The sequence below is a fragment of the Mesorhizobium sp. WSM4809 genome (assembly GCF_055811655.1).
Genome location: NZ_JBVVQW010000002.1, coordinates 305309 through 362494 on the forward strand (window position 1 = coordinate 305309; position 57186 = coordinate 362494).

Consider the following 57186-nt stretch of genomic DNA (forward strand, 5'->3'; position numbering starts at 1 on the left):
CCCCCGCCCCCGGCCCCCGCGCCCCCCCCCCCCCCCACCCCCCCCCCGCGCCCCCCCCCCGCCCCGGGGCGCCCCCCCCCCCCCCGCCGATCTCGGTGATCTCTTGTTCGACCCGGTCCTGCTGGCCGGTCGCAGCGGTGAACGATGCCGCTTGCTGGCGGCGCGCCATCTCGTCGGCGCCTTCCAGTTCAGCCGGAGCCGCCGAGGACAGGATGGCTTCACGCGCGGGCAGCGGTCCGCGTGGCAGCGACGGATCGACCGGCACGATGTAGGGGAATTGCTCCGGCGGCACATAGGGCAACGTGCCGAGTGGCAGGCGGTAGCCGACGGGTGAATCGCCGGGTACCAGGAACAGCCGGCCGCGCCGCGTCTTCCATTTTTCCGAGCGCCAGCGCGGATCCGATGCCTGGCTGTTCCAACGCTGGACAGGGAGCACATAGCCGGACGGTTTGGTCAGCCCGCGTTCGAACACTTTCGCCATGCGGCTGCGTTCTTCCGGATCCTCCAGCCTGGAGTTGGACGGATCGACATTGTCGGGCAGCTTGCCTTCCTTGAGCAGCCATTCGGCCGGATCCTCATAGGCTTCGCTGACCATGGTCTTGTCGATGCCGAGTTCGCCGGCAATCGCGGTGAGCAGGCTTTCGGCCTGCTTCGGGCCGATATCGGCCTCGCTCTTTTCGCGTGCGATCAGGGACGGATCGCTCCACACTGGCTGGCCGTCGGCACGCCAGTAGAGCGAAAAGGTCCAGCGCGGCAGGCTTTCGCCCGGATACCATTTGCCCTGGCCGTAGTGGAGAAAGCCGCCGGGCGCGAAGCGCTCGCGCAGTTTACGGATCAGTTCGTCCGCCTTTTCGCGCTTGGTGGGACCGACGGCGGCGGTGTTCCACTCGGCCGACTCGAAATCGTCGATCGACACGAAAGTCGGCTCGCCGCCCATCGTCAGCCGCACGTCGCCGCCGGCAAGCGCTGCATCGACCTTGTTGCCCAACGCATCAAGGGCCTGCCAGCTTTCGTCCGAAAATGGCTTGGTGATGCGCGGATGTTCGGCGATGCGGTCGACCCGCATCTCGAAGCCGAATTCGACATTGGCGAAGCTTGCCATGCCGGAAATGGGAGCCGCGTTGCGGAAATGCGGCGTGGCGGCCAGCGGCACATGGCTTTCGCCGGTGAGCAGGCCCGAGGTCGGATCGAAGCCGATCCAGCCGGCGCCGGGAAGATAGACCTCGCACCAGGCATGCAGATCGGTGAAGTCGACCGCGGTTCCGGCTGGACCATCGAGCGCCACCAGATCGGGCTTCAACTGGACCAGATAGCCGGAAACGAAGCGCGCGGCGATGCCGAGATTGCGCAGGATCTGCACCAGCAGCCAGCTCGAATCCCGGCATGACCCCTTTTTTGCGGCCAAGGTCTCTTCCGGCGAGAACACCCCGGTTTCCATGCGCACGATATAGGCGATCTCGCGCTGCAGCCGCGCATTGAGGTCGACTAGGAAATTGACGGTGTTGGCTGCGCTGCGATCGATGGTGTTCAGCAGCGCCGACAGCAGCGGTCCCGCCGGTTCCGGCGTGCGATAGATGGCGAGATCGTCGCGGATTTCTTCCGGATACTCGAATGGAAATGCCTCGGCCGACGGCTCGACGAAGAAATCGAACGGATTGTAGACTGTCATGTCAGCGACGAGGTCGACCTCGATCTTCAACTCCGTCACCGGCTCCGGAAAGACGAAGCGGGCTAGGAAGTTGCCGTAGGGGTCCTGCTGCAGATTGACGAAGTGGTTGGCCGGCTCGACCTTGAGCGAATGGCTCAGCACCTTGGTGCGGGAATGCGGCGCCGGCTGCAGCCTGATGATCTGGGGCCCGAGAACCACCGGCCGGTCGTACTTGTAGTGGGTCAGGTGGTAGACAGCTGCCAGAATTGCCATGGAGCCCCGGAATTCAGCGTTTCAAACGATTTCGCTGAACCCTGACACATCTGGCGACCATTCTCCAAGCAGAGATGTTGCGGTGCACCTAATTTAAGCAACGGTTGCCGGCTCAGAAAAACGCCTGTATCCCCGTCTGCGCCCGTCCCAGGATCAGCGCATGCACGTCATGCGTGCCTTCATAGGTGTTGACCGTCTCCAGGTTCTGCGCGTGGCGCATGACGTGGTAGCCGATCTGGATGCCGTTGCCGCCATGCATATCGCGGGCCTGGCGGGCGATGTCGAGCGCCTTGCCGCAATTGTTGCGCTTGACGATCGAGATCATTTCCGGCGCCATCTTGCCTTCATCCAGCAGTCGCCCGACGCGCAAGGATGCCTGCAGCCCAAGCGCGATCTCGGTCTGCATATCCGCCAGCTTCTTCTGGTAGAGCTGCGTGCCGGCCAGCGGCTTGCCGAACTGCTTGCGATCGAGACCGTATTGGCGGGCGCGGTGCCAGCAATCCTCGGCGGCGCCCATCGAGCCCCAGGAAATGCCGAAGCGAGCCCGGTTGAGGCAGCCGAACGGTCCGCCAAGGCCTTTTGCGTTGGGCAGCAGCGCGTCTTCGCCGACCTCGACGCCTTCCATCACCACCTCGCCGGTGATCGACGCCCTCAGCGACAGCTTGCCGCCGATCTTCGGCGCCGAAAGCCCCTTCATGCCCTTTTGCAGCACGAAGCCACGGATCTCGTCCTTGCCGTTCTCGCCCTTCAGCTTCGCCCAGACGACGAACACGTCGGCGACCGGCGCGTTGGAAATCCACATCTTCGAACCGGACAGCTTGTAGCCGTTGGCTGTCCTCTCGGCGCGTGTCTTCATGCCGCCCGGGTCGGAGCCGGCATCCGGCTCGGTCAGGCCAAAACAGCCGATCCACTCGCCGCTGGCAAGCTTGGGCAGGTACTTCTTGCGCTGTTCGTCCGAGCCATAGGCGTAGATCGGATACATCACCAGCGACGACTGCACTGACATCATCGAGCGATAACCCGAGTCGACACGTTCGACTTCCCGCGCGACCAGCCCATAGGTGACGTAGTTCGCGCCAAGCCCGCCGAATTCCTCGGGGATGTTGATGCCGAGCAGGCCCGCCTCGCCCATTTCGCGGAAGATCGCGGTATCGAAAGTTTCGTTGAGGTAGGCGTCCTCGATCCGCGGCGCCAGTTTGTCGGCGGCGAAGGCGGCCGCGCCGTCGCGCACCATGCGCTCGTCTTCCGAAAGCTGGCCCTCGATCAGGAACGGATCTTCCCAGGCGAATGCGTTCTTGTCGGCGGCCATCGCGTTTCTCCCAAACCAATGCATGTCGCTCAAAACGATGACATGCATGAAGCAAAAAGCAAAATGTTGGCCCGTTCTATCGGCCTGCGTCTCGAAAAAATCAAACGAAATTGATTCACCGATCAATGAGCTCTAGGAATGGATCATGAGTGTCCAACGCCGCCTTTTGCCCAACATAAGCGCCCTTGCCGCCTTCGAGGCTGTGGCCCGGCTGGGCAGTTTCACCGCTGCCGCCCAGGAGCTCGATTTGACCCAGGGCGCAGTCAGCCGGCAGATCAGATCGCTTGAGGACCAATTCGGCCGCCGGCTGTTCGAACGCGACAGCCGCAATGTCAGGCTGTCGACATCGGGCGAAATCTACGCCGAGGCGGTGCGTTCGGCACTTGGCCAGTTGCGTGACGCAGCCCTTGGATTGATGAGCAATCGGCATAGCGGCATCCTGAACCTTGCCATTCTGCCGACCTTCGGCACGCGCTGGCTGATGCCGATGATCCCCGATTTCGTCGAAAACAATCCCGATATCACCATCAATTTCGTCACTCGCGTCGGCCGCTTCGACTTTGCCAGGGAGAGGCTGGATGCCGCCATCCACTATGGCCTGCCGGACTGGCCTGAGGCCGACTCGACACTGTTGGTGCGCGAAACCGTGGCGCCGGTCGTGTCGCCCGAATTCCTCGCCGGTCGCGCCATCGCCTCACCGGCCGATATCGGCCGCCTGCCGCTGCTGCACATGGCGACGCGTCCTGGCGCCTGGACCGAATGGTTCGAGCATCAGGGCCTGAGCGCGCCGAACGGACCGGGCATGCAGTTCGAGCAGTTCGGCACCGCCGCCCAGGCCTGCATGGCGGGGCTCGGCGTGGCGCTGCTGCCGCTGATCCTCATTGCAGGCGAATTGCAGCGCGGCCAGTTGGTGCCGGCGCCAGGCCACCCCATGCAAAGCCGGAGCGCCTATTACCTCGTCGTCCCGCATGACAAGCGCGGCCATCCGCCAGTCGCCAGTTTTCGCGACTGGCTGCTGGGCCGGGTCGAGAAGGAGCCGGCCGTTCTGGCGTGGTAGCTACTTTCGCTTCAGCGCATCCGCCAAGGCAGCACCGAATGCGCCTTGCTGTGCCGGCCGCTCCGGCTGGCGTTGCTGCGGTGCCGGCGAACGTGGCCTGCCGCCACCATTGTCGCGTGGCCCGCCACGCGGTGCGCCACCCTCGCCGCCATCCTTGCGCATGGAAAGCGCGATGCGCTTGCGCTTGATGTCGACGTCGACGACCCGCACCATGACCACATCGCCGGCCTTCACGACCTCATGCGCGTCCTTGATGAACCGGTCGGCCAGTTGCGAGACATGCACCAGCCCGTCCTGATGCACTCCGATATCGACAAAGGCGCCGAAGGCGGCCACATTGGTGACCGTGCCTTCGAGCAGCATGCCGGGCTTCAGATCCTTGATGTCGTCGATGCCGTCGGCGAAGGTCGCCGTCTTGAAGCCTGGGCGCGGGTCGCGGCCGGGCTTTTCCAGCTCCGCCAGGATGTCGCGCACCGTCGGCAGGCCGAAACGCTCGTCGACGAAGACGCGCGGGTCGAGTGCCTTCAGCGCGGCACTATCGCCCATCAACGACCGCACATCGCGCCCGCAGGCGGCGACGATCTTCTTCGCCACGCCATAGGCCTCCGGATGCACCGACGAGGCATCGAGCGGCTCGCTGCCATTGGCAATGCGCAGGAAGCCGGCGGACTGTTCGAAGGCCCGAGGTCCAAGCCGAGCCACCTTGAGCAGATCCTTCCGGCTGGCGAAGGGCCCGGTCGCATCGCGATGGGCGACGATCGCGTCGGCCAGTGATGCGCCTAGGCCTGAAACACGCGCCAGAAGTGGCGCCGAGGCGGTGTTGAGGTCGACGCCGACGGCGTTGACCGCGTCTTCCACCACCGCTTCCAGCGAGCGGCCAAGCCGGTACTGGTCGACATCATGCTGGTACTGGCCGACGCCGATCGATTTGGGCTCGATCTTGACCAGTTCGGCCAAGGGATCCTGCAGGCGCCGGGCGATAGACACCGCGCCGCGCAACGACACGTCGAGACCGGGGAATTCCGCCGCCGCCGTCGCCGATGCCGAATAGACCGAGGCGCCCGCCTCGCTGACGATCACTTTCAGCGGCTTCGGGCCACCATCAGCCGGCATGTCGGACAGCATGTCCGCTACCAGCTTTTCGGTCTCGCGGCTGCCGGTGCCGTTGCCGATCGAAATCAGCTCGACCTTGTGCAGACGGATGAGCTTGGCGAGTTCCGCCTGGGTGCCGCGCACATCGTTCCTCGGCGGAAACGGATAGACCGTCGTCGTTGTCAGCACCTTGCCGGTACCGTCGACCACCGCCACCTTGACGCCGGTGCGGATGCCGGGGTCGAGTCCCATCGTGGCGCGCGAACCGGCAGGAGCCGCTAGCAGCAAATCCTTCAGATTGCGGGCGAAGACATGGATCGCCTCTTCCTCGGCTCGTTCGCGCATGTCGCGCATCAGGTCGAGCGTCAGGTGCAGCGACAGTTTTATGCGCCAGGTCCAGCCGGCGACCTCCATCAGCCAGCGGTCGCCCGGCAGGCTGCCGCCGATTGCATAGGCATTGGCGATCATCCGCTCCACCGGCTTCACCGGCGACGTGTCATCGGCATCGACCTCGATGTCGAGCGACAGCACTTCCTCGTTGCGGCCGCGCAGCATGGCTAGCGCCCGATGGCTCGGCACGGTGGCCCAGCGCTCGACATGGTCGAAATAATCGGAGAATTTCGCGCCGGCCTCCTGCTTGCCGTCGACCACCCTGGCGCGCATGAAGGCGCGCTCTTTCATGTAGGTGCGCAGCTTGCCGACCAGATCGGCATTCTCGGCGAATTGTTCCGACAGGATGTCGCGCGCACCGTCGAGCGCTGCCTTGGTATCGGCCACCTCTTCGCTGACATAGGCCAGCGCCAGTTCGGCAGGCACCAATGAGCGGTTCGCCAGGATGGCTTCGGCCAGCGGCCCCAGCCCGCGCTCCCTGGCGATCTCGGCCTTGGTCCGGCGCTTGGGCTTGTAGGGCAGGTAGATGTCCTCAAGTTCCGCCTTGGTGCTGGCGGCGACGATCTTGCCTTCAAGCTCCTCGGTCAGCTTGCCCTGTTCGCGGATCGAGCCAAGGATGGTGTCGCGGCGCGCATCGAGCTCGCGCAGATAGGCAAGGCGTTCGGCAAGATCGCGCAATTGCGTGTCGTCGAGCCCGCCGGTGACTTCCTTGCGGTAGCGCGCCACGAACGGCACTGTCGCGCCCTCATCGAGGAGTTCGATCGCCGCGGCCGCCTGTTCGGGCCGCGCGCTGATCTCGGCCGCGATGATGGCTGCAATGCGCTTGATGTCGGATGCCATGTCGTACCTGCTCTCATCCAAAGAGCGGCGACCATAGGCGCAGACGTCCGGCCCGCCAACCGTCGCGCTTCGATCAGCCCGGCGGGTCCACAGGAAAGCGTGCGCTAGAGCCTTTCACGTTTTGACGGAAGCGTATCCGGCGTTTTCGAAGTAGTTCTTGCATTCGGCTGCCTCGATGGGTCGACGAGGTGGCCGATGTGGCGCCACGTATCCTCGACGGTGCGTTTCTGAGCCTGGCGCATCCAGTGTTTGATCTGGGCGAAGGCCTGCTCGATCGGATTGAGGTCTGGAGAGTAGGGCGGCAGATACCAAAGCCTGGCGCCGGCAGCCTTGATCATCTGCCTGATGGCTGCCGACTTATGACTTCCCAGATTATCCATGACGACGATGTCGCCAGGCTTTAGAACGGTGACGAGCTGCTGCTCGACATAGGCACGGAAGCATTGGCCGTTGATCGGGCCGTCGAAGACGCAAGGAGCCGCGAGCCGATCCCAGCGCAGCGCGCCAAGGAAGGTCAACGTGCGCCAGTGGCCGTGCGGAGCCAGGCCGCGCAGCCGTTTGCCCTTCGGCCCCCAACCTCGCAGCGGAGCCATGTTGGTCTTGATCCAGGTCTCATCGATGAAGACCAGGCGCTGCGGATCGAGGCCGGTCTGCCAGGATCGCCATCGCTGGCGCCTGCGGGCGATATCAGCGCGCGCCTGCTCAAGGGCGAACAGCGTTTTTTTTGAAGCTCAGGCCCTCGCGGCGCAGGAACAGCCACACCGCATTGCCCCGCGCCCGGCCAACTCATCCTTCAGACCGTGCAGCGTCAGATGCGGCGTCTCACGTATACGCGCCTCGATGAAGGCACGGTGCGGCTCCAGCACTCTCTTGCGGTGTCCACCCATCTTGCCCGGTGCCACCGAGCCGGTCGTCTCATGGCGCTGCAACAGCTTTACCGCGGCCGAAACCGAAATGCCGAACCGTTTGGCGGCAGACCGGCGGCTTTCACCACTCAAAACCGCCGCCACAACCCGCTCGCGAAGGTCATTGGAAAGAGGTCGGGTCATCAGATGCTGGCCTCCACTCCAGCCAGCATCTTGAATCACAAAAAAGACAAATCGGGAATCCCCTTCGATTCCATCAAGCCGTGAACCGCTCTAATGCTCGGGTCCAGTCTAGACCATCCGGCTCAGCGCCTCGAAGAAGGCGACGATTTCGACATCGAGCGGATCGTCGACCGGCTCGGGCTGCGACGACATCTTGGCGATCACCACTTTGGTCCTGGGATCGACATACAGCCACTGGCCATGAATGCCGATGCCGCAATAGGCGCCGTTCGGCAAGCCCGTCTGGTACCATTTGTTGCGATAGCGGCCCTTCGGGAACAGCGGCTGCATCGCGCCGCGCTGCCAAGCCTCGGAACTGCCGCCGCTAGCAACCGTATCGCGCACCCAGGCTTCCGGCACGATGCGGCGGCCATTGGCCACCCCGCCTTGCCGCATCATGTCGCCAACACGCGCCAGATCGCGCGGCGTCACCGAAATGCCGCCGGCAGTGCGCGCCGTGCCTTCCATGTCGACGCCGATCGAAGCTTCGCTGACAGCGCCCAGCGGCAGCCACAGCTTCTCGCGCATCAGGTCGGTGAACCGCTGGCCCGACGCGCGCTCGAGCAGCAGGCCGAGCAGGTCGGAATTCGGCGAGCGGTAGCGGAAGGTCTGGCCATGCGGCTCTGCAAGGCGTTGCAGGGTCAAAATGAATTCGCGCAGGCTCTCCGTGCCGCCGCCCGGATTCCACAGCGTGGCGCGACGATAGCGGGCGAAAGCGCTCTCCGGATCGAGATAGGCTTCCTCGAAATCGAGGCTGACGCTCATGTCGAGCACATGCCGCACGCTCGCATCACCATAGGCCGAGCCGGCGGCTTCAGGGATGTAGGCCGTCACCGGCGCTTCCGGGTCGAATACGCCCTCGCCTTCCAGAATGCCGGCAATGATGGCGGTCAGCGACTTGCTGATCGAAAAGATGATGTGGCGGGCGCCGAAATCCATATGCGGGGCGAACCAGTCGCCGACGATCTTGCCGTCTTTCATCACCGTCAGTGCGTCGGTGCTCGAACGCGCGAGAAATTCAGCCACTGTCTCCGATATGCCGGCCACCGTGACCTTCTCGCCGAGCAGCCCGCCCATATCGCACACGGGGGTTTCGACAACGCCCGACGTCGCCGCCACGCGGGCGGTCGGCACCAGTTCGCCGAGATTCTGGAACGACCACCGGTTGAACGGGTTCTCGCGCCAGTTGGCGAGCACCACCTGGTTGCGCCGGAAGCCATAGCGGGTCTCGAACACGGTCTTGCCGGTCATGGCGTTTCCTTCCGGGTCGTTTCTTCCTTGTGGGGGCTCAGCGAAGTGCCGTGGCGGCGATAGCGTGCACGGCCTTCAGCGTCGCTATGGAATAGGCACCATTGGCGAAATCCGGCCAGGTCGAAAGCTTCACCACGACCATTCCGGTGTTCCAGTCGATATGGATCATCTGACCGAACACGCCGCGGCACATCAGTGCGCGCGAGCGCGGATCCTCGATCCAGAACTGGTTGCGATAGCTGCCCTCCGGCAGGCTGGGGCTGAAGTCCGGCCCATGCCTGCCGTTGCGCGTCGCCTCGACCCAGCCGGCCGGCACGACGCCGCCACCATTGTCGAGGATCAGCTGGCCGAAGCGGCCATAGTCGCGCAGCGTCGCGTTGAAGCCACCGTCGGCCACCGCATAGCCGGCGCTATCGACCGTGAAGCAGGCGCTTTCATCAGCGCCGAGCTTTTGCCAGAGTTCTTCCGAAACTACCTGCGGCAGCCGTTTGCCCGTCACCCGCTCCATGATGAAGGCAAGCACGTCGGTCTCGATCGAGCGGTATTCGAATTGAGCCCCGTGCGGGCGGATCGTGTCCTTCAAGCCGAGGATCAGCTCGAACATGTGCGAGGGCCAACGAAAGGCCGGATCGCTGTCCGGCGGCACCGGCTTCCAGCCGGTGGCGACATCGACCTGGCCGATGTCGGAATAGCGGTCGGTATATTCCTCTGAGAAACGGACGCCGCTGGTCATGTCCAGCACATGCTGGACGCTGGCGCCGGTCCAGCCGGTAACGCCGAGTTCCGGCAGGTAATCTGTTACCAGTCTGGCCGGATCGATCAGGCCGCGCCCGACCAGTATGCCGAACACCGAACCGGTAACGGACTTCGCCATCGACTGCGACAAGTGCAGCGTGCGCTCATCCATGCCGTTGAAATAGCGCTCATAGGCGACCTTGCCGTCCTTGAGCACCAGAAAGCCGTCCGTATAGGTCTCGTCGAGCAACCCGGCGAGCGTCGTCGGCATGCCCTCGCTGTCCTCGACCGCCAGCCCGTCGAGATCGGCCTCGGCGCGTTCGAAGCGGTGGCGATGGCCGTTGCCGCGCCAGACTTCGGCGGTCGGCAGAATTTCACGGATGTGCTGGAACGCCCAGCGGTTCCACGGCGGCCGGTCCCAGTCGAGCTTCGGCGGTACCATGGCGGGCGGCGAGCCCTGCATGATCGGCGGCCGCGGATCGGAATTGCGATAGGAGTCCATGACGGCCGAGTCCCTTGAACATGAAAACGGACCCGGCGGCGTGTGCCGCCGGGTCCGTCGAACCCAGTTTATTTCTGCAACTCGGTCCAGATCTTGGTGTAAATTTCCTGGGTCTCCGGCGAGCACATCTGCTGCAGCTCGCCACGTGGCTTGTCCGCGGCCGGAATGATGACTTCGGGCGCGTCCTTCATGTCGGCCGGCATGTACTTGTCCGAGCCGGTGATGGCATTGGCGTAGCGATGGAAGGCCGAGAGACCTGCCGCGTTTTCCGGGTCCATGATGAAGTTCTGGAAAAGCTTGGCGTTCTCGACGTTCTTGGCTTCCTTAAGAACGACGACGTTGTCGCTCCACAGGCCGAAGCCTTCTTTCGGATAGTTGTAGTGGATGGCCGGGTTGGCCAGCCGCTGGCGCAGCGCCGAGCCGTTCCAGTCGCTGGTCGCCTTGAAGTCGCCGGCGCCCATCTTCTCGATGGTGTTGTATTCCATCGCGATCCAGTTCGGCTTGGCCGCCACCAACAGGTCGCGCACCTTCTTCAGCACCGCCTTGTCGTCGGTGCATTGCTGGCCGCCGACATACTTGATCGCGGCGAACATCACATCGCCCATCTCCGGAACGACATTGACCTTGCCCTTGAGCTCGTCAGGCGTGTTGAAGATGATGCCCCAGCTATCGGCCGGCCCCTTGTAGGCATCGGTATTGACGACCACGCCGATCGTGCCCCACGCCCATGGAACACTGTATTTGCGTCCCGGATCGAAATCGGGATTGGCCCATTCCGGCGCCACGTTCTTGAAGTTTTCCATCTTGCCAGGATCGGTCTCCTGGATGAGGCCTTCCTTGATCCAGATCGGCACGTAGGTCTGCGACGGCACCGCAATGTCGAAGCCGGTGCCTCCCTGGCGAACCTTGGCCAGCGCGGTGTCGTTGGAATCGTAGTCGGTGATGGTCACTTTGACGTTGTATTTGGCCTCGAACTTCTTGATCACGTCGGGGCTGGTGTAGTTGCCCCAATTGTAGATGTTGAGCACGCCGTCGGCGCGGGCCAGGCCCGTCGAGGCGAGCAACGCCAACCCCATGGCGGTTGCTGTTGTCTTCCAGTTCATGGTTTTAACTCCCATTTTTCGGTTCAGTCTCGTTTCCTGCTGACGAAGAAAAACAACGTGACGATCGCGACCGAAAGCAGCAGGAAGGCGGTCGATATCGCGTTGATCTCGGGTGTGATGCCGCGGCGGATCTGGCCGAGCATGTAGGTGGGCAGCGTGTCCTGGCCGCCCGATTTGACGAACTCGGTGATGACGACATCGTCGAGCGAGATGACGAAGGCCAGCATCAGCCCGGCCAGGATGCCGGGCCACAGAAGCGGCAGCGTGATGCGCCGGAAAGCCTTCCAGGGAGTCGCGTAGAGGTCGGCTGCGGCACGCTCCAGCGTCAGGTCCATATTCTCAAGCCGCGCCCGGATCGGCAAATAGGCAAAGGGAATGCAGAACGCCGTGTGTGCGGCGACCAGATAGCCGATGCCGGAATAGCCGGTGAAGATCTTGATGCGCGAGAAGAAGATCAGCAGCGCCACGCCGGTGACGATCTCGGGCACCATCAGCGGCTGGTTGATCGCCGCATATTTGAAGGTGAGGCCGGGATAGGGCGCGGTGCGGGTGGTGGCGAGCGCCGCCATGGTGGCAAAGATCGTGGAGAGCACCGCCGCGATGGAGCCAATCTGGAAAGAACGCAGCGTGGCATCGACGACCTGCGTGTTCTGCCATGCCGACTGGAACCATTTCAGCGAAAAGCCGCCCCATTCGGAGGTCGAGCTCGCCGCGTTGAAGGCATAGATGACCAGCACGATGATCGGCAGGTACAGCACGATAAAGCAGGTCGCGGCGATCGCGGTGAATCCTGGCTGGTGCTTGATGGAAAAGTTCTTAGCCATGACGCACCCCCGATCTTCCGGCATTGCGCACATAGGCAAGCAGCGCCACCATGACGATGATCATGACGGCGATCGACAGCGCCGAGCCGAGTGGCCAGTTGCGGCCCTGCCCGAACTGCAGTTCGATCAGGTTGGACAACATCATGTTCTTGCCGCCGCCAAGAACGCTCGGTGTCACATAGGCGCCAAGTGCTGGAATGAAGACCAGTATGGAGCCGGCGATGACCCCCGGCTTGACCAGCGGAAAGATGATCCGCCGCAGCACCTGGAAGCGCGACGCGTAAAGGTCGTACCCCGCCTCGACCAACCGGAAATCGAGCTTTTCCATGCTGGCATAGATCGGCAGCACCATCAGTGGCAGGTAGACATAGGCCATGCCGATCAGGATCGCCGTGTCGGTGTAGAGTATCTGGATGGGCGCCGAGATGATGCCGAGCTTGAGCAGGATCGTGTTGACGATGCCTTCGTTGCGGATGATCTGCAGCACCGCGAAGGTGCGGATCAAAAGGTTGGTCCAGAACGGAATGGTAATCAGGAACAGCCAGAGATCGCGGGTCTTTTCGCTGCGCGTCGCCATGAAATAGGCGGTCGGGAAACCAAGCACCAAAGTGGCGATCGTCGTCACCACCGAGAGCTTGATCGAGCGCAGGAAGATGGTGACGTGGGCGGCGGCGATCGAAAGCGTGTCGTCGAAGATATCGCGTTCCAGAAACACCGATACCCAAGCTTCCGGCGAGAACTGCCACTTCACGTCGCCATAGGAGCCTGGCGTCAGGAACGAGTAGACGAGCACGATCAGCAAGGGGCCGGTCGCGGCGAGGCAAATGACCAGCAGCGCTGGCGCTGACAAAAGCCAGCGGTCACGGACATCGCGCCGCTCCGCTGCCTTGGCGACTTCTTCCGCGGTCGCCATCGTCAGTCCTTCAGAACCTGAGCGGCATCGCTGCCGATGAGGATGCCGACTGCGTCGCCCTTCTCGAAACCGCAGCCCGCGCTGCGCGTGTTCTGCTGGCGTACGGTGAAGAGTTCGCCACTGTCGAGATGAACATGGATGTGGGTGTCGGTACCGAAATAGACGATGTTTTCGACCGTCCCCGACAGTTCGCCCTTGGCCTTGGTCAGCTTGGCGTGTTCGGGCCGAACCACCACCGTGGCGTTGGGTTTGGGCTGGAAACCCTGGGCCACGGTCGCCTCGATGGTCGCACCGGATTTGAGCGTGGCGCGCGCCTTGCCGTTGGCCATCTCGCTGATGGCGGCGGTGAGGAAGTTGGTTTCACCGATGAAGTCGGCGACGAAGCGCTCCGCCGGCTTGTCGTAGATATCCCAGGGCGAACCGACCTGCAGGATTTTGCCCGATGACATCACCGCGATGCGGTCTGACATGGTCAGCGCCTCTTCCTGGTCGTGGGTGACGAAGATGAAGGTGATACCGGTCTCGTGCTGCAGCCGTTTCAACTCGATCTGCATCTCCTTGCGCAGCTTGTAGTCAAGCGCCGACAGCGGCTCATCGAGCAAAAGCACCTTCGGCTGCGGCGCCAAAGCGCGGGCCAAAGCCACGCGCTGCTGCTGGCCGCCGGAGATCTGGCTGGTGCGACGACCGGCGAGTGCCTCCATCTTGACCAACTTCAGCATCTCGGCGACGCGCGCCTTGATCTCGGCCTTCGGCTTGCCCAGCATTTCCAGGCCAAAGCCGATATTGTCGGCGACCGTCATGTGCGGGAACAGCGCATAAGACTGGAAAACAGTGTTGACCGGCCGCTTGAAGGGCGGCAGCGGCGCGATGTCCTGGCCGTAGAGCAGGATTTCACCGGCGGTTGGAAAGTCGAAGCCGGCGATCAGCCTGAGCAACGTCGTCTTGCCGCAGCCGGATGGCCCCAGCAACGTGAAGAATTCGTTCTCGCGGATGGATACCGAGACCGTGTCGAGGGCAGCTACCTGCCCCTCACCTGATCCGAAAATTTTGCTGACGTTTACTACTTCAATCGCATTCCGATCCGGTTTGTCCGGCACGATTACGCCTCACTGTTGACCCCGCTCTTGCTGGCGGAGCTCTTCCCCTGTTCGATGTGACCACATGGCCGGTGGGTTGGCAAGCCCGGCATTGGGCCACAGTTCAATCAGTCATTGAGGCCTGCAAGCCCCATGCCATAGTCAGGCCTGATAGGTGACCTTGCCGCCGCAAATCGTCGTCACCGGCCGCACCTTGTGCAGGTCGGCCGGGGCGGTGTTCTCGATATCCATCGACAAAACCACCAGATCGGCCATGTAGCCTGATTTCAGCGTGCCCTTGCGGTGCTCGGCGAATTCGGCGTAGGCGCCCTCGATCGTGTAACCGGCGATCGCTTCATGCAGTGAGAAACTCTGGTCCGGGTCGCTTTCTGCCCACGGTTTGCGCAACACTGCCGCCTGAATGCCCAGGATCGGATCGATCGGCGACACCGGCCAATCGGATGCGAAGACGACATGCGCGCCGGCATCCTTCAAGGTCCGCCAGGCATAGCTCAGCGGCCAGCGCGCCGGTCCGATGCGCGATACCGTCGGCTCCAGTGGAAAATCCATTGCGCCCGGCGGATGCGGCGGTTGCATGGAGGCAATGACGCCGAGTTCGGCGAAACGCGGCACATCAGCGGTGGTGGTGACCTCGATGTGCTCGACGCGGTGACGGCTGTCGCGCTTGCCGTTCGCCTTCTGCGCCGCCTCATAACCGTCGAGCACCGCGCGCACCGCGCCGTCGCCGATCGAATGCACGGCGATCTGCAGCCCGCGTCTGTCGACCGCGACGGCCAGATCGATGAACTGTTGCGGCGTGAACAGCGGCTCGCCCACCCAGTCGAGCCGGTCGGCATAAGGCTCGACCATGACAGCTGTCCAGGAATCGAGAACGCCGTCGTAGAACACCTTGACCATGCCCGACGACAGCCATTCGCTGTTGTAGCGTTCGGCCATATCAGACGCCTTGGCGAGCATGTCGAGTGTCATGAAATTCTTGTAGTGGAACGGGATCTTGACGCGGCAGGGCAAGCCTTCCTCGGCGTCGATCTCGGCCAGCAGCTCAAGCTGATAGAGATTGCCGTCCATGTTCTGGATCGAGGTGATGCCGTGGCGGGCGCACCAGGCGAGCCCGCGCCGCATGATGTCGCGGTCGGCGTCCCGCTCCGCCGTCGTCGGCATCGGGTCCGGCTCGCCGCCGGTCGACAGCCCCAGCCGCACCCGGCCTTCGCCGGCAAGATCGAGCACCGGGCCAAAGGCCTCGCCTTCGCGCAATTCACCGGCGGCCAGACCATCGTCACCCATGACGATCTCATTGCCCGGACCAAGCGTGCGCCCCTGCAGGATGCCGGCCATTTCCAGCGCCTTGGTGTTGGCCCACATGGTGTGATGGTCGGGCGCCGCCATGCAGAACGGGCGATCGGGCAAGATGGCGTCGAGGTGATGGCGCGTCACGCGCTCGCTGCCGAGCACGGTGTAGTCGACGCCCTGGCCGACCAGCATCTTCGCGTCGGGCCGGGTCGGCGCATAGTCGCGGATCGCCTTCTGCAGCGCCTCGAAGCCATGAATACCGGTGAGTTGAAGGTGGGCAAGTTCAGCCCCGCCCGAAAACAGATGCATATGGGCTTCGATGAACCCCGGGACCACCGAACCGCCCTTGGCGTCGATGACCCTGGTGGCCGGTCCCTTGAACTCTTCGATGGAGGCACGGCTGCCGATGGCGATGATTGCGCCATCCTTGACGGCGACAGCCTCGGCGGTGGGATTGTCGTCGTCCATGGTCTGCACGAGACCGTTGATGACGATCAGATCCGCATTGTGACCCGCACCTGTGACAGACATCGCAACTCCGCGCTTTTGACGACTGACTGGGACCGACAAACCCTCTTGTCCAACGACCTGCCACCCCACCGGAGCGACGCCATGGACGAAAAAGAATGCCAGTGCGCTGTCTTGGAAATTCCCCTTGTCATCCCAAGAGGCAGCGTGGATAAAGAATGCGACTGATTATTCGCGTTTGTCAACATACCGAATCTGGAATGTATTGTGGACAGCAAGCTCCCACCATGTTGAGACCGGGCGGGGAACGAGGACATCAAGCGTGAAGCGCAGTCTCGACCGCAAAACCAGGATAGCGCTCGAACCGCGCAAACAGCCGCGGCAACAACGCTCCAGCAAGGTGGTCGACCGGATTCTCGACGCAGCGCTGGTCTTGACGCGGGAGCAAGGAACCAAGACGCCGACGACGCTCGCCATTGCGCAGCGCGCAGGCTTGTCGGTTGGTTCGATCTACCAATACTTTCCCAACAAGGAAGCCATTCTTCTGGACCTCGCCCGGCGCTGGCTGTCATCCTTTCCCGAGGTGATCGCCAAGCGTATCAAGGTCGCCCCGCCCACCAACCGTGAAGAGTTTCGGCGCGAAGTGCGCAAGCTCTTCATCGACACGTCCAGACTCTACCTCGAAAACGCCAGCCTGATGCCGGTGATCGAGGCCATTTCAGGCAATGCCGACCTCAGGCCGATCCAGAACGAATATGACGAGCAGATCATCGCGCTCTACGCCGCATGGCTGCAGCATGTGAACCCGGCGCTTGAAAACAAGATCGCCAGCCGGCTCGGCGTGCTGATGATGGACGTCGGGCACGCCTGCCGGCTTGTCGGGCTGAAAAGAGACCGCAAGACATACGACCTCATCGAGGACGATGTGGAAAGAATGTGGCTCGCTCTGGTGAGCCCTTATCTCAATCTTGAATCTTGACTGATTTCGCACTTCGAGAGGAATTTATGAAGACTGTTTTCTCCCCCCTTCACGCCGGCCATGCCGGCCAAATGGAACTGGTCACATCAGCCATCGTGCCGGGTTTCGAAAAGCCATCGAGGGCCGAATTCATCAAGGCACGGGTCGAAAGCGAGAAACTGGGTCCCATCATCGCGCCGCACGAACATGACCTCGCCGCCGCCAAGCGCATCCACAAATCGGACTATATCGACTTTCTCCCGACGGTCTGGCCGCAATGGCTGCAAGCAGGCCTCACGGGCACGGCGATGCCCTTCACCTGGCCGACGCGCGGCCTGCGCGGCGACGTGCCGCCAAAGCGCATCGACGCACTGCTCGGCTATTATTCCTTCGATGCCGGCGCCACCTTCGTCGAAGGCACATGGGCTGCGATCAAGTCTTCCTACGACGTGGCGCTGACCGCCGCCTGCCTGGTCAAGGATGGCGAGGCTTCCGCCTTCGCGCTCTGCCGTCCGCCCGGCCACCATGCCGGGGCTGGCTTCATGGGCGGCTATTGCTACATCAACAACGCCGCCGTCGCCGCGCAATGGTTCCGCGACCAGGGCGCCAGACGCATCTCGATCCTCGACGTCGACTATCACCACGGCAACGGCACGCAGGAGATCTTCTACGACCGTGCAGACGTCCAGGTGCTCAATCTGCATGGCGATCCGATGGTCGAGTACCCGTTCTTCCTCGGCCATGCCGACGAACGCGGCGCGGGTGCCGGCGAAGGCTTCAACATCAACTATCCGATGCCCTTCGGCACCGACTGGGATGCATGGAACGCCTCGCTCGAGGATGCCTGCGCCAGGCTCACCGCTTATGCACCGGATGTCGTCATCGTCTCGCTGGGTGTCGATACGTTCGAGAAGGACCCGATCAGCCAGTTCAAGCTGAAGACATCGGACTATCCCAAGATCGGCCGCCGCATCGCCGGGCTCGGCCTGCCGACGCTGTTCGTCATGGAAGGCGGCTATGCCGTCGAGGAGATCGGCATCAACGCGGTCGGCGTGCTGACCGGGTTCGAGGATCGGTAAATGCCTGTCGTCCCGGAGCATCTAGCGGTTTTGGGACAACGACAGGCATAAGCAAAAGGCCACCGGGACCGGGCGGCAACATCGCCCGGCTCCCACGATCAGGCCAAGGCCTTAGCGTTCGGCGCCAGCACCGGCGCGCCCGTCCATTCAAATACTCCCTAGCCTGGGGAAATCGACCGGCTGCCGAAATGGCCGGCGAAGATTTTCGCGTCCCGGTCTTCTGTCCGAGGCGCGAAAACCGACCTCTGAGTCGCACGTGAGTCCACCGGATTCGATTTTGTCAAATCGCGTTTGATGTCAGATTCAACTGCGGATAGATTAGACCCGAATCAGCCGGTCCTTGGGGGGCGCGGCGACCACCCAAAGTCTCTTGTTCCGGAGCTTTTCCGGCACCAGACGCGGACGGCTTCGCGTTCCCTGAATGGATTCGGGATTTGGTTCGGCGCAGCCCTGCGCCACGCGTGTGTCTTCGTCAAAGTAATGCGTATTCGGGTTCGGCGGCTGGCTCCCAGCATCCGGACAGCAGAAACGATTCCGGCCAAAAGCAACAAGAATGAGCAGTCCCGCCGCACTTCTTCAATCCGACACATTGGGCTCGCGCCTGACGTCGCGCGGCGATCTCACCAGCTTTTTCATGCAACTGACCGCCGAGATCGGGGCCGACAGCTACATGTTGGTCGCCATTGTCCACGACCAGGACCGCAACGATGCGCGCATCGTCTCCTCCAACTGGATTTTCGATGCCATCGAACTGATCGGCAAGCGGCTGATCGCCGGGCTCGCGCAAGGCGCGCTCACCGTCGCGCCAGGTATCCGTCCACATCCGCTCGTGGCATCCCGGGCACCAGAAACAGACGGATTGATCACCGGAGAGGAAGCCCGCCTTCTCGACGTGCTCGGCCATGCCGAAATCTATTCGCTGCGCCTTAATGTCGGTCGCCAGCGCCTGTTCGCCCTGTTCTCTGCGGCGACCGCCGGCAGCATCGACCAGCCGGCGTTGATGCGGGCGCAACTGAAATGCTGCTACGCGCTCTCGCACATCCCGCAACTGATTGCCGCTGCCGCCATGCAGGATCCGTTGTCGGATCGCGAGCGCGAATGCCTGTTCTGGGTTTCCGAAGGCAAGACCACCGACGAGGTCGCCGTCATCCTTGGCGTCTCCTCCAACACCGTCAACAGCTACATCACCCACGCCATCCAGAAATTTGCGGCCAGCAACCGCGCGATGGCCATCGCCACGGCGATCAGGAGCGGCATCATTTGAAACACGCCGATATCAAGGAAACGGCCGAAGCCCTTTTCAACGAGCAGCGCAACCCGTTCGGGGCCTTCACCCTTAGCTCCGAAACCCATCACGCTGTCACCATTCCCGATGCCGTGCGCCGCTGCCGCTGGATCGCCGTTGACATGAATGCCTCGGCTTTCGGCCTCTTCTTCGTAAGCCCCTCGCCCGAGCGGGCGCGGCTCGTGCCATGCTTTGATTCCGACTATCCGGGCATTGCCGTGGCGACCAAGTTCATCTCAGGCGCCAACGGCGAGGAGATCGTGCGCCACACCCGCCTCTCGACCGAACCGCGCTGGTGGACGGATGACGGCGTCCTTGCCATGGTGGAGCTGTTTACCACTCTCGCCTGGACCGAGCAGATGGCGGCGCTGGTGCCCGGAACCAGCGGCATCGCTTTTCCCGTGCACGCCGACCGCGGCCAATGCGGTCTTGTCGTATTCCTGGGCTCGGAGATGACCTTGCAGCAGGATGCGCTCTACGAAATACACGCCCGCTGCTTTTCGCTGTTCGCCGCCGTCGCCCGCATCCGTCCGGGCGATACCGGCCGCATGCGGGCAATCTCCAAGCGCGAGCTCGAATGCCTGAAGCTGACCGCCAACGGCAACACCAGCGAAGAGATTGCGCGGCTCCTGAAACTATCGGTGCACACCGCTAACCAGTATCTGACCCAATCGACCCAGAAGCTCAACGCCGTCAATCGCAACCAGGCCGTGGCCAAGGCGCTGCGGCTGGGCTTGATCGAATAGGGGTTTTCGACAGGCAGCTCGATAGCGACCGACGTCAGCGATAGGCGAGCGGCTCGACCCTGCGGATGCGCGCCTGTTCGATCACCGCCTCGAGCAGCGCCGTATTGTGCTCCGGGTCTTCGCCCGGCTTCTCGAACGACACGTAGTTGACCGCCACCGAAGCGCCGAGCTCGCTCAGCGTCAGCTGGAAATAGACGGTGACGCCGGGCGGCCTCAGTTCCAGATCGAGCACGATGCGCGGGCTGCCGCTCCAGTCGACATGCGCCTCACCACCATGGCCGAGCCGCAGAGTGCCCGGCATGAAGAACAACTCGACCGCTGAATCAACCAGGTCCGACAGGCACGCGAAATGCTCCAGCCGGATAAAGGCGATGTAGTCGGCGACATCGATCAGCCTGAGTTCCCCCACCACCTGCTCGATGGCGCTGGCGACTATGATCTCGCGAGATTTTGCGTGTGGTTGCCGGTTCATGAAATCTGTCTGCGCTCAGCCTTTTTCGAGTAGACGATCCGCACCAGTTCGGCGACGGCCTGGTAGAATTGTGACGGGATCACACTATCGACCGAAACTTGCTTGTACATGGAGCGGGCGAGCGCCACGTCCTCGAAGACCGGGATGTTGTGTTCCCGCGCGATCTCGCGGATTTTCAGCGCCACCAGATCCTGCCCCTTGGCCAGCACCATGGGTGCCGAGTCCTCGTCGCGCACATATTTCAGCGCGATCGAGAAGTGCGTTGGGTTGGCGATGATCAGCGTCGCGCGCGGCACCGCCGTCATCATCCGCTTGCGCGCCCGGTCGCGCGCCAGCGAGCGCAGCCGCGACTTGACGATCGGGTCGCCCTCGGACTGTTTGAACTCGTCCTTGACCTCCTGCTTGCTCATGCGCAGATCCTGCTTCCAGTGGAAGCAGGACCAGACGATGTCGATTGCCGCGATCAGCCCCATGACGAAGACGATCGCCACCAGGATGTCGACGGCGATGCCGCGGATGACGAGACCGAAGGCGACCGGATTGGTGATCATCCCGGCGAGCAGCTTTCGGTGGTCTTCCGACAGCGTGAAGCTCAGCACGACGATGGCAAACCCGACCTTGCCGAGTGACTTCAGGAACTCGACCCAACCCTGGATGCCGAACAGCCTGTTCCACCCCTTGGCGATCGAAATGCGCGAGAGTTGCGGCCGGACCCGCTCGCCTACGAATTGCGGCATGTTCTGGAACACCGAGGCGCCGACGCCGGCGACGGTCAGCAGCACCATCAGGCTCAGGACGGCGCGGCCAACCTCGAGGAGGACGATCTTGTAGAGCGCGATGACGTCGGTCTCGGTGTCCATCGGCCAGGCTTCCGGCTTCTCCAGGAACATCGACAGGAACATGCCGAGATCGATGATCGCATCCTTGGCGTAGAAGACGGTGAACACCAGGATGGCAACGAACGAGGCAAGGAGCGCTGTCTCCCGCGAATGGGGCAGTTTGCCCTGTTCGATGGTGTCGCGGATCTTCTTTTCCGTCGCCTCTTCGGTTTTCGAATCCTTGTCGACCGCGTCAGCCATGGCGCGGCCTTAGGCGGCGTCTTGGGTCGAGGGCAGTTCGAAGGCGCCTTCGCGCGACAGGCGGATCGTCGTCGTAACGATCGTCTTGCGGGCCGCCGTGATGTCGGCGAGAGGGACCCCGTCCGAGCCCTGTCCGAGTTCGGCTTCGATCATGCGCCGCGAGCGGGCGCCGATGGCCGACAGCACCGATTCTGCGAGTGCGGCCGAAGTGCCGCGCAGGGCCAGCGTGACCAACTCCGTCGACAGCCCGTCGAACAGCAGCACCCGGGCTTTCTGGGTGAGCAACGGCAAGTCGTCGAAAGCAAACAGGCGGGCCCTCACACCGTCGAGATCAGGCGTGCCGGCTGCTTCCAGATCCTGCATGACCTCCTCGAGCAGCGGCTTGTCGAGTTCGTTGAGAACGCTGGCGACACGCGCCTGCCCGGCCGAGGTGTCCTTGGTCGAGGTTTCCGCCAGCACGCTGGTGCGCAGCCGGTTTTCGACGATCCTGGCGGCAGCGTCGGGAACATTGGCCATCGTCACCATGCGCTTGATGATTTCTCCACGCATCGGCTTGGTCAGTGTCAGCAGCACGTTGGCCGCCACCTGCGGCGCCAGCTTCGACAACACCATGGCCGCCGTCTGCGGATGCTCACCGGCCAGGAAGGCACCAAGCCGCGCCGGTTCGAGCTTTTCGAGTTCGGGCCAGATCGGCGGCGGGCCTTCCGGTGCGACCTCGAATTTCTTGTCGCCCATGATCGCGCTCATCTCTTCGGGCGAGAGCGATTCGTTGAGGATGGTGTCCATCCTGTCGGCGGAATCAAGCAATCCCGCCCCTTCCGTGAACTCGGCCTCGAACTCGGCGACGATGCGCTCAAGATCGCTTTGCGGAATCGTCCGCAGCAGGCGGGCGCCCTCGATCAGGGCCTTCAGTTCTTCCTGCTTGAAGAATTTCAGCAGGCGGCTGGCCGACGGCTTGCCCATCGCCACAAGTATGGCGGCCGCCTTCTGCGCGCGGGTCAAGGTCACCGGCGTCGTCATGCCACTCGCCTCCGCTGCCACCGGCAAGCCCCGCAAACCATGTCTAGGCGCCCTTCGTGCCGGCGATGATTTCGGTCAGCCTGATGCCGAACCGCGACGGATCGCTTTCCAGCACGGTGATCTCGCCGCGCGCGATCTTGCGGCCGTTGACCACGACGTCGACAGGTTCGCCGATGCGGCGATTGAGCGCCACGGTCGAGCCTTTTTGCAGCGCCATCAGATCGGAGACCGGCATCTCGGTGCTGCCGAGGATGATCTGGACATCGACGGGGATGTTCATGATCACGCTCGAATTGGCTGATGAGGCCGCCCTGAAGGCCGCATCGGGGCGTTGCTCCTCTTCATGCAGGACACCGCGCAACTCTTCGATGGCGCGATCGAGTTGCTCGTCCGGCTGGTCGAGGTCGGCTTCCGCCTTGGTTTTGGCCATGATCGTCTCCAAATGCTCAGGCGCGTCCGGCGGCAGCCGGCATCAGCCCGTCGATAAAGTCCTGCCCGGCGTCGTAAGGATGCCTGATCCGGACGGTGTAATTCTGTCCCAGTTTGCCGAACTCGCATACGAACAGCGTCTTGCCCCGTGCGCTGAGACGCGCCTGGGACTGGGCCGTTTCCTCGAATTCGATGACGTCGCCGATTTCGAAACCGGCGAGGTCGCCGAGCGTCAGCCGCGCCAGCGGCATAGTGGCCTCGAGCGCCACGGTGGAGCGCATCACCTCTTCCGAAAAGCGGGCGCGCCAGCTGGGGCCGTGATCGTCGTCGCTGACAGGCACGGCTCCGTCGCGGCTGGCCAGCACGACGCGCTGCGGCATCGTCACCGTGACGGTGCCACTGTCGGCCGGCGTCGAGATGCCAAGCACGATACGGATTGCCGCGCCATCGCGCAGCACATACCGCTTCGCCTCGGTGCCGGACATTGCTCGCGGCGCGGGCAGGCGCAGGTCGAGCGAGCGCTTTCCCGATCCGTTGAGGGCCTGCGCGACCTGCTGGAACACCATGGTCGAAACATCGATTTCGATCTGCGACAGATCGCGTTCGATCGGCGATGCCGGCAGATCCGGGTCGCCGCCGAACAGCGTGCAGACCATGATCGCGATCGCCGGAGCATCGATCACCAGGGTCATCGCATCAGAGGACGCCGACGAGCCGATCACGGTCATGGCAAACGTGTCGCCGGCACGCGAACGCGCCTCGGGAACGCGGCTGACCTCGATCGCTTTGAGGTCGACGACGACCGGAACGCCAAGCTCGCTGGTCAGGCTTTTCTGCAACAGCGGTACGGCGCGTTCGGCCATGGCGCGGCCTGCGTCGATGACCTGCGCGGCCTCGCCGCTGTCGCCGACCAGACGCTCGATGATCAGCGAACGCGCTTCCGCTGGGCTGCCCGGACTGGTCATGACAGTGCTGGGACCGATCTATCGCGCATCGTTCAGGCGGCCTTCTTTTCGACGGTGCCGGTATTCATCGTGCTCTGCTCGACGGCATCGATCGTCGGCCGTTCATAGGACGAGATGGTCTTACGGCCGAACTCGATCGCCACCTGCGGCAGCGCGCCGTTCATGTAGGCCAGCAGCGTCTGCTTGACGATGATATAGAGGCGGTTCTTCTTCTCACGCACCGTCTTGATCTTGGTGGCGACCGGCCCGACCACCGAATAGGACAGGAAGATGCCGAGGAACGTTCCGACAAGTGCGGCACCGATCAGACCGCCGAGGATTTCCGGCGACTGGTCGAGCGCGCCCATCGCCTTGACCACGCCGAGCACGGCGGCGACGATGCCGAGCGCCGGCAGGCCATCGCCCACCGCCACCATCGCGTGATAGGCCTTCATCTTGTCGGACCTGATGGTCTGGATCTCTTCGTCCATCAGCGCCTCGATCTCGTGCGAGCGGGCATTGCCGATGATGATGATACGGCAGTAGTCGCAGATGAAATGCGTCAGGTCATGATTGTGCAGCACGGTTGGGAACGCCTGGAAAATCGCCGACTCTTCTGGATTGTCGATATGCGCCTCGACCTCGCTGCGGGATTTCGACCGCAGCTCGCGCATCAGCGAGTGCAGCACGCCGAGCGTCTCGAGATAGTCCTGTTCCTTCGGCACCGCCTGCTTGAAGGCTTCGAGAATGGCCTTGCCGGTGTCCTTGACCGTCTTCATCGGATTGGCAACGAGGAAGGTGCCAAAAGCCGCACCACAGATGATCACGACCTCCCATGGCTGGATCAGCACGTGAAGATGGCCGCCCATGGCCATGAAGCCGCCAAGGACGCAGCCGAGCGTTACCACCAGTCCAATCAGAATGCCCACGACAGGTCCTTCCGCATTTCACATCAGGAGCTAGGGATAGTCCCCGTGCCTTGTGTGAGGCTTGAATCGAGGGCTTGGAAGCGATTCAGTTTCGCGCAAGGAAGTAGGGGTATTGTGCCGGCATAGCTTCGGCCGGAGGCACGTCTTTGCTCAATACCTTTACCAGCTACCAGCTCATCACCAAGGACATTTCAAAATCGATCGACAGGATCGAGCAGCAGCCCGTGGTTGATCGCGACACCAAATATTATCTCGCGAATATCACCAAGGTGAAATCGATCGACGATTTCGTCAAAAACGACCGTTTGTTCAAGTATGCCATGAAGGCCTACGGGCTGGAGGACATGGACTACGCCAAGGCCTTCATGGTCAAGGCACTCAAGGAAGGCGTCTCCGATCCCGACAGCTTCGCCAACAAGCTGACCGACAAGCGTTACGCCGAATTCGTCAGCGCCTTCAACTTCGCCGCCAACGGCGCCGATGCGACCATCTACAACAAGACACAGCAGTTGGTGACCAAGAACTATGCCATCCAGGCCCAGATCGCCGGCCTCGATCCCAATTCGGCCTATGTGAAGGGCGAGACGACATACTATCTCGCCAACATCACCAAGGTGAAGTCGATCGACGATCTGATGTCGAACAACCGGCTCTACACATACGCGCTGGCGTCATTCGGTCTCGATTCCGCGACGGAGGACAAGGATCTCATCAAGCGGGTTCTGCAGGGCGGCGTCCGCGATCCCGACAGCGTCGCCAACAAGATGACGGACAAGACCTATGCCGCGCTTGCCTCCGCCTTCAACTTCGAGGCCTATGGCGAAAACACCACCACCATCAATCCGGCGCAGCAGCCGACCGTCGACAAATACATGCGCCAGACCCTCGAAGAGGATGCCGGTCAGGCTAACCAGGGTGTGCGGCTGGCGCTTTACTTCGATCGCAAGGCCCCAACCATCACCAGCTGGTATGACGTGCTGGCCGACACCGCGCTTGCCAGTGTCGTGCGCACCGTGCTCGGCCTGCCCGATTCCTTCGCCACCGCCGACGTCGACAAGCAGGCGCAGCTGTTCGAGCAAAAACTCGACATCTCGGATTTCTCCGACCCCGAGAAACTCGGCAAGTTCCTGACCCGCTTCACCAGCATGTACGAGATCAACCACCCGACTTCATCGGCCGTCACCTCGGTCAGCGTGCTGTTTGCCCAGCCACTCACAGTCGGCATCTCCACCGACCTGATGATGGCCATGCAGAAACTGAGGTTCTGAGACCATCATGCGGGATAGCCTGTACGTCGCCCTTTCGTCGCAGATCGCGCTCGAGCGGCGCCTCGACACCATCGCCGACAACGTCGCCAATGCCTCGACGATCGGCTTTCGCGCCACCGGCGTGAAGTTCGAGGACGTCGTCTCCGGCACCGGGCAGAAATCGGTATCCTTCGCCTCCCCGGGCAAGACCTACCTTTCCGGCGCCCATGGTGCCTTGAGCGAGACCGGAAATCCCTTCGATTTCGCCGTCCAGGGCGATGCCTGGTTTGCCATAGAGACGCCGGTCGGCACCGTCATGACCCGCGACGGCCGCTTTTCGATGAACGAGAACGGCGAGTTGATGTCGATCGAGGGCCACCCGGTGCTCGATGCCGGCGGCTCGCCGATCCAGCTTGATCCCCGCAACGGCCCACCCAAGGCCGGGGCCGATGGTTCGTTGCGCCAGAACGATCAGCTTGTCGGCTCGATCGGTCTCTACAATTTCGACCCAGGCCCGAACTTCGTCCGCTACGGCAATTCCGGCATCGTTCCGGCACGCACCCCGGAGCCTGTCACCGATCGCTCGGATATCGGCGTCGCCCAGGGTTTTCTCGAAGAGTCCAATGTCAATCCGGTGCTGGAGATCACCAGGTTGATCATGGTCCAGCGCGCCTTCGAGAACACCGCCGCCCTGATGCGGCAGACCGACTCCTCCACCGACGAGGCGATCAAGACGCTCGGCTCGAAATAATCCATGTCGCTCGACCAGCCATCCCTGCGCGCACTCGAAAGACAACTCCAGCCGGCGCCGGAAGACCGGCTTGCCGCGCTGGAACGGGTCTGGCGGCGTTTCGCCGACGCCGAGGCGCTGCTCAAGCGCGGCGGCCGCGTCATCGAAGTCACGCCCACGCACTACAAGGTGCACGGCCTTTCCGGCTTCGCCAGGCTGGGCGACATCGTCGAGCAGCGCGGCGATGCCGGTGCGCGGCGCGGCGAGATCGTCAAGATCGGCCGCGACGAGGCCGTCGTGGCACCCTTCGAACGCAGCGCCGATTCCGGCATCGGTGATGCCGTTTTCCGCCGAGGTCCGCTCGTGGTGGCGCCGCATGCCTCGTGGCGCGGCCGCACCATCGACGCACTCACCAGGACGATCGATGGCGGCCCGCCGCTCGCCCGGGGAGACGACACATCGCGCGGCGCCCAGACGACGCCGGGAGCCATGGCGCGGCAACGCGTCGGCACTGCCTTCATGACCGGCGTCAAGGTCATCGACATCTTCACGCCGCTCTGTTTCGGCCAGCGCCTCGGCATCTTTGCCGGCTCCGGCGTCGGCAAGTCGACGCTGCTCGCCATGCTCGCCGGCGCCGACGCATTCGATACCGTCGTGGTGGCGCTCATCGGCGAACGCGGCCGAGAAGTCCGTGAATTCCTCGAGGATACTATCGGCGACAGCATGGCCAAGACCGTCGCCGTCGTCGCCACCAGCGACGAAAGCGCCATGATGCGCCGGCGTGCGCCGGACACCGCCATGCGCGTCGCCGAGCATTTTCGCGACCAGGGGCATCGCGTTTTGCTGGTGCTGGATTCGATCACCCGCTTCGCCCACGCCCTGCGTGAGGTGGCGACGGGTACCGGCGAGCCGCCGGTCGCGCGCGGTTATCCGGCCTCGGTGTTCACCGAACTGCCCAAGCTGCTCGAACGCGCCGGGCCGGGCGGGGAAGGCAAAGGATCCATCACCGCCATTATTTCCGTGCTGGTCGACGGCGACGATCACAACGATCCGGTCGCCGATTCCGTGCGCGGCATCCTCGACGGCCATGTCGTGCTCGATCGCACGATCGCCGAACAGGGTCGCTATCCCCCCGTCAACCCGCTGTCGTCCATATCGCGGTTGGCCGGAAAGGCCTGGAGCGTCGAACAGCGCGCGCTGGTGACAAGGCTGAAGTCGATGATCTCGCGCTTCGAGGACACGCGCGATATCCGGTTGCTCGGGGCCTATCAGGGCGGCGCCGATGCCGAACTGGACATCGCCGTGCGCCAGGTGCCGCTGATCTATGAGGCGCTGACGCAAGCGCCGAAGGATCGCCCGTCGGCCGACCCATTCTCCGATCTCGCCCGCCACCTCAAGAGCAAGCTGAACGCCGATGCCGGAGACTGAACGCGAATATACCGAGCGCATCCTGCGCGACATGATCGCCGAGGCCAACGCCGTGGTGCAAGCCGAGGCTGACGAAACGAGAACCGCCAAGGCAAAGGCTGCCCGTGCCATCGCAGCCAAAGCCGAGGCCGTTCTGGCCAGAGCCGTCAAGCCAATCCTGCCACGGGCTGGCAAAGCCGATCCTGATCTGGCCAGGCCCGTCGAACCCGCTCTGCCCCGGGCTCCCCAGGCGGTGGCTGCCGAGATGACGCAGGCAAGCCGCGACTCGCTGATCGACGGGCTGTTCCCGCGCACCGAATGGCCGCAGCCGCCAAAGGCACCGTTTCCCCGACTGAAGAAGAAGTCCGACCGACGCAGCGATTTCGTCATAGCCGCGCTCGGCATCACGCTCGGCCTGATCTGCGCCCTGTTTCCCTGGTACATCTTCTTCAACCAGGACCAGTTTGGCGTCCAGGCGATGAAGTTCGGCGGCACCGGCTCCAATTCCGGGCGAGCGGGCGGCGGCGTGGTCGCCGAACGCAGCGCGCCGCTGACGGCAAAGGATATTCCCGCGGCCAATCTCGATCTTCTTGCCACGGGGACGGTGCGGGACGATGTCAATCCCGCAGCCGCACCCGACGAGCAACCGTTTCCGGCCGACGCGGCGAAATTCCGCATGGTTCATGTCGCTAACGGCCGTGCCATGATCCAGGACGACGCTGGCCTCTGGATCGTCCAGCGCGGCTCGATACTGCCTGACTCCAGTCAGGTGTCCTCCATCGAGCAGCGCAACGGCAAATGGGTCATGGTCACCAGTGCCGACCGGGTGATCGAACTCTCCAGATAAACGATCTCCGGCTCCCGCCATCCGCAAGGCCCGCGCAAGACTGGCGGCCTAGTCTCTGGGTACCTGCTCGGAGATTCCCATGGAGCCCGTTTCCCTTTTCGACCTCGCCGCCAAGCAAGCGCAATGGCTGGCCGTGCGCCAGTCGGCAGTCGCCGGCAACATCGCCAATGCCAACACGCCAGGCTATACGGCAAACGATGTCGAGCCATTCGAAAAGGTGCTCGACCGCGCTGCCGTATCGCTGCAGGCGACCCAGGCCGGCCATCTCGGCAATGCAGCGACCAATGCCGGCTTCACCATCAAGCCGCAGGAGAATGACGGCGTCGTCATGCCGTCCAAGAACTCGGTCGTTCTGGAAGACCAGTTGCTGAAAGCCGGCGAGGTGCGCCGCTCCTTCGAGCTCAACACAGCGATCGTCAAGGCGTTTCATACGATGATGATGATGGCGGTGAAGAGCTGACCATGGACGCACTGACCGCAGCCCTCAAAGTCGCAGCATCCGGCCTCGGCGCCCAGTCGGAGCGCCTGCGCGTGGTTTCCGAAAACCTCGCCAACGCCCAGTCGACCGGCACCGCGCCCGGCTCCGATCCTTATCGCCGCAAGACCATCAGCTTCGTCTCTGAGCTTGACCGGGCCTCCGGCAGTTCAACGGTTGCAGTGAACTCGATCGATCGAGATCCCAGTGACTTTCCAGTCGAGTTCCAGCCCGGCAACGAGGCCGCCGACGAGAAGGGCTACGTCAAGATGCCCAACGTCAACGTGCTGATTGAAATGGCCGACATGACCGAGGCCAATCGCTCCTACGAGGCCAACCTTCAGGTGGTCAAGCAGGCCCGCGACCTGATTTCCATGACCATCGACCTGATGAGGAACCAGTAATGATCAGCGGTATCGGAGCGCTTCAGTTCAAGCCGTCGATCGGCGGCGACGACGCGGCCACAAGCCTGCTCCAGGGCGGCGCGACACCCTCGGCCGGCGGCAATGTCGGCACCTCCTTTGCCGAGGCGCTGAGCCAGGCAGCCTCCAAGACCGTGAACACGCTGCAGAATGCCGAGCAGGTATCGTTGCAGGCGCTCAAGGGCGACGCCGACACCCGTCAGGTGGTCGACGCCGTGATGAGCGCGCAGCAGGCGCTTCAGACCGCCGTCGCCATCCGCGACAAGGTGGTTTCCGCCTATCTCGAAGTCAGTCGAATGGGCATCTGAGGAATTCCGCCATGAAAGCACTCGCCATCGCCGCCACCGGCATGAATGCCCAGCAGACAAATCTGGAAGTCATCGCCAACAACATCGCCAACATCAACACCACCGGCTACAAGCGCGCCCGTGCCGAATTCTCCGACCTGCTCTATCAGGTCGACCGCACGCAAGGCGTGCCCAACCGCTCCAACGCCTCGCTGGTGCCGGAGGGCGTCTCGATCGGCCTCGGCGTCAAGACGACGGCCGTGCGCAACGTGCACACCCAGGGCGAACTGACCAGCACCGGCAACAGTTTCGACCTGGCGCTGACCGGCAGGGGCTGGTTTCAGATCGAGGGTGCCGACGGCGGCACGCTCTACAGCCGCGCCGGAGCTCTCAACACCAACGCCACCGGCCAACTCGTGACGGTCGACGGCGCTGCCGTCATTCCGGCAATCAATGTTCCCGTGGATGCCGTCGAGGTCATCGTCAACAAGACCGGCCAGGTCTTCGCCCGCATCGACGGCCAGACCGACCTGCAGAACCTCGGGCAGCTTCAGATCGCCAACTTCGCCAACGAGGCCGGCCTGGCGCCGCTCGGCGACAATCTGTTCCAGGAAACCACGGCTTCGGGGCCGGCGAATGTCGGCGTGCCGGGCGATCCCGGCTTTGCCACCATCCAGCAGGGCTATCTCGAAGCCTCCAACGTCGACCCGGTCAAGGAAATCACCGAGCTGATCTCGGCGCAGCGCGCCTATGAGATGAACTCCAAGGTCATCCAGGCCGCCGACGACATGGCCTCCGTGGTCTCCAAGAACATCAGGTAACGCATGATGTCGACGCCCGGCCTTCTGTCCGCATTCCGCCGCACCGCGCTCATCCTTGCGCTGGTGACCGGCACGATGCCGGCTTTTGCCCAGGAGTCGGCCAACCAATCGGCCACCCGGATCGCCAGCAATCAAGCTGGCGGCGAGGTGGTGCTTATTCCGAGCCGGGTAATCTATCCCGGCGAGACCATCAACCTGGCTGCCCTGAAACAGGTCACCCTTATCGTTGGCAAGCACAAGCCGGAGGCGGTCGCCACGCGGGCCGAAGAACTGGATGGCAAGGTCGCCAAGCGCACGCTGCTGCCCGGCCGCTACATTCCTTCCACCGCCATCCGCGAGGCCTGGCTGGTCGAACAGGGTGCTTCCGTGCAGATCTTCTTCATCGCCGGCGGGCTGACGATCTCGGCCACCGCCGTGACGCTGCAGCCGGGAGCCCCGGGCGACCTCGTCAAGGTTCGCAACATCGACAGCGGCAAAATCCTGTCCGGCACGGTGATGGCGGACGGAACCATCCAGGTCAGCGCGTCATGATGCGCGGGCTTACCCTGATGCTGGCAGCCGTGCTTGGCCTGCAGCCGGCGCTGGCCGACGGCCTGACGTCGAAGGCCAAGCGCGAGCTCGCCGCCAAGAATGGCGGCGTCTACAACGATCCCGAATATGATCCGGCCACCACCAGCCGCATGTTCCGGGTTTCGACCGGGCCGAGTTCGCTGCCGCCGGGCCAGGTGGCCGCGCGCATCAAGGACATCGCCCAGTTGCAGAGTTCGCGCGACAATCAGCTCGTCGGCTACGGCCTGGTCATCGGCCTTGCCGGATCGGGCGACAGCCTGCGCAACTCGCCATTCACCGAACAGTCGATCCGCGCGATGCTCGAGAACCTCGGCATCGCCACCGAAGGCGGCAGTGCACGCGCCAAGAATGTCGCCGCCGTCATCGTCACCGCCAACATGCCGCCCTACGTGCAATCGGGCGCCCGCATCGACATCGACGTCTCCTCGATGGGCGACGCGACCTCGCTTTCCGGCGGCACGCTGATCATGACGCCGCTGAAGGCAGCGGACGGCGAGATTTATGCCGTCGGCCAAGGCTCGGTCATCGTGTCCGGCTTTACCGCCCAGGGACAGGCCGAGCAGCTGACGCAAGGCGTGCCGACCTCCGGCCGCGTGCCGAACGGCGCCATCGTCGAGCGTGCTGTCCAGGCCGAGTTCGACGATCAGGCGATCCTGACGCTGCAACTGCGCAATCCCGATTTCTCGACCGCTATCCGTATCGCGGACGCCATCAACGACTACACCGGCCAGCGCTTCGGCATGCGGGTGGCGGCCGAGCGCGATTCTCGCACCGTGCAGATCAGAAGGCCGAAGGGTGTCTCGGCGGCGCGCTTCTATGCCGAAATCGAGAATCTGGTGGTCGAATCCGACACGCCGGCCCGTGTCGTGATCGACGAGCGCACCGGCACCATCGTCATCGGCAATGACGTCAAGATCTCACGTGTCGCCATCAGCCACGGCACGCTCACCGTGCGCATCACCGAAGCGCCGCGCATCGTCCAGCCCGAGCCCTTCTCCAAGGGCGAGACCGCCGTCGAACCGTTCACCGCCATCGACGCCAGCCGGCCCGACGCCCGCGTTGCCGTGCTTGACGGACCCGATCTCCAGACCCTCGTTTCCGGCCTCAACCGCCTCGGCGTCAAGCCGGATGGCATCATCGCCATCCTGCAGGGCATCAAGTCGGCCGGGGCTCTGCAGGCCGACCTGGTTCTGCAATAGGCGATGCCGATGACGCGCTCCTTCCCACGCCATGATGGCAGACACCGCAAAGCCGCGATCCTGCTCGCGACCGCTATTCTCGCGACGCTGCCCTTTGCCGGCGACACTGCGCGCGGCGAGGAGACGGTCCGCCAGGTCCTGCCGGGGGCACCGGTGGCAGCGGCGCCGCAGCAATTGACGCGGGAAAAGGCGCCGGACCAAAGCGAGATCGAGCGCTTCTGCTCAAACATCGCCGACGCCGCCCGCGACCGCCGCTATGTCCTGCAGGCGGAGGAACTGAAGCAGCTCCAGGCCGGCATTGACGAGCGCATGAAAGCACTCGATGCAAAGAAAGCTGAATACGAGACCTGGCTGAAGCGACGCGAGGTTTTCCTGGCCCGGGCAGAGGACGGCGTCGTCCAGATCTACGCCGGCATGAAGCCCGACGCCGCCGCCGAGCGGCTGGCCATCGTCAACGCCGATCTGGCTGCGGCCATATTGATGAAGCTCGATTCACGCAAGGCGAGCGTCATCCTCAACGAAATGGACCAGAAGGCGGCGGCGACGCTCACCGGCATTATGGCCAGCGCAGCCCGAAGGGTAGATCCGTCATGATCCGGAAAATGCTTGTCCTGTGCGCGGTCACCGTGCTGTCGGGTTGCGGAACCAACCTCAAGGAGGTCGGCAGGGAGCCGGCTCTGTCCCCGGTCGGCTCCGGCATCGATGGCGGCAGTACCGGCTCCCTCTATCGCTATCCGCAAACGCCGCCCGCGCCAGTCAAGAAATTCTCGTTGTGGGACGACCGCCAGAGCCGGCTGTTCACCGACCCGCGGGCGCTGTCCCAGGGCGACATCCTGACGGTCAAGATCAAGATCAACGATCGGGCCAACTTCAAGAACCAGAACGACAGGAGCCGCACCGCCAATCGCAAACTCGGTTACGACCTCAGCGCGCAGTGGGACAAGTGGAGCACCGCCGGCAAGGGCGCTGGGGCTCTCAGCTCCACCACGGACACGACTGCCGACGGCGAGATCAAGCGCTCGGAGACGCTTGAGCTCAATGTCGCGGCGATCGTCACCGATGTGCTTCCCAACGGCAATCTGATGATCACCGGATCGCAGGAAGTGCGCGTCAACGCCGAGCTCAGGGTGCTGACGCTCGCCGGCATCGTGCGGCCGGCCGATATCGGCGCCGAAAACACCATCCCCTACGAACGTATCGCCGAGGCCCGCATCTCCTACGGCGGACGCGGTCGCATCACCGAGGTCCAGCAGCCTGCCTACGGCCAGCAGATTCTCGACCAGGTTCTTCCGTTCTAGGATCGGAGCAGGGCGCCGTGGCAAATATCGAACAGGTTCAGCCACGCAAGGGTCCCTCCCCTGCTATCCAGGCCGGCCTGCTGCTGCTTGTGACGGCGGCCGCCATTGGCATGGGCTGGATGTCCGGCGGTTATCTCAAAGGCGTCGGCGCACCGGCGTCGGTACCGGTCGCGCCTGAGAACGAAGGCAAGATCATGCAGCCCACCGCGGCCGAGCAGCCAGGCCTGGGCCCGATGCTTGTCGTGCTGGCGCCGATCACCACCAACATCGCCTCGCCTGCCGGCACATGGATCAGGATGGAGGTGTCCATCGTCTATGACGCGCCGCAGCCACAGGCAATGTCTGATGACATCCACCAGGACCTTCTGGCCCTGGTGCGCACGTTGAAGATGCATCAGATCGAGGGGGCCAGCGGCTACCAGCACCTGAAGGCCGACCTCGAAGAACGCGCCGCGATCCGCAGCCAGGGTCACGCCAAACAGGTACTCATCAGGACATTGCTGCTCGAATGAGAAAGTTCCTTCTCGCCACGGCGATGATCGCGGCCGCAACGTCCGTCGCGACGGCGCAGCAACTCGATCTCGGCGGTATCGGCAAGGCCGACGGCACCACCGTAGGCTACATCATCCAGATGTTCGGCCTGCTGACCGTTCTGTCGGTGGCGCCAGGCCTGCTGATCATGGTGACCAGCTTCACTCGTTTCGTCATCGCCTTCTCGATCCTGCGCGCCGGAATCGGCCTGCAGTCGACACCGGCGAACCTCATCCTGATTTCGCTGTCGCTGTTCATGACGTTCTACGTCATGGCGCCGACCTTCGATCAGGCCTGGAACACCGGCGTCAAGCCGCTGATGGACAACCAGATCACCCAGACCGAAGCCTTCGACAAGATTTCAGACCCGTTCCGCACCTTCATGCTGCACAATGTGCGTGACAAGGATTTCGACCTCTTCGCCGACCTTGCCCGCGAGCGCGGACAGACCGTTTCGCGTGACACCGTCGACCTGCGCATCCTGGTGCCGGCCTTCATGATCTCGGAGATCCGGCGCGGTTTCGAGATCGGCTTCCTGATCGTGCTGCCATTCCTAGTCATCGACCTGATCGTCGCCACCATCACAATGGCGATGGGCATGATGATGCTGCCGCCGACAGTGGTGTCGCTGCCGTTCAAGATCCTGTTCTTCGTCCTGATCGACGGCTGGAACCTGCTTGTCGGCAGCCTGGTGCGCTCCTTCAACTGACCCTGCGGCGCCGGCTCGAAATCCCAGCAATATATTTTCGATTAACCGTCCGGTTTAGCCCTTTGGTAGGGACTTGCCCGCATATTCGCTCGCAGATGGCGGGTGATCGATTTTGAGAGATCATGGGCATGATGCCGCACCGTCATACCGGTAGAGCCGGTATGTAAAAAATACCTGTAAAATCAAGGTCCGAGTACCATGTCCAGCATCATGACGAACAGCGCCGCATTGACGGCCCTGCAGAGCCTCAACGCCACCAGCAAATCCCTCACCGACACCCAGGCCCGCATCTCGACCGGCTACAAGGTCTCGCAGGCTTCGGACAACGCCGCTTACTGGTCGATCGCCACGACGATGCGCTCCGACAACCAGGCAATGTCCACCGTTTCGGACGCTCTCGGCCTCGGCGCCTCTAAGGTCGACACAGCCTATACCGGCATGAGTAGCGCGATCGATACGATCAACCAGATCAAGACCAAGCTGGTCGCGTCCTACGGCCAGACGGACGCCTCCAAGGAAAAGACCCAGGTCGAAATCGCCGCCCTTCAGAACCAGTTGAAGGCCTACGCCGATGGCGCCACCTTCTCCGGCACCAACATGCTTTCGGTGTCCACTGCGACAGGCACCGCGGCCGACGTGAAGATTGTTTCGGCCTTCAACCGCGACGCGACCGGCGCGGCTTCGATCTCGACGATCGATGTCAATGTGGAAAGCATCAAGCTGTACGATGCCGGCGCGGCACCAACCGCCAAGGGCATTCTCGACACGGCCCGCCTCGGCACCACGGGCGCTGCTGTTGCCACGGCCTCGGCACCGACGTTGGGCGCTGCCGCAGCGGTTACCGACACCTATTCGGTTGCCTCGCTGACTATCTTCTCGGGTGGCACGGCCGCCAGCGATAGCCAGATCGCGCAGCAGATGAACGTCGTCGATGCCGCGCTCAAGGCCATGACCAACGCCGCCACCACGCTCGGCGCCGCCAAGAGCAGTATCGACCTGCAGAAGACCTTCACCTCGAACCTGATGGACTCCATCGATCGCGGTGTCGGCCAGCTCGTCGATGCCGACATGAACAAGGAATCTACCCGTCTCCAGGCCCTGCAGGTCCAGCAGCAGCTCGGCATCCAGGCGCTGTCGATCGCCAACGGTTCGTCGCAGTCGATCCTGTCGCTCTTCCGCGGCTAATCGCATCCGCCAACTTGCACTAAAATCGGGCCGCGCCAAAAGCGCGGCCCGATTTCGTTTGCTCGGACCGCGCGCAACGCTCTGTCGTTAACTCTCGAAAGGCCGCGTTTAACAGGCTGTTAACCATGTCCCGCTAATTATGGTTAACCAATAGGTTACAACGGTTGGCGAATCGGCCCTACTGGCACGATACCACGGTTGAAGCAGGCCTATCCGGCATGTCTGAGCATGCCGGCCTTTGAGAAGGAGCGACTTTCTTGGCGAGTATCATGACCAACGCCGCGGCGTTAACCGCGCTTCAAAGCCTCAGCGCCACCAACAAGTCACTCGAGCAGACACAGGCCCGCATATCGACTGGCTACCGTGTCTCGCAAGCCTCGGACAACGCCGCCTACTGGTCGATCGCCACCACGATGCGCTCCGACAACCAGGCCCTGTCGACGGTGCAGGATGCACTCGGCCTCGGCGCCTCGAAAGTCGACACCGCCTACACCGGCATGAACAATGTGCTGACAACGATCGGCCAGATCAAGACCAAGCTGCTTTCGACCGTCGGCCAGACGGACGCAGCCAAGGCAAAGACGCAGACCGAGATCAAAGCGCTTCAGGCGCAGATGAAGTCGTTCGCCGATGCGGCCACCTTTTCAGGCTCGAACTTCCTAGCGGTGACCTCAAAGCAGGTTGCGGCCGCCAATGACGGCGTCCAGCCCGACTCCCAGATCGTGTCCTCATTCAATCGTTCCTCATCCGGCGCCATCTCGATCGGGACGATCGATATCGATGTCGAGAGCACCAAGCTTTTCGACTACGGCCTCGCCGCCGAGGTCAAGAATTACGGAACCCTCGATCGCCAGACGTCCATCTATTCCACGGGCGCCGCCCAGACCCTGTACGACAACGCCTATGCGGGCGTGATCGCGGGCGGAGGAACGGACATCGCCGCGAACACCGCCGGCCAGACAGCGGCGGGAGCGGTCGCCAAGGTCGACAATATCTCCGCCTACAACCTCGATATCACGGCACCAGGCATTACCGACGACATCATCACGCAGATGGTGAACAGGATCGATAACGTCATGGCCCAGCTGACCGACTCCGCCACCATCCTCGGTTCGGCCAAGAGCAGCATCGACCTGCAGAAGACCTTCACCCAGAGTTTGATGGACTCCATCGACCGCGGCGTCGGCCAGCTTGTCGATGCCGACATGAACAAGGAATCGACCCGGCTCCAGGCACTGCAGGTTCAGCAGCAGCTCGGCGTTCAAGCGCTGTCGATCGCCAACAGCGCCTCGCAGTCGATCCTGTCTCTGTTCAAGAGCTGATCACGGGCGCCACCGGCGCCCACCTTCCCATCAGATAATCGGGCCGCGCCGCCAGCGCGGCCCGATTTCATTTTCGCACAAGCTTCGAAGACTAGAGTTCCGGCGGACAATCATGCTGGGAGTCGTTGAACCGTGCCGGAACAGATCCAGAGCATCATCTCGAATCTCCGCGGGTTTGGCGTGAAGCGCCTCGCCATGCTGGCGGGCATCGCCGTTCTGGTGATGGGCGTCATCGGCATCGCCTCGGTCTATCTCAACCGCCCCGCCTATGACACGCTCTATGTGGGACTAGACCGCGCCGACGTGAACCAGATCGGCCTGGTGCTGGGCGAAGCCGGCATCGGCTTCGATGTCGGCGCCGATGGAACCTCGGTTCTGGTGCCGGCCGGCACCACCGCTCAGGCCCGCATGCTGCTTGCCGAAAAGGGTCTGCCGACCAGCGCCAATGCCGGCTACGAATTGTTCGACAATGTTGGCTCGCTCGGCCTCACCTCCTTCATGCAGCAGATCACCCGCGTGCGGGCGCTGGAAGGCGAGATCGCCCGCACCATCCAGTCCATATCGGGCATCAAGGCTGCGCGGGTCCACATCGTCATGTCCGAACGCGCCAATTTCCGGCGCGACGAGCAGCAGCCCTCGGCCTCCGTGGTCATCCGCTACGCCGGCATCGACGCCGAGAAGAGCGCCATGTCGATCCGCCATCTCGTCGCCGCCGCCGTTCCCGGCCTGTCGGCAGACAAGGTGACTGTTCTCGATTCCAGCGGCAATCTGCTGGCCGCGGGCGACGATCCTTCCAACACCAGCGCCGCCCGCACGCTCGGCGTCGAGCAGACCGTCGAGGCGCAGATCGGAGACAACATCCGCCGTGCGCTGACGGCCTATCTCGGCCCCGACAATTTCCGCGCCAGCGTCAAGGCCGAGGTCAACACCGACACCCGCCAGACGGAAGAGACCATCTTCGATCCGAATTCCCGCGTCGAACGCTCGGTGCAGTCGGTGCGGGCCAACGAGAACAACAACCAGAAGCAGGCTTCCACTCCGGCCAGCGTCGAGCAGAACCTGCCCGAGACCCAGGCAACCGCCACCGATGGTCCGCAATCCTCCTCGCAGAACGACCGCAGGGAAGAGATCACCAACTACGAGATCAATTCCAAGAAGATCGCCACGGTCTCCAACGGTTACACCGTCACCAAGATGTCGATTGCCGTGGTCGTCAATCAGCAACGGCTGACGGCCATCCTCGGCAAGGACGCCACGCCGGAGCAGATCGCCAAGCGCGTCGCCGAGATCCAGAAGATGGTCACGTCCGCTACCGGCCTTGACGAAAAGCGCGGCGACATCATCGACGTCTCGGCGGTCGAGTTCATCGACGGCCTGGATGGCGAGGCGATCCCGCAGGCGGGAATGCTCGATTCGATCGGCCAGCATGCCGGCACGATGATCAATGCCGGTGCCTTCATCGTCGTGGTGTTCCTGGTCGCCTTCTTCGGCCTGAGGCCGATGGCCGCGGCGCTGACGGCAAAGGCTACTCCGGCCCTGGCAGGTCCCAGCTTCGACGACGTCCAGCGCTCGCTGCCGACGCCGGAGGCAATGGCGGCCACCGACAGTGCCGCGATTGGGGCCTTGCCAGGCACACGCCCAGGCCCCACGCCGCTCGACGATCTTCGCCAGAAGATCCGGCCGGCGCCGCAGGACAGGCTTGCCAGGATGGTCGATCTCAACGAGGAGCGCACCGCGCAGATACTGCGCAAATGGGCTGCCCAGGAAGTGGCGGTGTAAACCATGCCCTCCGTAGCCCTCTTCGACCTTCTGCCTGATTTCGGGACGCGCGCGCAACGTGCCGGCCAGTCCCGGGCAGCAATCGATCCCGAACACAAGCCCGAGACGCCGGCGCCGCAGGCCGATATCGGCACGCTGATCGCCGAGGCGGTCGCCCAGGCGGAGGCAGCGCTGCAGGTCCGCCTGTCGGCTGCGCATGACGCCGCGCTCGAAGCCGAACGCCAGGTCAATGCCGAGGAAGCAAGGATATTTCTCGAAAGCCTCGGCGACGATGTCGGCAAGGCGGTCTCGTTGCGCATCGATGCCATGGAGGCGCGCGTCACCGGACTTGTCGCCGCCACGGTCGCCCGCATCATCGGCGGCATCGTCAGCGACGATCTGCAGAAACGTTCGATCGAGGCATTGGCCGGCGCCATCCGCGAAGCGGTCGGCGATGCCGAAGCGGTGCGCATCGTCGTGCGCGGCCCGCTCTCGATGTTCGAAACGCTGAAGGCGTCGCTCGGACCCGGCGCCGCCAATCTCGATTTTGTCGAGGCGCCAGGCTTCGACCTGACCGTCGCCATCGACGAAGCAGTGTTCGAGACGCGCATGGCCGAATGGTCGACGGTCCTCTCGGAGGTCCTGGCATGAGCGTCGCAGACGCCGACCACGGCCGCCACGAGATCATCATCGTGCGGCGCAGCCATGACGACCATGACGAGGCCCACCATGGCGGCGTCTGGAAGATCGCCTTCGCCGACTTCATGACGGCCATGATGTGCTTCTTCCTGGTCATGTGGCTGATCAACGCCGCGAACGAGCAGACTAAGGCAGCCGTCGCCAGCTACTTCAACCCGGTCAAGCTGGTCGATCGCAATTCGAGCCGCAAGGGCTTGGAGGATCTCGGCGACGGTCCGCGCGCCATGGGGCTGACGGCCGACGATCCGCAAGAGGCGACCAGCAAAGCCGGACAGAACGGCAATGCCGGCGCGGGAGCGTCGGACCACAAGCAGGAGCCGCAGCAGGCGGAACGCTCCGACGACCATCTCTTCGCCGACCCCTACGCGGTGCTTTCGGAAATCGCCGCGGATACCGGCGTCATGCAGAATGTCAGCCAGAAAGGCGACGGCGGCGTGCAGGCTGCCGGCCCGGCTACCGGCGCCTCCGGTGGCGCCTCCTACCGCGATCCCTTCGAGCCGGATTTCTGGTCGCAGCAGGTAGCGGCGCCCGGCGCCGAAGCCAGCGCCGAGCGCACGAAGATCGAGGGCGATCCGGCCAAGCCCGGCGACAAGACCGCCGAAACGAAAGTGCTCAAAGTCAAAGCCGTGCCGCCTGTCGCGGCCTCACCGCTTGAGCCGCTGGCCAAGGACGCGACCGGCAAGCAGGCCGCGAACCCTGCCACGGCAATTGCCGGCGAGACCAAACCGGACGGCACCACGGTCGCCGACGCAGCCAAGGCAGAGCCTGAGGCGCAAAAGGCCGCCAAGCCCGACATCGGCGAGAAGGCGCCAACCGCGGCTGCCGTCAAGGCAGCTGCCGACGTCAAGCGGCAGCTGGCCGATGCCTTCAAGCCCGGCGACAAGCTGCACGACGGCGTCTCGGTCGAAGCCACCGACAAGGGGATCGTCATCTCGATCACCGATCAGCTCGACTTCGGCATGTTCGAGGTCGGCTCGGCATTGCCGAGACGCGAACTGGTGCTGGCGATGGAGAAGATCGGCCGCATCATCAACAGCCAGAAGGGCACCATCAGCATCAACGGCCACACCGATGCCCGGCCGTTCCGCGGCGACAGCTACGACAATTGGCGGCTGTCGACGGCGCGCGCGCATTCCGCCTACTACATGCTCGTGCGCGGCGGCGTCGACGAACGCCGCATCACCGAGGTCGCCGGCTTCGCCGACCGCCAGCCGAAAATAGCAGCCGATCCATTGGCGGCCGCGAACCGTCGCATCGAGATCCTGATGGCGACCGGCGAATGAAGCGAGCGGCCGTCACCCGCCGGTTGATTGGTCTGTTGCTGCTGGCCGGCGGACACCCGTCGGCCGGTTTCGCCCAGGACGCGCTGCAGCCGTATCAGCTGGTGCGCTCGCTGCAACTCATCCAGGACCGCATAGCCGCCGGCGATCATGCCGCCCTGCCGATGCAGGCCAAGCTGCTGGAGATGGCGGATGCGCGCCTGCGGGCGGCGAATGCCGAGGACTACAAGGATCCCAAGAACTTTCGAGCCCTGCTTGTCTACGGCATGAGCGGCGGCAACCCGGTGACCGTCGAAGCGGCCACGTCGCGCGCTACGACGGATCCGCAAAGCCTTGCCATCGCCAAAGGCGTGATTGATTACCTCAACGGCCGGCCCGGCGAGGCTATCGAAGCCTTGAGGCCGATCGATCCCATGGCGCTGCCTCCGGATCTCGGCGCCTTCCTCGCTTTGGTCAAAGGCTCACTGCTTGCCGGTGATCAGCCGGCGACCGCACTCCGTCTGCTCGACGAGGCAAGATTGCTCAGCCCCGGCACGCTGGTCGAGGAAGCGGCACTTCGCCGTTCGGTCGGCCTTGCAGTCGCGCAAGGCGACGCGGCACGCTTCGCCCTTGCTTCCACCCAATATGTCGAGCGCTACCTCTATTCGCCCTATGCCAGCCAGTTCGCCGACTCCTTCGTCTCCGGCGTCATCGCGCTGCACATGTCGATCAGCCAGGACAAGCTGGGCGACATCACCTCGATGATGGATCCCGAGCGCGAGAAGGTGATCTATCTGCGCATCGCCCGCCGGGCCGCGATAGACGGCCTGAATGACCTATCGGCCTTCGCTTCGGCGCGGGCGGAACAGGGCCGCGACGGCAACACCAATCAGGACGATCCACGCGCCCTGCTCTATGCCAGCCTTTCCACCGTCACCTCGGGGACAATCGAGGACGTTCGTGCCAAGCTCGGCAAGATCGACCGCAGCCGGCTGTCGGAGGGCGACCGCGCTTTGCTCGACGCCGCGCAGGCCATTGCCGGCGAGGTCGTCGCGCCGCCCACCGCCCTTCCGGCGGAAAAGCCTGCCCCAGTTCCTGCCGCCGCGGCGCAGCCGGTGCCCGAGATCGCCACGGTGCAAGGCGCCGATGACAGTGGCCTGCCACCGGTCGAAGGCGCCATCTCGGAGCAACCCGCCGTCACCGCGGCCTCCGGCGGACCAGCCGCCAATGCGCCGGACAGGGCAGCAGCGGCATCCCCCGACCCTGCGACTGTCATGCCAGCGTCGGTACCGTCACCCGCAGCCGGTCCAGAGCCCGCCGATCCGACCGACGCCGCCATGACCAGAACACGTCGACAGCTCGACCTGATCGACCAGATGCTTGGAGCCGCCCCCAAATGACCACCAGCCTCGGCTCGGCTTTGCCAGGATTTGCCTCCACGCGCGCGACGTCGGAGCAGCCGGCCGCGAACGGCAGGAACGATGACGCCGGCTTCGGCAAGATGCTGCGCGACGATGCCGGTGCTGCCCGCCCGGAACGGCAGCCGTCGACAGAGGCGGGATCGCGCGACCAGCACTGGAGCAAGCTCGCTGCCGGCCTTGCCGGGCATGACGCCAAGGCCGAACCAGCATCGGCCGAGCCCGCAAGGACCATCTCGGCCAAAGTGGCAAACGTGAAAGCCGGCAAGGACGATTTGGAAGCAAACGCGAAGGCCCACGCTGAAGAGACGGCGCCGGACGCCGAGCCGCTTCAGGACGACCTGCCGCTGCTGATCGCGTTTCATGACCTGCGGCATTTCTCGACAACGGCCAAGGCAGCCGGGGGCAATACGATGACCGGCGAGAATCCGTCGGACCCGGCGCTCGATGGGCAGGCTTCACTGCCAAAGACCTACCGGCCAAAATCCGCAGGCGGACGCGAAGCACTCGAAACCATGCCGAAGCCGGAGCAGGCGTCGATCGTCGACGGACCTTTGACGGCGCTTGACGGTCAGTCACTGAGCGCTGCCTCCAGCGCGCCAAAACGCGACGCCGCGGCGGCGGCCCAGAAGCTGCCGGACGCACCGGCCGCCGATGTGCCCGGCGTGCGGTCGAAGCACGCCGCGAATGCGATGAAGAGCATCGAGGATGTCCAGTCCTCGATGCGTCCAGAAGCGGGAAAACAGTCGCTGTCCACTGCGCGCATCGACGTCGTCTCGGAACGGAGCTTCCCCGCACCGCCGCAGAGTCCCATCAGCCAGGCAGCCCTCAATGTGATCAACGCCATAGCCGCCGACGCCGGGCCGCAAAAGGCGCTTTCAGCCTCACCCACGTCCGCCCATCTGGCCAGCTCTGTTGCCGTTCCGACACATGTGTTGAAGATCGAACTCCACCCCGCCGAACTCGGCATGGTGACGGCCAATCTTCGCCTCTCCGGGGAACAACTTTCGATTGAGCTGAAGCCTGAAACGCACGACGCTTATCGTCGGCTGTCGGCCGACAGCGAGGCCATCGTCAAGTCGCTGCGGGGGCTCGGCTTCGAGGTTGACAAGGTCACGATACTGCAACCTTCGGTAGCAGTTCCCGCTACAACCCGGGCGGATGCAACCGCTCCTATGGCGGCGGCGACAGGCCGCGATCCAGCATCCTTTCAACCGGGGAATTCGGGCAGCGGCAATGGTGGAGCCGGCGGCCAGCAACCGGGCCAGCAATCCTCAGGGAAACGCAACGATGACGCGCAGGACTACGGCCGCGGCACTTCGCCTGCTCGCGAGCGCGCTGGCGGCGATATCTTTATCTAGCGCGGCAAACGCCGCCGCAGCCGCGGCCAATCCCTGCGAGCCGGAGATCCTGCGCGCCGCCGATCGTTATGGCGTGCCCGCCGGCATCCTCTATGCCGTTGGCCTGACGGAGACTGGAAACAAGGGCAGCCTTCAACCCAATGCCTTGAATATAGAAGGAAAAGCAGTCTTTCCGAGGAGCCGAACCGAGGCCCTTGCCGCCTTCGCCAATGCCCGGCGCGAGGGCAAGACCCTGATCGATCTGGGCTGCATGCAGATCAATCACCACTACCACGCATCGCATTTTCGCAGCGTCGAGGACATGCTCGACCCACGCCAGAACGTCGACTATGCGGCGCGCTTCCTGGCCAGCCTTCATGCCCGTCACGAGACCTGGTCTATGGCCGTGGCCCGCTATCATGCCGGTCCCGACAACGACCCGGCGCAGAAGATCTATGTCTGCCGCGTCATTGCCAACATGGTCGCCACCGGCTTTGGAAAATGGACCGCGAACGCCCGCGGCTTCTGCAACCCGTAAGCGCATTTCCCGTTACTAATAGACCAACCGTACAACCCGAATTGTCGGTTTGACTTGGTCAGAACTTGCCGCCGAAAGCACATCTGGCCGCCCGCTAATGCAACCGAAACGATTCCAGACTCCCAAGAAACTAGCTACAAGAAATGACGGTTGTTCAGGATTCCCGCCAGCGGATACGCCTCTCTTCACGGGGCAAATGATTTGATTCGGAAGGCGGGGCCGATGATTGTGATCGTTGACGAGCGCGAGCTCGTAACAGAGGGATACAATTCACTTTTCGATCGTGAGGGCATCGCCTGTGCAGGCTTTGCGTCCGGCGAATTCGGTGAGTGGGTGAACTCTGCCGCGGACACCGATCTGCGCTCGGTCCGGGCCTTCCTCATCGGCGACTGCCGTGAAGGCTCCATCTCTCCGCGCCAGATCCGCGACCGCACCGGCGCCCCGGTGATTGCGCTCAGCGAACAGCATTCGCTGGAGAACACGCTCCGGTTGTTCGAGAGCGGCGTCGACGACGTCATTCGCAAGCCCGTCCATATCCGCGAGATCCTGGCCCGCATCACCGCCATCCGCCGCCGCGCCCAGGAAGACGTCGCCTACACCGAGATCGGCGCCATGCGCATCTTCATGGATGGCCGCGACCCCGAGATCGACGGTCAGCCCCTCCCCCTGCCGCGCCGTGAACGCCGCATCCTCGAATATCTGGCGAGCAATCGCGGGCGCCGTGTCACCAAGACCCAGGTTTTCAACGCCATCTACGGCATCTTCGACGAAGAGGTCGAGGAGAACGTGGTGGAAAGCCACATCAGCAAACTGCGCAAGAAGCTGCGCGAGAAGCTGGGCACCGACCCGATCGATTCCAAGCGTTTCCTCGGCTACCGGCTCGTCTTCTGATGCAGCGCCGCGCCAGCCTCGCGCAAGAAAACATGCGTAGCCTCGTAGCCAGCAGCATGGACACAGCGGAGACGTTTCGATGAGCCTCTACGGAATGATGCGGACCGGCGTTTCCGGCATGAACGCCCAGGCAAACCGCCTATCGACGGTCGCCGACAACATCGCCAATTCCGACACCACCGGCTACAAGCGCTCCTCCGCCGAATTCTCGACGCTGGTCATGCCGTCGACCGGCGGTGCCTACAATTCTGGCGGCGTCACCACGACGATCCGCCAGGCGGTCAGCGATCCGGGTGTGCTTCAGTACACGACCTCGGTTTCCGACCTTGCCGTCAGCGGCGATGGCTTCTTTGTCGTCCAGGATCCGAGCGGCACCCCCTACCTGACCCGGGCCGGCGCTTTCGTTCCCGACGGTCAGGGCAGACTGGTCAACTCGGCCGGCTTCCAGCTGATGGCGTACAGCTACGACAACGGCGTACCGGCAGCGACGGTCAATGGCTTCGAGGGGTTGGTCCCGGTTGTCATCTCCGACCAGGGAATGACCGCAACGCCGAGCACCGAGGGCAGCTATGCCGGCAACCTGCCGGCCGGCGCGACACCGGTCGCGACCGCCAACCTGCCCGCCGCCAACGCTGCGACCGCGCAATACACGTCGAAATCCTCGATGGTCGCCTACGACAATCTCGGCAACAAAAAGCTGCTCGACGTCTATTTCACCAACACCGGCGCCGGCACCTGGCAGGTGGCGGTCTTCGATCAGTCGAAGGCCACCGCTGGAACATCGTTCCCCTACACCGCTGGCGGCTTGCTGGGCTCGGCCAACCTGACCTTCGACACCACCACCGGCAAGCTCACCGGCACGCCCACCGGCGTTTCATTTACCGTGCCGAACGGCGCCACCCTCAATCTCGATCTGTCTGCGCTGACCCAGCTTGGCGCCGGCTTCACGGTTTCCGATGCCCAGGTCAACGGCAACGCGCCGAGCACCATCGACAAGGTCCAGATCAGCAAGGACGGCACCATCTACGCACAGTACAAGGACGGTTCGACCAAGCCGCTCTACAAGATTCCGCTGGCCGACGTGCAGAGCCCGGACCAGCTCACCGCGCTGCCCGGCAACGTCTATTCGCAGGGCACCGAGTCCGGCGCGGTTCGTGTCGGCTTTGCCAATGAAGGCAAACTCGGCTCCATCATCTCCGGCGCGCTCGAGAATTCCAACGTCGACATCGCCGAAGAACTGACCAACATGATCGCGGCGCAGCGCAGCTACACCGCCAATTCGAAAGTCTTCCAGACCGGTTCCGATCTGATGGACGTCCTTGTCAACCTGAAGAGATAAGACGGGCGTCGCCCGCGAAAGACCCGCATGTCACTGTCTACCGCATTGAGTATCGCCCAGTCGGCGCTTATGAACACCGCGCGACAGACAAGCGTTGTCTCGCGCAACGTCGCCGACGCCTCCAACCCGGACTATTCGCGGCGCCAGGCCGTCGTCACCAGCACGGCGCCGGGCGCGCGTTCGGTCGATATCCAGCGCGCAGCCAACGAGCTTTTGTTTCGCCAGAATCTCGGCGCGCTATCGGCTTGGAGCGGGCAGAACGCGCTCTACAGCGGCATGGATCAGCTGGGCGTCGCGGTCAATGGCGTCGACAATGCGTCCTCGCCCTCGACCGCGATCGCCAACCTGCAGCAGGCGCTGCAGCTCTACGCCACCTCGCCGTCGAACCAGAACCTCGGCGCCTCGGTCATCGACGCCGCCAAACAGGTCGTGCGCTCGCTCAACGAGGGCTCCAAGGCAGTCCAGGATTTCCGCACCCAGACCGACGGCCAGATCGCCACCGCCGTCGATGACCTGAACTCGCTGCTCAGCCAGTTCCAGGATGCCAACACGGCGGTCATGTCCGGAACCCGTTCCGGCACCGACGTTTCCGATGCGCTCGACCAGCGCGACGCGCTTTTGAAGAAGATTTCGAACTATGTCCCAGTGTCGACCTTCACACGAGGCGACAATGACATGGTCATCACCACCGGCGACGGCACGACTTTGTTCGAGACGATACCGCGCACGGTCACCTTCGCGGCGTCGGCAGGCTATACCGCGGGTGCCGCCGGCAATGCCGTTTACATCGACAACGTGCCGATCTCGGCGGGAGCCGGCGGCAACACCAGCGCCAGCGGCACGCTTGCCGGCCTGCTGCAATTGCGCGACGGCGTCGCCTCGACCATGCAGAGCCAGCTCGACGAGACCGCGCGTGGCCTGATCACCGCTTTTGCCGAGACCGCACCCTCGATGGCCAATGCCGCCGGCCTGTTCACCTGGTCGGGAGCGCCGGCCGTGCCGGCCGCCGGCACGCTGGTCACCGGCCTTGCCGCGTCCATCAGCGTCAATGCGGCGATGGACCCGAGCACCGGCGGCAACCCGACGCTGCTGCGCGACGGCGGCGCCAATGGTGCGGCCTATGTCGCCAACACCGGCGGCGGCGCGTCCTATTCCACCCTTCTGGTCGCCTATGGCGACCGGCTCGACCAGCCGATGACTTTCGACCCCGCCGCCGGCGTTTCGGCAACCTCCAGCGTATCCGACTACGCCGCCAGTTCGATCGGCTGGTTCGAGGGCGTGCGCCAGCAGGCTTCGACCGCCTCCGATGCCAAGGAAGCACTGGCATCGCGCAGCGCCGAAGCGCTGTCCAACGCGACCGGGGTCAATGTCGACCAGGAAATGTCGTTGCTGCTCGACCTCGAACACACCTACCAGGCATCGGCCCGGATGATGAAAACCGTCGACGACATGCTGACGGCCTTGCTTAACGCGGTGGGATAATTCCATGACTTCAGTCTCCTCGGCCGCAATCTCCAATGCCATGCGCTCCCAGCAGATGCGCATGCAGGCCGAACTCGTCAAAGCCACGAAGGAAGCGTCGACCGGCAGGGTCGCCGATGTCGGGCTGGCTCTCGGAGGGCGCACCGCCCAGTCCGTCACCTTCTCGCGCGATCTCGACCGGCTCAACGTCATTATCGATTCCAACGGCCTAGTCGGCGCGAGGCTTTCCTCGACACAGACCTCGCTTGGCCAGCTCTCCGGCGCCGCTCAGACCTTCCTGTCCGCCCTGACCACCGCTTCCTCAAGCGACTCGTCCAACAGCCTCACCCGGGACTCCGGCAAGGCGACCATCCAGCAGCTGACCTCGATCCTCAACACCAGCGTCAATGGTGAATATCTGTTTGCCGGCACCAACACCGACGTCAAGCCGATCAACGATTTCACGGCTGCCGGCTCTCCCGCCAAGGCTGCATTCGATACCGCTTTCCTCACCAATTTCGGTTTCACCCAGGACGACCCGGCAGCGGCCAACATCACGGCCGCCCAGATGGACGATTTCATCACCAACGATGTCGCGCCGCTGTTCACGGGCGCGGGTTGGCAGGGCGACTGGTCGAACGCCACCGACCAGCAGATCGTCAGCCGCATCGCACTCAACGAAACCACACCGACTTCGACCAGCGCCAACAGCGATGGCATTCAGAAACTCGCCATGGCCGCAGCCATGGTCAGCAGCCTGATGTCCAGCAACATCAGCCAGGCGGCGAAGAATACGGTTGTCAGCCGCTCCACCACATTGGTTGGCGAAGCGCTGAGCGGCATTGGCCAGCTTCAATCCGAGACCGGCATCGTCCAGAAGCGGGTTTCCGATGCCAACGATCGGATGAAAACGCAGGTCGACCTTTTCGAACGGCACATTCTCGATCTGGAAGCCGTCGATCCGGCGGCAGCCGCGACACGGGTCGCGGACCTGACACAGCACATCGAAACGTCTTTCGCGTTGACCGCACGCCTGCAGCAGCTCAGCCTGTTGAATTACCTGACCTGACAACGCTTAACGGAACGGTAGAGCCCCAACGATGTACCAATTCTCCTACGCCGACATCCAGAGCAACTCCGTTGCCGACGCGAAGGACCGCGAGCGGGAGCTTCTGACCCGCTCGATCGACATGCTGGCGGCGGCAGCAGCGGCCGGCCACGATTCGATGGAGGCGATCGAGGCGCTTCACTTCACCAACCGCGTCTGGACCGCCTTCGTCGAGGATCTTGGCTCCAGCGACAACGCCCTGCCCAAGGAACTGCGCGCCAATCTCATTTCCATCGGCCTGTGGCTGCTGCGCGAGGCGGAGGACATCCGTCAGGGCCGCACCAACAATTTCGAAGGGTTGATCGAGGTGTCCCAGATCATCAGGGACGGCATTCAATGACCAACACGCTGAAGATATCGCTGAAGCCGAACGAAAAGATCTACATCAACGGCGCCGTCATCCGGGTCGACCGCAAGGTCACCGTCGAATTGATGAACGACGTCCAGTTCCTGCTCGAAAGCCACGTGATCCAGGCCGACGATGCCTCGACGCCGCTCAAGCAGCTTTATTTCATCCTGCAGGTCATGCTGATGAACCCGGCCGGCGCCGCCGCCGCGCGCGACATGTTCCGCCGTTCGCTGCCGCTGCTTCTGGCAAGCTTCGAGGACACCCAGATCTGCAGCGCGCTGAAACAGATCGACCGCATGGTCGGCGAGGATCATATCTACGAGGCGCTGAAGGCGATCCGCGCGCTTTATCCGCTCGAACGCCGCGCGCTGGGTGGTAATGACGATGTTTTGGGTGCCGAGCGCCCGCTGGCCGTGGGAGCACGATACTGATGAACGTGGACATGACGACGACGATTCCGACAGGCGCCAATCAGGCCACGGCGTCGACCTCGAAGACAGCGGTCGACTACCAGTCCTTCCTGAAGCTTCTGATCGCCGAGATGAAGAACCAGGATCCGACCAAGCCGATGGATTCGACGCAATATGTCGCCCAGCTCGCCACCTTCTCTCAGGTCGAGCAGTCTGTGCAGACCAACACCAAGCTCAATCAGATCATGCAGTCCTCGGCGCTGTCGCAGGCCGACGCACTGATCGGGCGCTCGATCACCTCCGCCGACGGCCTGACCACGGGCACCGTGGCTTCGGTGCGCCTCGCCAGCAACGGTCTCATCGCCGTGCTGCAGAACGGCACCGAAGTCGCGGTCGGTCCGGGAGTCTCGGTCAAGGCAGCAAGCTGACGCTTTCGGCAGAGAGCCAGTCCCATGAATGAGGCCGACGCTCTCGACATCGTCCAGTACGCGGTGTGGACGGTGCTCGTCGCGTCCGCTCCGGTGGTGCTGGTCGCCATGGCGGTCGGCATCGGCATCGCCCTCATCCAGGCGCTGACGCAGGTACAGGAGATCACCTTGACCTTCGTGCCGAAGATCGTCGCGATCATGCTGGTGGTGGCGTTGACCGGCCCCTTCATCGGCAGCCAGATATCGGCCTTCACCAACGTCATCTTCGAGCGCATCCAGAACGGCTTCTGAGCCTGTTCCAGGATGGTGTGCCGCGGCATGCCGTTCGCAATTGTCTGAGGACAGACGCCGCCGATCCCCGCGGCACCTCCGGACCCACGGCGGACAAGGCCTGGACCGCCTCTATCCCATTGTTGGACCATGCGCTTTTTTGCCCTTTGCGGCGCCATGCCCTACTTTCGGCAAACGGTCTGCGCAAACCGATTGTCTGACGAGCAGGCACGACATGGCAGGAACCCCAAATGATTGACGAAAAGCCGGACAGCGAGAGCGTCTCGGCGCTGGCGCCCTTCCGGCACGGCATTTTCCGCGCCGTGTGGGGCGCAAGCCTTGTCTCGAATTTCGGTGGCTTGATCCAGGGTGTCGGCGCCGCCTGGATGATGACCACGATCGCCACCTCGCCCTATCAGGTGGCCCTGGTCCAGGCTTCGACCACCTTGCCGATCATGCTGTTTGCACTCGTAGCCGGCGCCATCGCCGACAGTTTCGACCGGCGCAAGGTGATGCTTGTCGCCCAGACCTTCATGCTGGTGGTGTCGGTGCTTCTGACCCTGTTCACCTATTCAGGCCTGATCACGCCATGGACGCTGCTTGCCTTCACCTTCCTGATTGACAGCGGCACCGCGCTCAACAGCCCGTCATGGCAAGCCTCCGTCGGCGATATCGTTCCCCGCAACAAGGTGCCGGCGGCCGTCGCCCTCAATTCGATGGGCTTTAACCTGACGCGCAGCGTCGGTCCGGCGATCGGCGGCATCATCGTCGCCGCGGCCGGTGCGGCGGCCGCCTTCGCGGCGAACGCGGTGAGCTATATCGGCCTGATCGTCGTGCTGGCGCGCTGGAAGCCGGACGTGCCGGTATCGACCTTGCCGCGCGAATCGCTGGGGGCCGCCATGGGCGCCGGCCTGCGCTATGTCGCCATGTCGCCCAACATCGGCAAGGTGCTGGTCAGGGGCGCTGCGTTCGGCTTCAGTGCAGGCGCTGTGCTTGCGTTGCTGCCTCTGGTGGCGCGTGATGTCGTCAAGGGCGATGCGCTGACCTATGGCATCATGCTCGGCGCCTTTGGTATCGGCGCGGTCGGCGGCGCCTTGATCAGCGTCAGGCTGCGGCAGTTGCTCTCCAGCGAGACGATGGTGCGCTGTGCTTTCGCCGGCTTCGCTGTCTGCGCCTTCAATGCCGCCGTCAGCCAGCATGCCTGGCAGACGTCGCTCGGCCTGCTTGTCGGCGGCGCCTGCTGGGTGATCGCGCTTTCGCATTTCAACGTCACGGTGCAGATGGCGACGCCGCGCTGGGTGGTCGGCCGGGTGCTGTCGGTCTACCAGACCGCGACCTTCGGCGGCATCGCGCTCGGCAGCTGGATCTGGGGTGTCGTCGCCGATGCGCACGGCGCCGAAGCCGCGCTGATCGCAGCCAGCGTCGCCATGCTGGCCGGCGGCGCCATCGGTCTTTTGCTCCCGCTACCGCAACAGCAGGTGCTCAACCTCGATCCGCTCAATCGCTTCAAGGAACCGCATTTGGCGCTTGACCTGAAGCCGCGCAGCGGTCCCATCGCCATCATGATCGAGTATGTGATCCGGCACGAGGATGAACCGGAGTTCCTCGCCATCATGGCCGAACGCGGCCGCATCCGCCGTCGTGACGGCGCCCGCAACTGGACGCTGGCGCGCGATCTCGAGAATCCCACCGTATGGATCGAGCATTATCACACGCCGACCTGGATCGAATATATCAGGCACAATGGACGCATAACCCATGCCGACGCCGTCATCGGCGAACGCGTGCGGGCCCTGCACAGCGGCGACGAACCGCCCCGCGTGCGGCGCATGATCGAACGCCCGACCACCGCCGGCACGGCTCTCGTGATGGCCAAGGGGCCGATCGAGCATTAGGGCTCCGCAATCGCGCCCCCTGCCGCAGGCACCCCGCTTGGCCTTCCCGTCACCCCTCGCCCGACAGGTCGCGGCGCGCCTTGTCGAGTTCCTCGGCATAGCGCCGCATCAGATGGCCTTCGGTCAAAAGCCCCAAGACGATGAGGTCGGTGAAATCCTCGACGACAGCGAGTTCTTCGGCGCCCGCCCGCTGGAATGTTTCCGCGGCGGCCTGCACGTTCATGCTCGGCACCAGCACCGCGTCCTTGTATTTGGCAAGATCGCGCACCGGCACCTCGCCATCGGAAGGATCGCTGTGCAGTTCGGCCACGATCAGCACGCCGACATAGTGGTCGCCCGCGTCGACGGCGATGACCCGCTGGGCAGAGCCGAGCGGCACTTGCTTGCGGAAGGCTGCCAGCGTCGTCGAGGCATAGATGGTCTTGATGTCCTTGCGCATCATCGAGCCGACTGTGAGGCTGCGCATCCAGCCAACATCGTGGGCGCTGCGGATGGTCTCGCCGCGCAGATGGAAGCGCCATGTCGAGAACGAGTAGCCGAAGGTTTCGCGCACCAGGATCGCCGACATGATCGAGGCGGCCAGCACAACGCCGGTCAGCGTCAGGTCGCGGGTCGATTCCAGCGCCAGGAAGGTCATCGTCAGCGGACCGCCGACGACACCGACGGCGAGCGACGTCATGCCGACGACGGCGGCGACGGCAGGGTCGATGCCGGTTGCCGGAGAAATAACAAGCATCACATCCGCGAACGCCTTGCCGAGCAGCGCGCCGAGGAACAGCGAGGCAAAGAACAATCCGCCGCGAAAACCCGACCCCAGCGAGACCGCCGACGCCGCCAGCTTGAGCACGAAGACGCTGGCCACCACGGCCAGCCCGTAATTCATCGAGAATTCGCGATGCAGCGCGCCATGGCCGCTGGACAGGACCTGCGGCGTGATCAGCCCCAACAAGCCAACGATGACGCCGCCGATGACCGGGCGCAGCGCCGCATCGATCGACAGCCTGGCAAAACCGCGCTCGATCAGTGTCACCAGATGCATGATGGCGATCGAGGCGGCACCGCCGAGCAGGCCGAGCAGCAGGAACGGCACATACTGGCTGGCGGTGAGCGCCGGCAGGCCCGAAAGCTCGAGCGGAAACGGCACGCCGCCGAACATTTCGGCGGTCAGCGAGGCGCAGATCGCCGCTGTCAAGACTGGCGCGACATTGGCGACCGAGTAGATGCCGATGACCAGTTCGAAGCCGTAGAAGGCGCCGGTCAGCGGTGCATCGAAGGCGGCGGCAATGGCGCCGGCAGCACCACAGCCGACCAGGATGCGGACATCGTTGCGGCGCAGCCTGAAGATGCCCGCCAGCCGCGATGCCAGCCCGGAGCCAACCTGCGTATAGCCGGCTTCCAGCCCGACCGAGGCGCCAAAACCGCTGGAGATCATCGTCTGGCCGGCGATGATGAAGGTGTCGGTCAGCGACATGCGCCCGCCATAGAGCGCATTGGCTTCGATCGGGTCGATCGGCGTGCGGAATTTCCGTATCCTGAGCCAGACCACCGTCAGCCCCAGCAGCATGCCGCCGATCGCCGGTACCAGCGCCTGCATCGGATTGGCGAGCGAGAACATGCCGGAAAGCCGGCCGCCTGGCTGAACGCCGAACAGCAGCCCGTGCAGGTCCTGCACGATCTGGCTCATCGCCGTGACCAATATGCCAGCCATTACGCCTACGACACCGGCGAGGATGACCACCACGATGCCGCGTGCCTCGAGCAGGGGCAACGACCTGATCAGCACCGCGCGCAGCCGGCGGGCATAGACTTCGCTGTGGTTTCTGGAAAGCACCGGGGCGGCTCGCCGATATCGAAAGGCAGTGGAAAGCCAGCCTGATACGCCCGGCGGCACGGCATGGCAACCACAATGCCGACAGACACCCTGTTGGCGACAGCGCGATATCGATCGCCGATGGACAGTTCAGGTCGGCATGGGCTCGCCGGCTTCATAGAGCACGAGGTTGCGCTCACCTATGCCAAGCGCCGCCCAGCTCGCACGCCAGTCCGCAATGTGCGGCGAGGCGAAATGCGCGTCGAGCGCCGCCCTGTCGCTCCAGACTTCCGTGACCCGGATGAGCCCGGCATCGAAGACATCCTGCGCATAGGAATATTCGAGACAGCCGGGCTCGGCTCGGCTGCCGGAAACCATGCGTTCCATTGCGGGCTTGGCTTCCTCAAATTTGTTTGGCGGCAAGCGGATGGTGCCGATGATCAGAAGCATGGGGTTTGCCTTCTTCAGGAGGCCGGCCGACACGGCGACCTGCGCATGATCGTTGGAACTAGCCAGTCTCCCACCCTCGCGCAAGCTTGGCGGGCTACCCTCACAGGGCTGTCGCGCGCTCGGCAGTCTATGGGGTTTGAGGACGGTATGGCGATCAGCGAAAGCATTCAGCCCGGCGCGGTGGCCAAGAACGGCCGCGACGTCTTTTTCGCCATCGGCATCGTCATCATCCTGGCCGTGCTGTTCCTGCCGATTCCGGCCTTTCTCATCGACATCGGCCTCGCCTTCTCGATCGCGCTTTCGGTGCTGATCCTGATGGTGGCGCTGTGGATCCAGCGGCCGCTCGATTTCTCGTCGTTCCCGACCGTGCTGCTCATCGCCACCATGCTCAGGCTGTCGCTCAACATCGCCACCACGCGCATGATCCTGGCGCATGGCAATGAGGGCACGCACGCGGCCGGCTACGTCATCGCCGGCTTCTCCAAGCTGGTGATGGCCAGCGACTTCGTCATCGGCCTCATCGTTTTCATGATCCTCATCGTGGTGAACTTCATCGTCATCACCAAGGGCGCCACGCGTATCGCCGAAGTCGGCGCGCGCTTCACCCTCGACGCCATCCCCGGCAAGCAGATGTCGATCGACGCCGACCTGTCCGCCGGCATGATCGACGACAAGACCGCGCAGCTGCGCCGCCGCGAACTGGAAGAAGAGAGCTCCTTCTTCGGCTCGATGGACGGCGCCTCGAAGTTCGTGCGCGGCGACGCCATCGCCGGCCTCATCATCACCGCCATCAACATCGTCGGCGGCATCGCCATCGGCTACATCAGGCACGGCATGGGCATGGGCGAAGCCGCCGACGTGTTCATCAAGCTGTCGGTCGGCGACGGCCTCGTCACCCAGATCCCGGCACTGATCGTGTCGCTCGCCGCCGGCCTGCTCGTCTCCAAGGGCGGCACCCGCGGCTCGACCAACCAGGCGGTGTTCGGCCAGCTCGGTGCCCACCCGCGCGCCCTCTATGTCGCGGCATCGCTGCTGGTCCTGCTCGGCCTGATGCCCGGCCTGCCGCTGTTCCCGTTCTTTGCGCTCGCCGCCGGCATGGCCGGTCTCGGCTACGTCATCCCGATGCGCGCCAACCGCGCCGTCGCCGAAGCCGAGGCGATCAAGGATCAGGAAAAGGCGACCAAGGTCGAAGAGGAGAAGAACTCGGTCAAGGCTTCGCTCGCCACCGCCGAGATCGAGCTTTTGATCGGCAAGCAGCTGTCGACAAGGCTGCTGACGTCGCATCAGGAACTGGTTTTCCGCATGGGCAAGATGCGCAAGAAATTCGCCACCCAGTACGGCTTCGTCGTGCCGGAAGTGCGCGTCGCCGACGATTTCGCCATCCCGCCGAAGAGCTACCAGATCAAGGTGCACGGCACCGTGGTGGCCGAGTACCAGATGCGCGTCGGCGAGATCATGGTGCTGCTCGGCAACCGCGACATACCCGAGATACCGGGCGAGGAAATCCGCGAGCCGGCCTTCGGCATGCGCGCCTATTCCGTGGTCGAAGCCTTCGCCGAGGATCTGAAGCGCGAGAACTACACCTTCGCCGACAACATGTCGGTGCTGCTCACCCATCTCTCCGAGGTCATCCGCAACAACCTGCCGCAGCTTCTGTCCTACAAGGACATGAAGGCGCTGCTCGAACGCCAGGACCAGGAATACCGCAAGCTCGCCGACGAGATCTGCACCACGCACATCTCCTATCCCGGCCTGCAGGCGGTGTTGAAGCTGCTGCTGGCCGAGCGCGTCTCGATCCGCAATCTGCACCTGATCATCGAGGCGATCGCCGAGATCGCGCCGCATGTGCGCCGCACCGAGCAGATTGTCGAGCATGTCCGCATCCGCATGGC

55 protein-coding genes and 1 pseudogene (1 of these 56 running past the window's edge) are annotated in these 57186 nt (G+C 63.6%); 37 read left to right on the forward strand and 19 right to left on the reverse strand.

Translation table 11 applies throughout. The features are described 5' to 3' along the window. The coding region (locus AC0L24_RS05985) for a transglutaminase family protein (RefSeq protein WP_473563559.1) at positions 1 to 1921 on the reverse strand (1921 nt) is incomplete at its 3' end. Between the two features lie 112 nt (positions 1922 to 2033). Then, entirely contained in the window at positions 2034 to 3230 is a 1197-nt protein-coding gene (locus tag AC0L24_RS05990; RefSeq protein ID WP_473563560.1) for an acyl-CoA dehydrogenase, read from the reverse strand. A gap of 145 nt (positions 3231 to 3375) precedes the next feature. Here AC0L24_RS05990 and AC0L24_RS05995 point away from each other — a divergent pair, with 145 nt between their 5' ends. Next, complete coding sequence (locus AC0L24_RS05995; RefSeq protein ID WP_292133796.1) at positions 3376 to 4287, forward strand: LysR family transcriptional regulator; 912 nt, start codon at positions 3376 to 3378, stop codon at positions 4285 to 4287. Here AC0L24_RS05995 and AC0L24_RS06000 read toward each other — a convergent pair whose 3' ends face one another. From AC0L24_RS06000 to AC0L24_RS06040, 9 genes and pseudogenes are all read right to left on the reverse strand, one after another. Further along, positions 4288 to 6609, reverse strand: coding sequence for a Tex family protein (locus tag AC0L24_RS06000; protein WP_473563561.1), 2322 nt, complete (start codon positions 6607 to 6609; stop codon positions 4288 to 4290). A gap of 114 nt (positions 6610 to 6723) precedes the next feature. Then, a pseudogene (locus tag AC0L24_RS06005) lies at positions 6724 to 7658 on the reverse strand (IS630 family transposase). A gap of 108 nt (positions 7659 to 7766) precedes the next feature. After that, positions 7767 to 8948 (reverse strand): serine hydrolase domain-containing protein, encoded by a 1182-nt coding sequence (locus AC0L24_RS06010; RefSeq protein WP_127397434.1) that lies wholly within the window; start codon positions 8946 to 8948, stop codon positions 7767 to 7769. 37 nt (positions 8949 to 8985) lie between these two features. After that, positions 8986 to 10185 (reverse strand): serine hydrolase domain-containing protein, encoded by a 1200-nt coding sequence (locus AC0L24_RS06015; protein ID WP_127809429.1) that lies wholly within the window; start codon positions 10183 to 10185, stop codon positions 8986 to 8988. Between the two features lie 68 nt (positions 10186 to 10253). After that, entirely contained in the window at positions 10254 to 11288 is a 1035-nt protein-coding gene (locus AC0L24_RS06020; RefSeq protein WP_023809982.1) for an ABC transporter substrate-binding protein, read from the reverse strand. Between the two features lie 23 nt (positions 11289 to 11311). Then, positions 11312 to 12112, reverse strand: a complete 801-nt coding sequence (locus AC0L24_RS06025) for an ABC transporter permease (protein ID WP_023809983.1) — start codon at positions 12110 to 12112, stop codon at positions 11312 to 11314. Then, positions 12105 to 13025: an ABC transporter permease gene (locus AC0L24_RS06030; protein WP_292694202.1), complete on the reverse strand. Its 921-nt coding sequence runs from the start codon at positions 13023 to 13025 to the stop codon at positions 12105 to 12107. The genes AC0L24_RS06025 and AC0L24_RS06030 overlap by 8 nt, the downstream gene beginning before the upstream one ends. 2 nt (positions 13026 to 13027) lie before the next feature. After that, positions 13028 to 14122 (reverse strand): ABC transporter ATP-binding protein, encoded by a 1095-nt coding sequence (locus AC0L24_RS06035; protein WP_127380735.1) that lies wholly within the window; start codon positions 14120 to 14122, stop codon positions 13028 to 13030. Positions 14123 to 14263: 141 nt separating this feature from the next. Next, complete coding sequence (locus AC0L24_RS06040) at positions 14264 to 15943, reverse strand: amidohydrolase (RefSeq protein ID WP_473563562.1); 1680 nt, start codon at positions 15941 to 15943, stop codon at positions 14264 to 14266. Positions 15944 to 16202: 259 nt separating this feature from the next. Here AC0L24_RS06040 and AC0L24_RS06045 point away from each other — a divergent pair, with 259 nt between their 5' ends. From AC0L24_RS06045 to AC0L24_RS06060, 4 genes are all read left to right on the forward strand, one after another. Next, positions 16203 to 16859 carry a TetR/AcrR family transcriptional regulator gene (locus AC0L24_RS06045; RefSeq protein ID WP_127326863.1) on the forward strand — a complete coding sequence of 219 codons (657 nt, stop codon included), beginning with the start codon at positions 16203 to 16205 and terminating at the stop codon, positions 16857 to 16859. 26 nt (positions 16860 to 16885) lie between these two features. Continuing rightward, on the forward strand, positions 16886 to 17917 hold the full coding sequence (locus tag AC0L24_RS06050; protein WP_127809427.1) for a histone deacetylase family protein: 1032 nt from the start codon (positions 16886 to 16888) through the stop codon (positions 17915 to 17917). 553 nt (positions 17918 to 18470) lie between these two features. Then, a complete protein-coding gene (locus AC0L24_RS06055) occupies positions 18471 to 19181 on the forward strand; it encodes a helix-turn-helix transcriptional regulator (RefSeq protein ID WP_127268993.1) in 711 nt (236 codons plus the stop codon). Beyond that, complete coding sequence (locus AC0L24_RS06060; protein WP_127396601.1) at positions 19178 to 19948, forward strand: response regulator transcription factor; 771 nt, start codon at positions 19178 to 19180, stop codon at positions 19946 to 19948. The genes AC0L24_RS06055 and AC0L24_RS06060 overlap by 4 nt, the downstream gene beginning before the upstream one ends. Before the next feature lie 34 nt (positions 19949 to 19982). Here AC0L24_RS06060 and AC0L24_RS06065 read toward each other — a convergent pair whose 3' ends face one another. The 6 genes from AC0L24_RS06065 to motA are packed head-to-tail and all read right to left on the reverse strand — an operon-like array spanning position 19983 to position 24821. Beyond that, positions 19983 to 20420: a hypothetical protein gene (locus tag AC0L24_RS06065; protein ID WP_127380740.1), complete on the reverse strand. Its 438-nt coding sequence runs from the start codon at positions 20418 to 20420 to the stop codon at positions 19983 to 19985. Continuing rightward, the gene (gene flhB, locus AC0L24_RS06070) at positions 20417 to 21499 is read right to left on the reverse strand and encodes a flagellar biosynthesis protein FlhB (RefSeq protein WP_473563563.1); all 1083 of its coding nucleotides are present in this window, start codon (positions 21497 to 21499) and stop codon (positions 20417 to 20419) included. The genes AC0L24_RS06065 and flhB overlap by 4 nt, the downstream gene beginning before the upstream one ends. A 9-nt stretch (positions 21500 to 21508) precedes the next feature. Next, positions 21509 to 22519, reverse strand: coding sequence for a flagellar motor switch protein FliG (locus AC0L24_RS06075; RefSeq protein ID WP_027038262.1), 1011 nt, complete (start codon positions 22517 to 22519; stop codon positions 21509 to 21511). 43 nt (positions 22520 to 22562) lie between these two features. Then, a complete protein-coding gene (fliN, locus tag AC0L24_RS06080) occupies positions 22563 to 22949 on the reverse strand; it encodes a flagellar motor switch protein FliN (RefSeq protein ID WP_023809994.1) in 387 nt (128 codons plus the stop codon). 16 nt (positions 22950 to 22965) lie between these two features. After that, positions 22966 to 23913, reverse strand: coding sequence for a FliM/FliN family flagellar motor switch protein (locus tag AC0L24_RS06085; RefSeq protein WP_127269588.1), 948 nt, complete (start codon positions 23911 to 23913; stop codon positions 22966 to 22968). Positions 23914 to 23945: 32 nt separating this feature from the next. After that, the gene (gene motA / locus AC0L24_RS06090; RefSeq protein ID WP_127326683.1) at positions 23946 to 24821 is read right to left on the reverse strand and encodes a flagellar motor stator protein MotA; all 876 of its coding nucleotides are present in this window, start codon (positions 24819 to 24821) and stop codon (positions 23946 to 23948) included. A gap of 146 nt (positions 24822 to 24967) precedes the next feature. On the opposite strand from motA, the gene AC0L24_RS06095 reads away from it, so the two are divergent. The 31 genes from AC0L24_RS06095 to AC0L24_RS06245 all read left to right on the forward strand — a co-directional run bounded on the left by AC0L24_RS06095 (position 24968) and on the right by AC0L24_RS06245 (position 53034). After that, on the forward strand, positions 24968 to 26089 hold the full coding sequence (locus AC0L24_RS06095) for a DUF1217 domain-containing protein (RefSeq protein ID WP_127320967.1): 1122 nt from the start codon (positions 24968 to 24970) through the stop codon (positions 26087 to 26089). A 7-nt stretch (positions 26090 to 26096) separates the two neighbouring features. Beyond that, positions 26097 to 26819, forward strand: coding sequence for a flagellar basal-body rod protein FlgF (gene flgF / locus AC0L24_RS06100; protein WP_127380744.1), 723 nt, complete (start codon positions 26097 to 26099; stop codon positions 26817 to 26819). A 3-nt stretch (positions 26820 to 26822) separates the two neighbouring features. After that, on the forward strand, positions 26823 to 28226 hold the full coding sequence (gene fliI / locus AC0L24_RS06105) for a flagellar protein export ATPase FliI (protein ID WP_473563564.1): 1404 nt from the start codon (positions 26823 to 26825) through the stop codon (positions 28224 to 28226). After that, the gene (locus AC0L24_RS06110) at positions 28213 to 29052 is read left to right on the forward strand and encodes a hypothetical protein (RefSeq protein WP_473563565.1); all 840 of its coding nucleotides are present in this window, start codon (positions 28213 to 28215) and stop codon (positions 29050 to 29052) included. Before fliI ends, AC0L24_RS06110 begins: the two co-directional genes overlap by 14 nt. Positions 29053 to 29131: 79 nt before the next feature. Further along, entirely contained in the window at positions 29132 to 29512 is a 381-nt protein-coding gene (gene flgB / locus AC0L24_RS06115; RefSeq protein WP_027038255.1) for a flagellar basal body rod protein FlgB, read from the forward strand. Positions 29513 to 29514: 2 nt separating this feature from the next. Continuing rightward, positions 29515 to 29931 carry a flagellar basal body rod protein FlgC gene (flgC, locus tag AC0L24_RS06120; protein ID WP_013529797.1) on the forward strand — a complete coding sequence of 139 codons (417 nt, stop codon included), beginning with the start codon at positions 29515 to 29517 and terminating at the stop codon, positions 29929 to 29931. Further along, a complete protein-coding gene (gene fliE / locus AC0L24_RS06125; protein WP_127809424.1) occupies positions 29931 to 30257 on the forward strand; it encodes a flagellar hook-basal body complex protein FliE in 327 nt (108 codons plus the stop codon). Before flgC ends, fliE begins: the two co-directional genes overlap by 1 nt. Before the next feature lie 11 nt (positions 30258 to 30268). After that, positions 30269 to 31057, forward strand: a complete 789-nt coding sequence (gene flgG / locus AC0L24_RS06130; protein WP_013529795.1) for a flagellar basal-body rod protein FlgG — start codon at positions 30269 to 30271, stop codon at positions 31055 to 31057. A gap of 3 nt (positions 31058 to 31060) precedes the next feature. Continuing rightward, a complete protein-coding gene (gene flgA, locus AC0L24_RS06135; protein ID WP_127326677.1) occupies positions 31061 to 31588 on the forward strand; it encodes a flagellar basal body P-ring formation chaperone FlgA in 528 nt (175 codons plus the stop codon). Further along, positions 31585 to 32826, forward strand: a complete 1242-nt coding sequence (locus AC0L24_RS06140) for a flagellar basal body P-ring protein FlgI (RefSeq protein ID WP_473563566.1) — start codon at positions 31585 to 31587, stop codon at positions 32824 to 32826. Before flgA ends, AC0L24_RS06140 begins: the two co-directional genes overlap by 4 nt. A gap of 9 nt (positions 32827 to 32835) precedes the next feature. After that, positions 32836 to 33420, forward strand: coding sequence for a MotE family protein (locus tag AC0L24_RS06145; RefSeq protein WP_127809422.1), 585 nt, complete (start codon positions 32836 to 32838; stop codon positions 33418 to 33420). Next, positions 33417 to 34124 (forward strand): flagellar basal body L-ring protein FlgH, encoded by a 708-nt coding sequence (flgH, locus tag AC0L24_RS06150; protein ID WP_127290408.1) that lies wholly within the window; start codon positions 33417 to 33419, stop codon positions 34122 to 34124. Before AC0L24_RS06145 ends, flgH begins: the two co-directional genes overlap by 4 nt. Before the next feature lie 17 nt (positions 34125 to 34141). Then, complete coding sequence (locus AC0L24_RS06155; protein WP_127399238.1) at positions 34142 to 34636, forward strand: flagellar basal body-associated FliL family protein; 495 nt, start codon at positions 34142 to 34144, stop codon at positions 34634 to 34636. Further along, positions 34633 to 35364 (forward strand): flagellar type III secretion system pore protein FliP, encoded by a 732-nt coding sequence (gene fliP, locus AC0L24_RS06160; protein WP_127271437.1) that lies wholly within the window; start codon positions 34633 to 34635, stop codon positions 35362 to 35364. Before AC0L24_RS06155 ends, fliP begins: the two co-directional genes overlap by 4 nt. A gap of 198 nt (positions 35365 to 35562) precedes the next feature. Continuing rightward, entirely contained in the window at positions 35563 to 36549 is a 987-nt protein-coding gene (locus AC0L24_RS06165) for a flagellin N-terminal helical domain-containing protein (RefSeq protein WP_127271439.1), read from the forward strand. A 257-nt stretch (positions 36550 to 36806) separates the two neighbouring features. Beyond that, the gene (locus AC0L24_RS06170; RefSeq protein WP_127270046.1) at positions 36807 to 37871 is read left to right on the forward strand and encodes a flagellin N-terminal helical domain-containing protein; all 1065 of its coding nucleotides are present in this window, start codon (positions 36807 to 36809) and stop codon (positions 37869 to 37871) included. Positions 37872 to 38003: 132 nt separating this feature from the next. Next, the gene (gene fliF / locus AC0L24_RS06175) at positions 38004 to 39650 is read left to right on the forward strand and encodes a flagellar basal-body MS-ring/collar protein FliF (protein ID WP_127397375.1); all 1647 of its coding nucleotides are present in this window, start codon (positions 38004 to 38006) and stop codon (positions 39648 to 39650) included. Between the two features lie 3 nt (positions 39651 to 39653). After that, positions 39654 to 40280 (forward strand): hypothetical protein, encoded by a 627-nt coding sequence (locus tag AC0L24_RS06180; protein WP_127809418.1) that lies wholly within the window; start codon positions 39654 to 39656, stop codon positions 40278 to 40280. Further along, entirely contained in the window at positions 40277 to 41611 is a 1335-nt protein-coding gene (locus AC0L24_RS06185; RefSeq protein WP_127809417.1) for a MotB family protein, read from the forward strand. Before AC0L24_RS06180 ends, AC0L24_RS06185 begins: the two co-directional genes overlap by 4 nt. Further along, complete coding sequence (locus AC0L24_RS06190; protein WP_127809416.1) at positions 41608 to 42987, forward strand: chemotaxis protein MotC; 1380 nt, start codon at positions 41608 to 41610, stop codon at positions 42985 to 42987. Before AC0L24_RS06185 ends, AC0L24_RS06190 begins: the two co-directional genes overlap by 4 nt. After that, the gene (fliK, locus tag AC0L24_RS06195; RefSeq protein ID WP_127398111.1) at positions 42984 to 44366 is read left to right on the forward strand and encodes a flagellar hook-length control protein FliK; all 1383 of its coding nucleotides are present in this window, start codon (positions 42984 to 42986) and stop codon (positions 44364 to 44366) included. Before AC0L24_RS06190 ends, fliK begins: the two co-directional genes overlap by 4 nt. Beyond that, complete coding sequence (locus tag AC0L24_RS06200; protein WP_050592657.1) at positions 44296 to 44883, forward strand: transglycosylase SLT domain-containing protein; 588 nt, start codon at positions 44296 to 44298, stop codon at positions 44881 to 44883. Before fliK ends, AC0L24_RS06200 begins: the two co-directional genes overlap by 71 nt. A gap of 222 nt (positions 44884 to 45105) precedes the next feature. After that, a complete protein-coding gene (locus tag AC0L24_RS06205; protein WP_013529780.1) occupies positions 45106 to 45774 on the forward strand; it encodes a response regulator transcription factor in 669 nt (222 codons plus the stop codon). Positions 45775 to 45853: 79 nt separating this feature from the next. Beyond that, on the forward strand, positions 45854 to 47113 hold the full coding sequence (locus AC0L24_RS06210; protein WP_127322241.1) for a flagellar hook protein FlgE: 1260 nt from the start codon (positions 45854 to 45856) through the stop codon (positions 47111 to 47113). A gap of 27 nt (positions 47114 to 47140) precedes the next feature. After that, a complete protein-coding gene (gene flgK / locus AC0L24_RS06215; protein ID WP_127271695.1) occupies positions 47141 to 48595 on the forward strand; it encodes a flagellar hook-associated protein FlgK in 1455 nt (484 codons plus the stop codon). A gap of 4 nt (positions 48596 to 48599) precedes the next feature. Then, positions 48600 to 49643, forward strand: a complete 1044-nt coding sequence (locus AC0L24_RS06220) for a flagellar hook-associated family protein (RefSeq protein ID WP_127269451.1) — start codon at positions 48600 to 48602, stop codon at positions 49641 to 49643. 31 nt (positions 49644 to 49674) lie between these two features. Further along, positions 49675 to 50022: a flagellar biosynthesis regulator FlaF gene (gene flaF / locus AC0L24_RS06225; RefSeq protein ID WP_023810018.1), complete on the forward strand. Its 348-nt coding sequence runs from the start codon at positions 49675 to 49677 to the stop codon at positions 50020 to 50022. Then, entirely contained in the window at positions 50019 to 50462 is a 444-nt protein-coding gene (gene flbT, locus AC0L24_RS06230; protein WP_027038236.1) for a flagellar biosynthesis repressor FlbT, read from the forward strand. Before flaF ends, flbT begins: the two co-directional genes overlap by 4 nt. Then, positions 50462 to 50869 carry a flagellar hook assembly protein FlgD gene (gene flgD / locus AC0L24_RS06235; RefSeq protein ID WP_013529774.1) on the forward strand — a complete coding sequence of 136 codons (408 nt, stop codon included), beginning with the start codon at positions 50462 to 50464 and terminating at the stop codon, positions 50867 to 50869. The genes flbT and flgD overlap by 1 nt, the downstream gene beginning before the upstream one ends. 24 nt (positions 50870 to 50893) lie before the next feature. Further along, the gene (gene fliQ, locus AC0L24_RS06240) at positions 50894 to 51160 is read left to right on the forward strand and encodes a flagellar biosynthesis protein FliQ (RefSeq protein WP_023810020.1); all 267 of its coding nucleotides are present in this window, start codon (positions 50894 to 50896) and stop codon (positions 51158 to 51160) included. Between the two features lie 230 nt (positions 51161 to 51390). Continuing rightward, positions 51391 to 53034 (forward strand): MFS transporter, encoded by a 1644-nt coding sequence (locus tag AC0L24_RS06245; RefSeq protein WP_127809414.1) that lies wholly within the window; start codon positions 51391 to 51393, stop codon positions 53032 to 53034. 49 nt (positions 53035 to 53083) lie between these two features. Here AC0L24_RS06245 and AC0L24_RS06250 read toward each other — a convergent pair whose 3' ends face one another. Next, positions 53084 to 54865, reverse strand: coding sequence for a chloride channel protein (locus AC0L24_RS06250; RefSeq protein WP_127809413.1), 1782 nt, complete (start codon positions 54863 to 54865; stop codon positions 53084 to 53086). A gap of 129 nt (positions 54866 to 54994) precedes the next feature. Next, positions 54995 to 55294 carry a putative quinol monooxygenase gene (locus AC0L24_RS06255; protein ID WP_127809412.1) on the reverse strand — a complete coding sequence of 100 codons (300 nt, stop codon included), beginning with the start codon at positions 55292 to 55294 and terminating at the stop codon, positions 54995 to 54997. 147 nt (positions 55295 to 55441) lie between these two features. On the opposite strand from AC0L24_RS06255, the gene flhA reads away from it, so the two are divergent. Next, positions 55442 to 57186: the 5' portion of a flagellar biosynthesis protein FlhA gene (gene flhA, locus AC0L24_RS06260; RefSeq protein WP_127809411.1), read on the forward strand. The gene runs 343 nt beyond the window's last position; the window shows 1745 of its 2088 coding nt (coding positions 1-1745); the start codon lies at positions 55442 to 55444; its stop codon lies off the right edge, out of view.

Coding starts and splice junctions, on each gene's coding strand:
- AC0L24_RS05990 (WP_473563560.1), bottom strand. CDS start 3,230: ATGGCCGCCGACAAGAACGCATTCGCCTGGGAAGATCCGTTCCTGATC.
- AC0L24_RS05995 (WP_292133796.1), top strand. CDS start 3,376: ATGAGTGTCCAACGCCGCCTTTTGCCCAACATAAGCGCCCTTGCCGCC.
- AC0L24_RS06000 (WP_473563561.1), bottom strand. CDS start 6,609: ATGGCATCCGACATCAAGCGCATTGCAGCCATCATCGCGGCCGAGATC.
- AC0L24_RS06010 (WP_127397434.1), bottom strand. CDS start 8,948: ATGACCGGCAAGACCGTGTTCGAGACCCGCTATGGCTTCCGGCGCAAC.
- AC0L24_RS06015 (WP_127809429.1), bottom strand. CDS start 10,185: ATGGACTCCTATCGCAATTCCGATCCGCGGCCGCCGATCATGCAGGGC.
- AC0L24_RS06020 (WP_023809982.1), bottom strand. CDS start 11,288: ATGAACTGGAAGACAACAGCAACCGCCATGGGGTTGGCGTTGCTCGCC.
- AC0L24_RS06025 (WP_023809983.1), bottom strand. CDS start 12,112: ATGGCTAAGAACTTTTCCATCAAGCACCAGCCAGGATTCACCGCGATC.
- AC0L24_RS06030 (WP_292694202.1), bottom strand. CDS start 13,025: ATGGCGACCGCGGAAGAAGTCGCCAAGGCAGCGGAGCGGCGCGATGTC.
- AC0L24_RS06040 (WP_473563562.1), bottom strand. CDS start 15,943: ATGTCTGTCACAGGTGCGGGTCACAATGCGGATCTGATCGTCATCAAC.
- AC0L24_RS06050 (WP_127809427.1), top strand. CDS start 16,886: ATGAAGACTGTTTTCTCCCCCCTTCACGCCGGCCATGCCGGCCAAATG.
- AC0L24_RS06055 (WP_127268993.1), top strand. CDS start 18,471: ATGAGCAGTCCCGCCGCACTTCTTCAATCCGACACATTGGGCTCGCGC.
- AC0L24_RS06065 (WP_127380740.1), bottom strand. CDS start 20,420: ATGAACCGGCAACCACACGCAAAATCTCGCGAGATCATAGTCGCCAGC.
- flhB (WP_473563563.1), bottom strand. CDS start 21,499: ATGGCTGACGCGGTCGACAAGGATTCGAAAACCGAAGAGGCGACGGAA.
- AC0L24_RS06075 (WP_027038262.1), bottom strand. CDS start 22,519: ATGACGACGCCGGTGACCTTGACCCGCGCGCAGAAGGCGGCCGCCATA.
- fliN (WP_023809994.1), bottom strand. CDS start 22,949: ATGGCCAAAACCAAGGCGGAAGCCGACCTCGACCAGCCGGACGAGCAA.
- AC0L24_RS06085 (WP_127269588.1), bottom strand. CDS start 23,913: ATGACCAGTCCGGGCAGCCCAGCGGAAGCGCGTTCGCTGATCATCGAG.
- flgF (WP_127380744.1), top strand. CDS start 26,097: ATGCGGGATAGCCTGTACGTCGCCCTTTCGTCGCAGATCGCGCTCGAG.
- fliI (WP_473563564.1), top strand. CDS start 26,823: ATGTCGCTCGACCAGCCATCCCTGCGCGCACTCGAAAGACAACTCCAG.
- AC0L24_RS06110 (WP_473563565.1), top strand. CDS start 28,213: ATGCCGGAGACTGAACGCGAATATACCGAGCGCATCCTGCGCGACATG.
- flgB (WP_027038255.1), top strand. CDS start 29,132: ATGGAGCCCGTTTCCCTTTTCGACCTCGCCGCCAAGCAAGCGCAATGG.
- flgC (WP_013529797.1), top strand. CDS start 29,515: ATGGACGCACTGACCGCAGCCCTCAAAGTCGCAGCATCCGGCCTCGGC.
- fliE (WP_127809424.1), top strand. CDS start 29,931: ATGATCAGCGGTATCGGAGCGCTTCAGTTCAAGCCGTCGATCGGCGGC.
- flgG (WP_013529795.1), top strand. CDS start 30,269: ATGAAAGCACTCGCCATCGCCGCCACCGGCATGAATGCCCAGCAGACA.
- flgA (WP_127326677.1), top strand. CDS start 31,061: ATGATGTCGACGCCCGGCCTTCTGTCCGCATTCCGCCGCACCGCGCTC.
- AC0L24_RS06140 (WP_473563566.1), top strand. CDS start 31,585: ATGATGCGCGGGCTTACCCTGATGCTGGCAGCCGTGCTTGGCCTGCAG.
- AC0L24_RS06145 (WP_127809422.1), top strand. CDS start 32,836: ATGACGCGCTCCTTCCCACGCCATGATGGCAGACACCGCAAAGCCGCG.
- flgH (WP_127290408.1), top strand. CDS start 33,417: ATGATCCGGAAAATGCTTGTCCTGTGCGCGGTCACCGTGCTGTCGGGT.
- fliP (WP_127271437.1), top strand. CDS start 34,633: ATGAGAAAGTTCCTTCTCGCCACGGCGATGATCGCGGCCGCAACGTCC.
- AC0L24_RS06165 (WP_127271439.1), top strand. CDS start 35,563: ATGTCCAGCATCATGACGAACAGCGCCGCATTGACGGCCCTGCAGAGC.
- AC0L24_RS06180 (WP_127809418.1), top strand. CDS start 39,654: ATGCCCTCCGTAGCCCTCTTCGACCTTCTGCCTGATTTCGGGACGCGC.
- AC0L24_RS06185 (WP_127809417.1), top strand. CDS start 40,277: ATGAGCGTCGCAGACGCCGACCACGGCCGCCACGAGATCATCATCGTG.
- AC0L24_RS06190 (WP_127809416.1), top strand. CDS start 41,608: ATGAAGCGAGCGGCCGTCACCCGCCGGTTGATTGGTCTGTTGCTGCTG.
- fliK (WP_127398111.1), top strand. CDS start 42,984: ATGACCACCAGCCTCGGCTCGGCTTTGCCAGGATTTGCCTCCACGCGC.
- AC0L24_RS06200 (WP_050592657.1), top strand. CDS start 44,296: ATGACGCGCAGGACTACGGCCGCGGCACTTCGCCTGCTCGCGAGCGCG.
- AC0L24_RS06205 (WP_013529780.1), top strand. CDS start 45,106: ATGATTGTGATCGTTGACGAGCGCGAGCTCGTAACAGAGGGATACAAT.
- AC0L24_RS06210 (WP_127322241.1), top strand. CDS start 45,854: ATGAGCCTCTACGGAATGATGCGGACCGGCGTTTCCGGCATGAACGCC.
- flgK (WP_127271695.1), top strand. CDS start 47,141: ATGTCACTGTCTACCGCATTGAGTATCGCCCAGTCGGCGCTTATGAAC.
- AC0L24_RS06220 (WP_127269451.1), top strand. CDS start 48,600: ATGACTTCAGTCTCCTCGGCCGCAATCTCCAATGCCATGCGCTCCCAG.
- flaF (WP_023810018.1), top strand. CDS start 49,675: ATGTACCAATTCTCCTACGCCGACATCCAGAGCAACTCCGTTGCCGAC.
- flbT (WP_027038236.1), top strand. CDS start 50,019: ATGACCAACACGCTGAAGATATCGCTGAAGCCGAACGAAAAGATCTAC.
- flgD (WP_013529774.1), top strand. CDS start 50,462: ATGAACGTGGACATGACGACGACGATTCCGACAGGCGCCAATCAGGCC.
- fliQ (WP_023810020.1), top strand. CDS start 50,894: ATGAATGAGGCCGACGCTCTCGACATCGTCCAGTACGCGGTGTGGACG.
- AC0L24_RS06245 (WP_127809414.1), top strand. CDS start 51,391: ATGATTGACGAAAAGCCGGACAGCGAGAGCGTCTCGGCGCTGGCGCCC.
- AC0L24_RS06255 (WP_127809412.1), bottom strand. CDS start 55,294: ATGCTTCTGATCATCGGCACCATCCGCTTGCCGCCAAACAAATTTGAG.